At 59.0% G+C, this 46,825-nt stretch carries 45 protein-coding genes, 2 tRNA genes and 2 pseudogenes; 36 read left to right on the top strand and 13 right to left on the bottom strand.

Annotated features, from left to right (window positions below):
- The 5 genes from BN871_RS08255 to BN871_RS08270 all read left to right on the top strand — a co-directional run.
- Positions 1 to 334, top strand: a 334-nt coding sequence (locus BN871_RS08255; RefSeq protein ID WP_048745325.1) for a helix-turn-helix domain-containing protein, incomplete at its 5' end; no start/stop codon positions are given.
- Positions 335 to 679: 345 nt separating this feature from the next.
- The gene (locus BN871_RS29870; protein ID WP_021882461.1) at positions 680 to 811 is read left to right on the top strand and encodes a hypothetical protein; all 132 of its coding nucleotides are present in this window, start codon (positions 680 to 682) and stop codon (positions 809 to 811) included.
- A gap of 83 nt (positions 812 to 894) precedes the next feature.
- Entirely contained in the window at positions 895 to 1,104 is a 210-nt protein-coding gene (locus BN871_RS29875; RefSeq protein ID WP_332310205.1) for a hypothetical protein, read from the top strand.
- Positions 1,105 to 1,166: 62 nt separating this feature from the next.
- A complete protein-coding gene (locus BN871_RS08265; RefSeq protein ID WP_048745326.1) occupies positions 1,167 to 2,123 on the top strand; it encodes a sugar kinase in 957 nt (318 codons plus the stop codon).
- A gap of 4 nt (positions 2,124 to 2,127) precedes the next feature.
- Positions 2,128 to 2,943 (top strand): DeoR/GlpR family DNA-binding transcription regulator, encoded by an 816-nt coding sequence (locus BN871_RS08270; protein WP_048745327.1) that lies wholly within the window; start codon positions 2,128 to 2,130, stop codon positions 2,941 to 2,943.
- Positions 2,944 to 3,110: 167 nt separating this feature from the next.
- On the opposite strand, the gene nagA is transcribed toward BN871_RS08270, so the two are convergent.
- The gene (nagA, locus tag BN871_RS08275) at positions 3,111 to 4,274 is read right to left on the bottom strand and encodes an N-acetylglucosamine-6-phosphate deacetylase (protein WP_048745328.1); all 1,164 of its coding nucleotides are present in this window, start codon (positions 4,272 to 4,274) and stop codon (positions 3,111 to 3,113) included.
- Positions 4,247 to 5,014, bottom strand: a complete 768-nt coding sequence (gene nagB, locus BN871_RS08280; protein ID WP_048745329.1) for a glucosamine-6-phosphate deaminase — start codon at positions 5,012 to 5,014, stop codon at positions 4,247 to 4,249. The genes nagA and nagB overlap by 28 nt, the downstream gene beginning before the upstream one ends.
- A gap of 255 nt (positions 5,015 to 5,269) precedes the next feature.
- Here nagB and fni point away from each other — a divergent pair, with 255 nt between their 5' ends.
- Entirely contained in the window at positions 5,270 to 6,340 is a 1,071-nt protein-coding gene (gene fni / locus BN871_RS08285) for a type 2 isopentenyl-diphosphate Delta-isomerase (RefSeq protein WP_048745330.1), read from the top strand.
- A 42-nt stretch (positions 6,341 to 6,382) separates the two neighbouring features.
- Here fni and BN871_RS08290 read toward each other — a convergent pair whose 3' ends face one another.
- Genes BN871_RS08290 through BN871_RS08305 form a run of 4 tightly spaced genes read right to left on the bottom strand, consistent with a single transcriptional unit; the run spans position 6,383 to position 9,919 of the window.
- A complete protein-coding gene (locus tag BN871_RS08290; protein WP_048745331.1) occupies positions 6,383 to 7,495 on the bottom strand; it encodes a Ger(x)C family spore germination protein in 1,113 nt (370 codons plus the stop codon).
- On the bottom strand, positions 7,492 to 7,878 hold the full coding sequence (locus tag BN871_RS08295) for a hypothetical protein (protein WP_198158025.1): 387 nt from the start codon (positions 7,876 to 7,878) through the stop codon (positions 7,492 to 7,494). The genes BN871_RS08290 and BN871_RS08295 overlap by 4 nt, the downstream gene beginning before the upstream one ends.
- 50 nt (positions 7,879 to 7,928) lie before the next feature.
- Positions 7,929 to 8,591: a GerAB/ArcD/ProY family transporter gene (locus tag BN871_RS08300; RefSeq protein ID WP_048745333.1), complete on the bottom strand. Its 663-nt coding sequence runs from the start codon at positions 8,589 to 8,591 to the stop codon at positions 7,929 to 7,931.
- A complete protein-coding gene (locus BN871_RS08305) occupies positions 8,588 to 9,919 on the bottom strand; it encodes a spore germination protein (protein WP_048745362.1) in 1,332 nt (443 codons plus the stop codon). Before BN871_RS08305 ends, BN871_RS08300 begins: the two co-directional genes overlap by 4 nt.
- A gap of 211 nt (positions 9,920 to 10,130) precedes the next feature.
- Here BN871_RS08305 and BN871_RS08310 point away from each other — a divergent pair, with 211 nt between their 5' ends.
- Together BN871_RS08310 and BN871_RS08315 are read left to right on the top strand one after the other, a co-directional pair.
- The gene (locus BN871_RS08310; RefSeq protein WP_232312905.1) at positions 10,131 to 11,222 is read left to right on the top strand and encodes an MBL fold metallo-hydrolase; all 1,092 of its coding nucleotides are present in this window, start codon (positions 10,131 to 10,133) and stop codon (positions 11,220 to 11,222) included.
- Positions 11,223 to 11,388: 166 nt separating this feature from the next.
- Positions 11,389 to 11,682, top strand: a complete 294-nt coding sequence (locus tag BN871_RS08315) for a cupin domain-containing protein (protein WP_157060243.1) — start codon at positions 11,389 to 11,391, stop codon at positions 11,680 to 11,682.
- 97 nt (positions 11,683 to 11,779) lie between these two features.
- Here BN871_RS08315 and BN871_RS08320 read toward each other — a convergent pair whose 3' ends face one another.
- Positions 11,780 to 12,334, bottom strand: coding sequence for a phosphatidylglycerophosphatase A (locus BN871_RS08320; protein ID WP_083436320.1), 555 nt, complete (start codon positions 12,332 to 12,334; stop codon positions 11,780 to 11,782).
- Positions 12,335 to 12,472: 138 nt separating this feature from the next.
- On the opposite strand from BN871_RS08320, the gene BN871_RS08325 reads away from it, so the two are divergent.
- The 3 genes from BN871_RS08325 to BN871_RS29880 all read left to right on the top strand — a co-directional run bounded on the left by BN871_RS08325 (position 12,473) and on the right by BN871_RS29880 (position 15,331).
- On the top strand, positions 12,473 to 13,558 hold the full coding sequence (locus BN871_RS08325; protein ID WP_048745335.1) for a GerMN domain-containing protein: 1,086 nt from the start codon (positions 12,473 to 12,475) through the stop codon (positions 13,556 to 13,558).
- A 181-nt stretch (positions 13,559 to 13,739) separates the two neighbouring features.
- Positions 13,740 to 14,486, top strand: a complete 747-nt coding sequence (rph, locus tag BN871_RS08330) for a ribonuclease PH (protein ID WP_048745336.1) — start codon at positions 13,740 to 13,742, stop codon at positions 14,484 to 14,486.
- The gene (locus BN871_RS29880; RefSeq protein WP_021878851.1) at positions 14,483 to 15,331 is read left to right on the top strand and encodes a non-canonical purine NTP pyrophosphatase; all 849 of its coding nucleotides are present in this window, start codon (positions 14,483 to 14,485) and stop codon (positions 15,329 to 15,331) included. The genes rph and BN871_RS29880 overlap by 4 nt, the downstream gene beginning before the upstream one ends.
- 657 nt (positions 15,332 to 15,988) lie before the next feature.
- Here BN871_RS29880 and asnB read toward each other — a convergent pair.
- Positions 15,989 to 17,833: an asparagine synthase (glutamine-hydrolyzing) gene (gene asnB, locus BN871_RS08340; RefSeq protein ID WP_048745337.1), complete on the bottom strand. Its 1,845-nt coding sequence runs from the start codon at positions 17,831 to 17,833 to the stop codon at positions 15,989 to 15,991.
- A 238-nt stretch (positions 17,834 to 18,071) separates the two neighbouring features.
- On the opposite strand from asnB, the gene BN871_RS08345 reads away from it, so the two are divergent.
- The gene (locus BN871_RS08345; protein ID WP_021878854.1) at positions 18,072 to 18,419 is read left to right on the top strand and encodes a hypothetical protein; all 348 of its coding nucleotides are present in this window, start codon (positions 18,072 to 18,074) and stop codon (positions 18,417 to 18,419) included.
- Positions 18,416 to 18,757 (top strand): hypothetical protein, encoded by a 342-nt coding sequence (locus BN871_RS08350; protein ID WP_021878855.1) that lies wholly within the window; start codon positions 18,416 to 18,418, stop codon positions 18,755 to 18,757. The genes BN871_RS08345 and BN871_RS08350 overlap by 4 nt, the downstream gene beginning before the upstream one ends.
- A gap of 87 nt (positions 18,758 to 18,844) precedes the next feature.
- On the opposite strand, the gene BN871_RS08355 is transcribed toward BN871_RS08350, so the two are convergent.
- On the bottom strand, positions 18,845 to 19,759 hold the full coding sequence (locus tag BN871_RS08355) for a YihY/virulence factor BrkB family protein (RefSeq protein WP_232312906.1): 915 nt from the start codon (positions 19,757 to 19,759) through the stop codon (positions 18,845 to 18,847).
- A 268-nt stretch (positions 19,760 to 20,027) separates the two neighbouring features.
- Here BN871_RS08355 and BN871_RS08360 point away from each other — a divergent pair, with 268 nt between their 5' ends.
- Positions 20,028 to 20,969: a sugar-binding transcriptional regulator gene (locus BN871_RS08360; RefSeq protein ID WP_048745339.1), complete on the top strand. Its 942-nt coding sequence runs from the start codon at positions 20,028 to 20,030 to the stop codon at positions 20,967 to 20,969.
- 98 nt (positions 20,970 to 21,067) lie between these two features.
- Here the strand turns inward: BN871_RS08360 and BN871_RS08365 are convergent.
- Positions 21,068 to 21,492: pseudogene (locus BN871_RS08365) on the bottom strand (EamA family transporter).
- Between the two features lie 129 nt (positions 21,493 to 21,621).
- Positions 21,622 to 21,698: transfer RNA gene (locus tag BN871_RS08370), tRNA-Arg, on the bottom strand.
- A gap of 188 nt (positions 21,699 to 21,886) precedes the next feature.
- On the opposite strand from BN871_RS08370, the gene BN871_RS08375 reads away from it, so the two are divergent.
- From BN871_RS08375 to BN871_RS08455, 17 genes are all read left to right on the top strand, one after another.
- A complete protein-coding gene (locus tag BN871_RS08375) occupies positions 21,887 to 22,855 on the top strand; it encodes a hypothetical protein (RefSeq protein WP_232312908.1) in 969 nt (322 codons plus the stop codon).
- Positions 22,856 to 22,954: 99 nt separating this feature from the next.
- On the top strand, positions 22,955 to 24,256 hold the full coding sequence (gene tig / locus BN871_RS08380; RefSeq protein WP_021878860.1) for a trigger factor: 1,302 nt from the start codon (positions 22,955 to 22,957) through the stop codon (positions 24,254 to 24,256).
- Between the two features lie 257 nt (positions 24,257 to 24,513).
- Positions 24,514 to 25,110, top strand: coding sequence for an ATP-dependent Clp endopeptidase proteolytic subunit ClpP (gene clpP, locus BN871_RS08385; RefSeq protein ID WP_048745341.1), 597 nt, complete (start codon positions 24,514 to 24,516; stop codon positions 25,108 to 25,110).
- 24 nt (positions 25,111 to 25,134) lie between these two features.
- Positions 25,135 to 26,391: an ATP-dependent protease ATP-binding subunit ClpX gene (gene clpX, locus BN871_RS08390; protein ID WP_021878862.1), complete on the top strand. Its 1,257-nt coding sequence runs from the start codon at positions 25,135 to 25,137 to the stop codon at positions 26,389 to 26,391.
- A gap of 129 nt (positions 26,392 to 26,520) precedes the next feature.
- Positions 26,521 to 27,630 carry a flavodoxin-dependent (E)-4-hydroxy-3-methylbut-2-enyl-diphosphate synthase gene (gene ispG / locus BN871_RS08395; protein ID WP_048745342.1) on the top strand — a complete coding sequence of 370 codons (1,110 nt, stop codon included), beginning with the start codon at positions 26,521 to 26,523 and terminating at the stop codon, positions 27,628 to 27,630.
- 84 nt (positions 27,631 to 27,714) lie between these two features.
- Complete coding sequence (locus tag BN871_RS08400; protein WP_048745344.1) at positions 27,715 to 28,629, top strand: DMT family transporter; 915 nt, start codon at positions 27,715 to 27,717, stop codon at positions 28,627 to 28,629.
- Positions 28,630 to 28,644: 15 nt separating this feature from the next.
- Positions 28,645 to 28,953, top strand: coding sequence for a hypothetical protein (locus tag BN871_RS08405; RefSeq protein WP_048745345.1), 309 nt, complete (start codon positions 28,645 to 28,647; stop codon positions 28,951 to 28,953).
- Positions 28,954 to 29,233: 280 nt separating this feature from the next.
- Complete coding sequence (gene hisJ, locus BN871_RS08410) at positions 29,234 to 30,040, top strand: histidinol-phosphatase HisJ (RefSeq protein WP_048745370.1); 807 nt, start codon at positions 29,234 to 29,236, stop codon at positions 30,038 to 30,040.
- A gap of 95 nt (positions 30,041 to 30,135) precedes the next feature.
- Positions 30,136 to 31,086 carry a ribose-phosphate pyrophosphokinase gene (locus BN871_RS08415; RefSeq protein ID WP_048745346.1) on the top strand — a complete coding sequence of 317 codons (951 nt, stop codon included), beginning with the start codon at positions 30,136 to 30,138 and terminating at the stop codon, positions 31,084 to 31,086.
- 209 nt (positions 31,087 to 31,295) lie between these two features.
- Positions 31,296 to 33,029, top strand: coding sequence for a lipopolysaccharide assembly protein LapB (locus BN871_RS08420; RefSeq protein ID WP_048745348.1), 1,734 nt, complete (start codon positions 31,296 to 31,298; stop codon positions 33,027 to 33,029).
- 124 nt (positions 33,030 to 33,153) lie between these two features.
- Entirely contained in the window at positions 33,154 to 34,101 is a 948-nt protein-coding gene (trxB, locus tag BN871_RS08425) for a thioredoxin-disulfide reductase (RefSeq protein ID WP_021880503.1), read from the top strand.
- Positions 34,102 to 34,364: 263 nt separating this feature from the next.
- The gene (locus BN871_RS08430; RefSeq protein ID WP_048745349.1) at positions 34,365 to 35,315 is read left to right on the top strand and encodes an ROK family glucokinase; all 951 of its coding nucleotides are present in this window, start codon (positions 34,365 to 34,367) and stop codon (positions 35,313 to 35,315) included.
- A gap of 73 nt (positions 35,316 to 35,388) precedes the next feature.
- Positions 35,389 to 36,270, top strand: a complete 882-nt coding sequence (gene rapZ, locus BN871_RS08435) for an RNase adapter RapZ (protein ID WP_048745350.1) — start codon at positions 35,389 to 35,391, stop codon at positions 36,268 to 36,270.
- A gap of 12 nt (positions 36,271 to 36,282) precedes the next feature.
- Positions 36,283 to 37,269, top strand: a complete 987-nt coding sequence (gene yvcK, locus BN871_RS08440) for a YvcK family protein (RefSeq protein WP_021880501.1) — start codon at positions 36,283 to 36,285, stop codon at positions 37,267 to 37,269.
- A gap of 4 nt (positions 37,270 to 37,273) precedes the next feature.
- Positions 37,274 to 38,206 (top strand): DNA-binding protein WhiA, encoded by a 933-nt coding sequence (gene whiA, locus BN871_RS08445; protein WP_021880500.1) that lies wholly within the window; start codon positions 37,274 to 37,276, stop codon positions 38,204 to 38,206.
- A gap of 135 nt (positions 38,207 to 38,341) precedes the next feature.
- Complete coding sequence (locus BN871_RS08450; RefSeq protein ID WP_048745351.1) at positions 38,342 to 38,611, top strand: HPr family phosphocarrier protein; 270 nt, start codon at positions 38,342 to 38,344, stop codon at positions 38,609 to 38,611.
- Positions 38,612 to 39,593: 982 nt separating this feature from the next.
- On the top strand, positions 39,594 to 40,385 hold the full coding sequence (locus tag BN871_RS08455) for an SIMPL domain-containing protein (RefSeq protein ID WP_048745352.1): 792 nt from the start codon (positions 39,594 to 39,596) through the stop codon (positions 40,383 to 40,385).
- Positions 40,386 to 40,447: 62 nt separating this feature from the next.
- Here the strand turns inward: BN871_RS08455 and clpP (BN871_RS08460) are convergent, their stop codons facing one another.
- Both clpP (BN871_RS08460) and BN871_RS08465 read right to left on the bottom strand, forming a co-directional pair.
- On the bottom strand, positions 40,448 to 41,029 hold the full coding sequence (clpP, locus tag BN871_RS08460; protein WP_174806401.1) for an ATP-dependent Clp endopeptidase proteolytic subunit ClpP: 582 nt from the start codon (positions 41,027 to 41,029) through the stop codon (positions 40,448 to 40,450).
- Between the two features lie 289 nt (positions 41,030 to 41,318).
- A tRNA-Arg gene (locus BN871_RS08465) sits at positions 41,319 to 41,393 on the bottom strand.
- 230 nt (positions 41,394 to 41,623) lie between these two features.
- Between BN871_RS08465 and BN871_RS08470 the strand changes: the two genes are divergently transcribed.
- The 5 genes and pseudogenes from BN871_RS08470 to BN871_RS08490 form a co-directional block, all read left to right on the top strand.
- The gene (locus tag BN871_RS08470) at positions 41,624 to 42,649 is read left to right on the top strand and encodes a sugar-binding transcriptional regulator (RefSeq protein ID WP_048745356.1); all 1,026 of its coding nucleotides are present in this window, start codon (positions 41,624 to 41,626) and stop codon (positions 42,647 to 42,649) included.
- A 165-nt stretch (positions 42,650 to 42,814) separates the two neighbouring features.
- Positions 42,815 to 43,819: a type I glyceraldehyde-3-phosphate dehydrogenase gene (gap, locus tag BN871_RS08475; RefSeq protein WP_048745358.1), complete on the top strand. Its 1,005-nt coding sequence runs from the start codon at positions 42,815 to 42,817 to the stop codon at positions 43,817 to 43,819.
- A gap of 112 nt (positions 43,820 to 43,931) precedes the next feature.
- The gene (locus BN871_RS08480; RefSeq protein WP_021880449.1) at positions 43,932 to 45,113 is read left to right on the top strand and encodes a phosphoglycerate kinase; all 1,182 of its coding nucleotides are present in this window, start codon (positions 43,932 to 43,934) and stop codon (positions 45,111 to 45,113) included.
- A gap of 281 nt (positions 45,114 to 45,394) precedes the next feature.
- Complete coding sequence (gene tpiA / locus BN871_RS08485; protein ID WP_048745360.1) at positions 45,395 to 46,150, top strand: triose-phosphate isomerase; 756 nt, start codon at positions 45,395 to 45,397, stop codon at positions 46,148 to 46,150.
- 1 nt (position 46,151) lies between these two features.
- A pseudogene (locus BN871_RS08490) lies at positions 46,152 to 46,825 on the top strand (2,3-bisphosphoglycerate-independent phosphoglycerate mutase); the annotation flags it as partial.

The raw sequence follows: 46,825 nt of genomic DNA on the forward strand, positions 1-46,825 counted from the left end.
CGCCAGGCGGACCGGCGATGCGGCCTCGGGCGGAGCGGGCAGCCATACCGCCACCTACGACCTGTTCGCGGCCGGCAAGGATGTGGAGGAAATCGCGCAGGAGCGCGGTCTCAGCCGCGTAACGGTGGAGAACCATCTCATGCGCTGCGCGGACGAGGGAGCCGAGCTGGACTGGAGCCGAATCATTCCCGAGGAGCAGGAGCCGCTCATTCTCGAGGCGGTGCAGCGGCTTGGCGGCGACAAGCTGCGTCCGCTCAAGGATGCCCTGCCGCCGGAGGTGGACTATTTCGCCATCCATGGCGTGCTCCGCAAGCATGGCATCAGCAAAAGCTAGCCGGCATGCCTGCCGATCGGCAGCGGAAGCTTACGCTCGGCGAGAGCCGGCTGCGGCTACAGCGGCAAGGCGGCAAAAAGTAAGGTTCGCAGAAAAGAGCGGTCCGGAAGGGGGGAGCCCCGGCGGACTGCTCTTTTTGATGGAAAGGGTCCCTTGAAAAGCCGGCTTCCATAGCTCTGATGTGCTGAAATCCGGAGCGGGAAGGCGGTGAAGGGGAAAGAAAGGGAAGAAAATAAAAGCCAGAGCAAGCGTTAAGGCGTTTTATGCGCTTTTTCGCAGGTTAGTTTTGTAAAGCGAACATTGATTTAGTATACTGAACGTTAGATAGGCCAAGGAGGTAAATAAATGAATTCCATCATGATTTTTCTGCATGTGCTCGGGGCGGGAGGAGTCGGCTTCTACCTGATTCTTCCGTTCCTCGTAGGCCGTGCATCCCGCCTCGCGGGAGCGGGACAGCAAGGGCTGGCCGAAGGCTGATCGCCGGCAACCGGATCGCCCAGTATTTCCTGATCCTGCAGTTCCTGACGGGCGGCTACTTGATCTCCCAGGCGGATTACACCGTGCTGTGGATGGTCCTGGTCATCGTGCTGTTCCTCGCCATCGCGGCGCTCGGCGGCATCCAGACCAAACCGCTGAAGCGGATCGTCAGCCAGATTCAGGCCGGCCAGAGCGCTACGGCGGAGATCGGCAAAGTACGCATGTTCAGCTTCATTTTGCTCGTTCTTTATATCGTGACGCTTTACCTGATGGTGAATCCTTTCTACAAATGATTCACCCGACGGCCTGACCATGCCTGATTGGCGGCAACATCCAGTGACAGGGGGAGCGGCAAATGGACAACAGAACTCCGGAGCTGCTTACGTTCGGAGAGAGCATGGCGCTGTTCATGCCTGCCGAGCAGCGCACGCTGGAGCATGCTTCTACGCTCGAGATCGCCTTCGGAGGCGCCGAGAGCAATACGGCGATCGGCGCCGCGCGGCTCGGCTGCAGCGTCGGATGGTTCGGCGCCCTCGGCGACGATCCGTTCGGGAGGAGAATCCGTAAGGCGCTGCGGGGCGAAGGCGTCGATGTATCGAGGGCGGCCCTCAGCAAGGAAGCTCCGACGGGAATGATGTTCCGCGAGGAAGAGGCCGGACGGCTCGCCGTCCACTATTCCCGCAAAGGCTCCGCGGCGAGCAGGATGCGGCCGGATCATTTGGATGGCGCTTACATAAGCGGAGCCCGTCTGCTGCATCTGACGGGCATCACGATGGCGCTGTCGGCCGAAGCCCGCGAGACCGCGTTCCGAGCAATGGAAATCGCAGCGGGGGCGGGAGTCAAGATCAGCTTCGACCCGAACCTCCGGCTCAAGCTATGGTCGGTGGACGAAGCGAGGGACAGCATCCTGCGGGCGGCTGCGATGGCGGATTATTTCCTCCCGGGCTGGGACGAGCTCAAGCTTCTCTACGATACGGAGGACGAAGCCCGCATCCTGTCGCGCTTGACCGAGCTGAAGGCGGTCACAATCATCAAAGGCAAGGACGGCGCTTCGCTCCTCCTGGAGAACGGGGCCGCAGAGGCGATTCCTTTCTATCCGGCGGACAAGGTCGTCGATACGGTCGGAGCCGGAGACGGCTTCGGCGCGGGCTTCCTCGCCGGCCTGCTGAAAGGCATGGGCGCCCGCGAAGCGGCGAGGATCGCCAGCATTTGCGGCTCTCTTGTCGTGCAGGGAAGAGGAGACTGGGAAGCGCTGCCGAGCTGGGCAGCAGTCCAGCAGCGGCTGGATAATTCGGTATGGGTGGAGCGTTGATCCGATGACGGAATTACCGAACAAGGGCGAGCGGCGGCGGGACGGCATCCTGACCGTGCTCAAGCAGCAGGGACGCATAACGATCTCCGAGATCGTAGAGAAGTTCGGCTGCTCCGAGGCGACGGCGCGGCGGGATCTGGAGCTGCTGGAACGCACCGGACCGCTCGTGCGCACGATCGGAGGGGCCATGTACGACGGCATGAATCCCGTCCGGGACAGCTCCTTCGCCGAGCGGCAAGGCATTTCCCTGCTCGAGAAGGAGCATATTGCCCAGGAAGCCGCAAGGCATATCGTGGAGGGGGATGTGGTCGGCCTCTCCGGAGGAACGACCAATTACCTCATCGCCAAGCTGCTCAAGACCCGCAAGGGCATCACGGTCGTGACCAATGCGGTCAACATCGCGATGGAGCTTGCGGGAAGCGAGATCCAGGTCGTCGTAACCGGCGGCATGATGCGGCACAACAGCTTCGAGCTGTGCGGCCCGCTTGGGGAAGGCATGGTGTCCCATCTCAATATCGGCAAGATGTTCATCGGCGTCGACGGCATATCGGAGAACGGCGGCATCACGACCTACTCGGAGCAGGAAGCCCAAATCGCCAAGGCGCTGATGAGCCGGTCCCAGATTACGTATGCGGTCTTCGACCAGAGCAAGGTGGGCCGGACATCCCTGTTCTCCATCGCCCAGCTCAAGGATCTGGAGGCGGTCATCACGGACCGCCATCTTCACGGGAGCCTGGCCGATGCGGCCCGGCGCTGCGGCGTCGCGGTCTATGTGGCCGGCGAAGCCGAAGATGAGGACGAAACCGCGGAACAAGGCTGAAGCGGAATCGACTGCAAAAGGCTGTAGCGAGATTGGACCGCTCGGCTGTGCACGCATTTTCAATCGATATAACCCCGGAGCGTCCTCGCTCCGGGGTTTTGTTCCTTCTAAACGTGAAAAGGCGGCCTGTTGGCACAGGCCGCCTGCAGTTTAAAAAGGAAATAAGGTCAACGCTCGTAGACCGCCTCGCCGCCGACCCAGGTCGCCGCAACATCGAGGCTCTCGTCAAGCAGCACGAGATCGGCCCACTTGCCTTCGACGATGCTGCCGGTCTGGGCGGACATGCCGAGCAGCGCGGCGGGGTTGCCGCTGCACAGCCGGCTCACCATCGGCACGCTCCAGCCGCTGGCTTCCTTGAACAGGCGGAGCGCGCCGGCCATCGTGAGCGTGCTGCCGGCCAGATTACCGGCTCCGGTCAGGCGGCAGATGCCGTTCTTCATCGTCACCGGCTGGCCGCCGAGCTCATACTGGCCGTCGGACAGTCCGGCCGCCGAGATCGCATCCGTAATGAGCGAAAGCTTGTCGGCCGGCTTGGCGCGGGCGAGCAGCCGCATCGCGGCCGGATGCACGTGATGGCCGTCCGCGATGAGCTCCGCATGGATGCGGTCATCCGTGAGGATGGCTCCGACCGTGCCCGGCTCGCGGTGATGGAGGCCGCGGCTCGCGTTGAACGCATGGACCGCGCTGCGGAGGCCGGCGTCCGCAGCCGCCTCCACCTGGTCATAAGTGGCATCCGTATGGGCGGCGGCGGCGATGATGCCATGCTCCGACAGCCAGGCGATCAATTCGATGGAGCCGGCCAGCTCCGGAGCGAGCGACAGCTGCTTGATCAGCCCCGGATAAGACGCATTCCATTGCTGCAGCCATTCGAGCCGGGGATCGACGCGGAATTCGGGGTTCTGGGCGCCCATCCATTTGGGGCTGAGGAACGGCCCCTCCAGATGCACCCCGCCGATCCGAGCATGCGGCATCGGGGCGCTGCGGTATTCGTCGGCCGCTTCGAGGACGCGGGAGATCTGCTGCTCCGAAGCCGTCATCGTCGTGGCGAGCAGCGTCGTCGTTCCATGCGAGGCGTGGAACTTCGTAATCGTATCGTAGGCTTCCTGCGTGGCGTCCATGAAGTCGGCTCCGTAGCCGCCGTGGACATGCAGATCGATGAAGCCGGGGAGCAGCCAGCCCCCGCGGCCGTCGACCGTCGCAATATTGGTATCGGTATCGCCCTGCCCGTCCGGCTCGATGGCCGCGATGCGGCCGTTCTTGACGGTGACGGAGCCGTATACCGCTTCATCGCCGACGGCGATATTCACATGGCTGACGCGAAAGTGCTGCATCCTTCATTCCCTCCTGTTGCCAGCAAGCTTGCCGCCTCCCGATCGAGCAGAACCGTTACCCGCGCATGGGTCTGCAGCAGGGAAGCGGGGCAGTCGGTCGTAACCGGGCCGGTCAGCGCGCGCTTCACGATATCGGCCTTGTCCGCGCCGCGCACGACGAGCAGGATGCGATGGGCCTTCAGAATGGAGCCCACTCCCATCGTGACCGCTTGGCGGGGCACCTCGTCGATGGAGGAGAAGAACCGCGCATTGGCTTCGCGGGTCGCTTCGTCCAGCGTCACGACATGGGTGCCGGCGCTGAGCTGGCTGTCCGGCTCGTTGAAGCCGATATGGCCGTTATGGCCGAGCCCGAGCAGCTGCAGATCGACGCCCGCCTGCTCCAGCATGGCGTCATAGGCGGCGCAGTGGGCTTCCAGGTCGCCCGACATGCCGTCCGGCAGGAAGGTCCGATTCAGCGGAATATCGATCTTGGAGAACAGATGCTGGTTCATGTAATAAGCGTAGCTCTGCTCGTTGTCCGGCGTCAATCCCACATACTCGTCGAGATTGTAGGTCGAGACGGATTTGAAGGAAATTCCGGAGCGGGCGGCCGTATCGACGAGGCTCCGGTAAATGCCCACCGGCGTCGATCCGGTAGCCAGGCCGAGAACGGCATTCGGCTTGGCGGCGACGAGCTCCGCAATGAGCGAGGCTGCAGCGGCATCCAGGTCTTTGTTATCTTGAAATACGCGAATTTCCATGATCGTTCATCCTCCCTGTCAGCGGCAGTTCGTTTTCTTTCAGTCTACGCTTTTTTTGATTCGATGACAATGAAAATGATCATAACGCACATAAAAATGAGCAATACAATCAATGGAAAGAATTGCCCCGGCCTGTTTGCCCAGCAGGTCCACCCGGGGTATGATAAGAAGAATGACTAGCGGAAAAAGACAATCGATCACAATCGACTAGGGCAGCAACCGCGTTCGATATAGCGATAATGAAGGAGTCTTAGGATGAGCAGCTCACGATATCAGGATACTTCCGGCGGCGGGACGGAGCAGCGCAAGGCCGAGCATATCCGCATCTGCCTCGAGGAGCAGGTGCAGGGAACGGGTGCCGGCAACGGACTGGACCGTTACCGCTTCCTTCATAACGCCTTGCCCGAGCTGGACTGGGCGAGCGTTTCTTTGGATACGGACTGGCTGGGCATTCGCATGAAGGCGCCGCTGCTCGTGAGCTCGATGACGGGCGGGACGGACGAGGCGGGCCGAATCAACCGGGGTCTTGCCGAAGCTGCCGAGGCGCGCGGATGGGCGATCGGGCTGGGCTCGATGAGAGCCGTATGGGAGAAGCCCGATCTGGCCGATTCGTTCCGGGTCCGTCGGGAGGCGCCGAGCGTGCCGATCATCGCCAATGTCGGAGCGGTGCAGCTCAATTACGGGCTCGATGCCGATGCCTGCCGCAGGCTTGTCGAAGCCGCGGAGGCGGATGCTCTCGTGCTGCATCTCAATTCCCTGCAGGAAGTGTTCCAGCCGGAAGGCGATACCCGATTCTCCGGCTTGCTGGCAGCGATTGAGACGCTCTGCCGGCATGCGGGCGTGCCGGTCGGCGTGAAGGAGGTCGGCTGGGGCATCGATCCGGACACCGCCGTCCGCCTGGCGGAAGCCGGCGCCTCCTTCATTGACGCCGCCGGCGCAGGAGGCACCTCCTGGAGCCAAGTCGAGAAGCATCGCTCGCGCAGCCCTCTTCGCGCCCAGGCGGCCGAAGCGTTCGCCGATTGGGGAATTCCGACGGCGGAGTCCGTCCTCGGAATCCGCCGCCGGCTGCCCGGCATGAAGCTTATCGCTTCAGGCGGATTAGCCAATGGAGTCGAAGCGGCCAAGGCGATCGCGCTTGGAGCCGATCTTGCGGGCTACGGCCGGGCGCTGCTGCCGGGCGCCGCAAGCGGAGCGGATGCGGCGCAAGCCATCTCCGGCCAAATGGAGAGGATCGAGTTCGAGCTGCGGACGGCGATGTTCGGCATCGGCGCCGGAACGCTTGAGCAGCTTCGCGGCCATGAACGGCTGAAGCCTGTCCACCCTTGACGAGGGAGGACAGGCTTCTTCAATTCCAGATCGGTACCCGGTCTATTTGATCAATCCCGTTCCTTGGATTTTCACCTTCGCCTGAATTTCGAATTTGAGCCTCGGATAAATCTCCAGCCACTCCTGATAGGCTCGGGAGCTGAGATGAGTAGCCCGGTAGCGGAGGCCGAAGCCGAACGGGTCGACGCCTGCCTTCTGGATTTTTTGGAAGAGGGCCATCGCATCCTTCTCGAGGTCGCGCTCGAACATTTTCTGCAGCTCGCCCCAATCCTGGTTGAACACATTGTTCGGCGCTTCCTCGATCGCGCCTGCTATGTTCACCTTCATCTTCAGGATTCCGTTGCTGCTGACCGTATAGCGAGAGGAGATATCGGTCGCGGTGAGGATGATGGGATGGCCGTCAAGCTTGGTTTTGATGATGGAGTTCACATACTGCTGGTCCAGCTGGTTGAACAGCTGGGTTTCCTCCGGCGTGAGAATGGTTCGGACCTTGGTTTTGTCCAGAAGAGCGAGGCGGTCGACTTCATATCCGTTGCCGGTCGTGCGGATGACGGGAAGATAGGGATCCATCCCTTTCTCCGTCCTTCTCCGCTGCAGATCGAACAGATGCTCCGTGCGGATATAGGAAGAGCGGGTGCCGTCCCCTCCGAAGGTAAGAAACAGCGAGTTGCCGGAGTACCTTTCGGACAGGGGCATTTTCTGCAAAATGTCGTATCCCTGGCTGCCGGCCATGGCGACATACGCCGAGCCTTGAATATCGCGGCGCCGGACCATCCAGTCCACCGCATCGCTGATATCGTCATGGCTGAGCTTCTTCCCGAGCACGAACATTTTGCAATGCCCCAGATCGAGCTCCTTGTCCAGCAAGGCTTTGATCCGCCGGACGCCTTCCGATATTTCGGCCGCTTCGATCGTTTCCACCTGCGATTTTTCCATGCCGGGCTCGATTTTGGAATTCGGAATCGACAGGCGGAGCGTAATGCGGTAAGGCTTCTGCTCGCTGCCGGACTTGTCGATCGCCACGGCGACGACAAAAAAACGCTTGTCGATATCGACGAATCCGCATCCTCCGAGCGGCAGCAGGAGCAGCGCCATAACGGCCAGCAGCCAGGATCGGAGCGGCATCATCCTCTTGCGTGCCGCACGGCTCTTCATATCGGCTTCTTCCTTCGCCACGACACGACGATCAGGAACAGCACGGTCGCCGCCTCGAGGAACATGCGGACGATGAGCCAAACCTCGGCGATTTCGAAATCGATCCTTTCGTTCAAGAACAAGAGCCCTACGAATGAAAGGACGAAAAAAGAGCCGCACACCCACCAGTTGGCAGCCGGGGCGATGCTGTAGTCAACTTTGAATTTATATTTTTTGCTCACGCTGAGAATGAACTCCATCGACTGGTTCCATCCCGTAATCGCATACATAAGGGACAGTCCGAGATACAGGAACAGGAAAACGAACACGACACGCTCAATGAAGCCGTATCTCATCGTCATGGAATCCGCCGTTTGCGTCCACACGTACAGGTAGCGCTCCACTCCCATCGTTCCGTGAAAGCCGATCGGGAGGAAGAAGGTCGCCAGGAGAATCAGCGTGCCGGTTGCGGGAATGATCCATCGTCCTTCAAGCGGAAGTTGGGCGGGTTGACCCGATTGAAGATGGCCATATTGATATATCCTGTGAAAATAAAGGTTCCGGCTCCGACGCTCGACAAGGTCGGAAAGCGGTTCACGTATTGCGCGATCGTATAGATGGCGTCCCAGCTCAAGTCCGGGCTTCGTACGCCCTTGAAGAGAATGAGCAGCACGAGCGGGGCGACCAGCAGCATCGTAATCTCCAGCAGGTAGAGGATCGTCAATGCCGATCGCGTCGCTCCGTAAACGCATAACAGGCCGAGAATGAGGTACAGGTTCCACGCGGGCTGGTCGGGAGTGAGCACTCGGTTCATGAGCAGCGTGAAGCCGATCAGCGCGAAGCTGGAAGCGAAGAACCACATGAATGCATATACGGGAAGCAGCGTTTTGACGAGCCATTCCGGCAGGAAGAGCCTCAGGATCTCCGGCAGGCCCAAGCCGGGGAATTTGGACAGCGCGCTGGTCGAAGCATAGGCGAGCAGCGTTCCGATGACGAGAGCGACGATAAGCGAGGATACCGCCCCGTTCAGCCGGTTTTCGAGCAGGACGGCGGGCACGTACAGCATGAGATTGAGCATTGCAACCATGACGAAGCTGTAATAGAAATAGCGGTTCATTCGTGGTTCACCTCTCCGATATCGGTATGCTTCAGATCCCCGGGCAGAATCAGCCGGAAATAAGGCCTGCCGAAGCTTCGCTGGTTGCATAAGTAGATGACGAAGAAGAATAGTCCGCAGGCAACCCCCGGCAGGCCGAAGAAAATGGCGAGCAGAATGAGCGGATATTTAATGAAACGGACCGACAGCGAGAGAGAGTAGACGGGAATGACGAAATTGGAAATGGCCATCACCGACGTGACGATGATCATGATGCTGCTGACCAGGCCGGCCTGCTGGGCCGCCTGGCCGAGGATGAGGCCGCCGACCGTCGTAGCGGTGGAGCCGATGTATTTGGGCAGCCTGACGCTCGCTTCCACGAGCATCTCGATCATGAAGAGCATGATGAATACTTCCACGAAGGAAGGATACGGAACGGCCGCCCGGCTGCCCGCTATGGAGAAGGCGAGCTGCACCCGGAACAGCTCCGGGTTGTAGGAGACGATGGCGATGTAGAGGGCGGGCAGCGTCGTTGTGAGCAGCAGGGCGCAAAAACGAAGCGACAGAAGCAGAATCGACATCCAGAAATTCTCGTACCGGTCTTCCGTGGCGACCATGAGATCGAAAAACGTGATGGGCAGGATGATGGCGAACATGCTTCCCTGCATCATGACGATGACCTTTCCGTTGGCCAGCCCCCGGGAGACGCGGTCGACCCTCTCGGTGATGAGCTCCATCGGGAAGAGCCGCTTGCGGTTGTCGTTCAGCGCCTTGGCGAGCTCTCCGGTTGCGCTCAGGATATCGGTCTGGATGCCGCGGATTTTAGCCCGGACGAGGCTCAGCACCTTGGGATCCGCCCTTCGCTGATCGAACATCATGAGGATCTGGGTTTTGGACAAATAGCCTACCGTATATTCTTCCACCTGGAGATCCGGGGTGGCATAGCGGGCCCGAATGATGTTGGCCGAGTCCGAGAGATCCTCGCTCAGGGCGATTTGCGGACCTTCAATGGAGCTCTCCACGCTCGTTTGCGGCGAGGTGTTGCGGATGACCTTGGCCGCGAAATAGCAGAAGAAGCTCTGCTCCACCTTGAGAAGCACATAACCTCTCAGCATCAGATCGGTCCAGATGGCGGGATCCTCCACCGGCTTGAAGGAAGGATCGCTCCTCACCACGTCGGCGAACGGCTTCAGCTCTCTGGAGAAAGGAACGAAAATAGCGTCGTACAGCTTGTTTTCTTCGACCAGGGTCGCGATGTACGCGACCTCCAGTATGAGCGAGCCGTTGCTGATCCGATGCGTTTTCACATCGTTGGATGTAGCGAACAGCTCGTTGATCCGCTGCAGCACGGGCGTCTCCTCCATTTTCCAAGTAAGGGTTAGTATGCCTGCTTGAGGAAGAAATTATGTTGTCTTTTGCCGACCGGCGGCGGTATGCCTTACAATGAGGGGACAACGAGGGCTCAAGGACAGATTCCTCCCGGCTGCAGAGGCTTTGCCAGGCATCATCGCAATCCGCCGGGAACATCGTGCGTCGAGCGAAGAAAGCGTGGTTGATAGCGTGAGTGGAACAGCGAGGGAAAGAACTGATGAAGGCAGAGGGATTTCGGATCGGGAGGATGGCGGCGAGACCGCAGCCGAAAATGCGGCCCAACGCGGAGACACGGCGGCGGAACGGCTGGAGAACGGCTGGTTCCGGGTGAAAATTCCGCTGCCTTATTCGCTGCGCTATGTGAACAGCTATCTGATTCCGGAGGCGGACGGCAGCTGGACGCTGATCGATCCGGGTCTGAATACGGCTGAATCCCGGGATATTTGGCTGCGGGAGCTGAACCGCCTCGGAATCCGCTTCCGCGACATCGGCCGCATCGTGCTGACCCATCAGCATCCCGACCACTACGGCCTTGCCGGCTGGTTCCAGCTGCAAGCGGGCTGCCCCGTGCTGATGACGGCCGAGGCAGGGCGATATGCCCGCAGGCTGTGGGGAAGCGGCAGCGTTTTTGCCGCCGAACTGATCGGCTGGTTCCGGAATCACGGCATGCCGGAGGAGCTGCTGGTCCAGCTCGGCCCGCATCTGGCGTCCTTTCGCGAACGGGTGGAGCCGCAGCCCCGGCTCACGGATCTGGAGCCGGGAAGCCGGCTGGATATGGGCGGGGAGAGCTGGCAGATCATCGATGCGCCGGGACATGCCGGCGGCGGAGTATGCCTGTACAGCGATGCCAGCTTGACACTGATCGCAGGGGATCAGGTGCTGCCGCGCATTACGCCGAATATCAGCCTGATTCCGGGGATGCAGGAGGACCCCGATCCGCTCGGTTCCTACCTGGACAGTCTCCGGGAGCTGTCGGGCCTTGAGACGAGGCAGGTGCTGCCGGGCCATCGCGACCCGTTCCCGGATGCCGGCCGACGGGCCATGGAAATCATCGCCCACCACGAGCGGCGGCTGGAGCATCTGCTCGGCTTGCTGGCGGAAGGGCCGGCCAGCGCGTTCGACCTATGCGAACGGGAATTCGGTACCCATCTTCGGCATAACATCCATAACCTGCGCTTCGCGATGTCCGAGACGCTCGCGCATCTGGCGCGGCTGGCCAAGCGCGGCGAGGCAGCCGTTTCCGGTCCGGCCGGCGGACCGTGGACATATGCTTCAGCTTGAGCCTTGATCATCCGATAATGGAGAGGGATTAGGCGGCGCTTCTGCTCATCGTTTAGGAATGGGGTCTAGCGCCTGACAAAGCATACCTACGAGGAGGAACGCGGATGAAATTTTATGCCTGCCGGGAAAAGAACGGTCGGTCGAAGCATACGGCAGCAAGGGAGCGATGTTTTCCGGCATTACGAGGCATGACGGCCGCATCCAGTTCAGCAGCTTCCGCATCGAGCCGGACGGAGTCGTCGGGCGTCATCCGGCGGCGGTGAGCCAGCTGTTCCTCGTCGTCGACGGGGAAGGCTGGGTCAGCGGCCCGGACGGGCAGCATTATGCGATCCGCACCGGCCAGGCGGCTTTCTGGGAACCCGGCGAAAGCCATGAATCCGGTTCCCGCACCGGAATGACCGTCCTGCTCGTCGAAGGAGAGGAACTCGTCATCGAGATGCAGGAGCTGGCCTCGCTGTAAGCGGGGTCGCGGATCGGCAGAAGAGGACAGGGTGCATGAAAAAAAAGAAGCTCTTCCCTTAGGGGCAAGAGCTTCTTTTTTTTATTCTTAGCGGCGATTACGCCAGAGGAACCTCGTCGCTGTGCTCGTCCCGGTCGATTTCGCGCTGGGCTTGCTTGCGGTGGGCGATCCGGCTCGCGGCGGATGCCGCGATCGCGCCGACGATGTCATCGAGGAACGTGTGGATCTGTCCGTCGTTCTTGTCGTTCAGACGCACGAGAATGCCGGGCTTGAGCTTGTCGATGTACCCGAAGTTCGTGAGGCCGATGCTGCCGTATACGTTCACGATGGAGAGGGCCAGAATCTCGTCGCAGCCGTAGAGCCCCTCGTCGTTGCCGATCATGTCCTGCAGGGGAGGGATCAGCTTGCCTTCCTCGGCGAGCACGTCGAGCTGGATGCCGGTCAGGATGGCGTTCTGCACTTCTCTTTTGGCGAGGACGGCATCCACGTTCTCCTCGCACTCCGCGATGGACAGATCCGGATAGTAGTCCTTTTGCAGGAACAAGGCCAATTCGGCGATCTGGGTTTTATTGACGCCTCGCTTCTCCAGCCATACGGCGGTCGCTTCCGCCACCGCCTTGCTGTTGAGCGCATATGTTCCGGGATCGGACATGTCTCTGCCTCCTAACATCATTTTTGAGCCAAGCCAGGTCTAAAAGGATGGTACAACCCATACACATAGTACTACAAAAAGAGCCAGTACCACCAGGCTGCGGCAAGCGGCCGGTTAACCCAAGGGAGGATATCGACAATGAAAAAACAGCGCTACAAATGGATTCGCCGGGCAGCTCTCACGGGCGCCCTTACCCTGCCGGTCGTCACGGCGGGCTGCGGCTGGTTCTCGCCGTCCGAAAGCAAGGACATCGATCCGCCGCAAGGAGTGACAGGATCGGTCCTTCCCGGCACGGATGCAGCCATCTCGGCTTCCTCGGACGGTGCGGCCACGGTCGCCGACCAGACGGCGGCAAGCGGCCTCACCGTCTATCTCAAAGACAAAAACGGCTATTTGGCGCCTGTCACGATTCAGGCCAAGCTGGACAGCAAGCTGACGCCGGAGGCGCAGGCGCTGGAGCTGCTCGTGAGCGGAGGGCCTTACGCCAAGCTTCTGCCTGAAGGCTTCACAGGCGTGCTGCCCCAAGGAACCGAGATCCGCAACGTGCAGATCGATAAAAAGACAGGCCTTGCATCGGTTGATTTCTCCAAGCAGTTTTACGACTACAACGAGCAGGAAGAGCGCAGCATCGTGGAAGCCGTCACCTGGACGCTTACCGGCATGGAAGGCGTAAGCGGCGTCAGCTTGTGGGAAGAAGGCGAGAAGCTTCAAGAGATGCCTGTAGGCGCCTTCCCGCTCGACCGTCCGCTGACGCGTGCGGTAGGTATCAATCTGGAAGCCCAGGACGGAGTCGACTACAGCCTTTCGACGCCGGTGACGCTGTACTTCTCCGGCATTACGGATCAGGATGCCCAGTATTATGTCCCGGTTACGCGCCTCGTTCCCCGTACGTCCAATAAGCTGGCATCGGCGATGAAGCAGCTGGCCGCAGGGCCGCTCGACGGAAGCAGCCTTACTCCTGTCTGGGTTCCGGACGTATCGGTCAAAACCCTGGAGCAGTCCAAGGGAACGGTCACGGTCGATCTGTCCGACGCCCAGTACAAAAAAGGAGAAGCGGCGCCTTCCGAAATGCTGCAAGCCGTCGTCCTGTCGCTGACGGAAAACAGCGGCGCGGGCAAAGTCCAGATCAAGCTCAACGGACAGTCCGACTTCAAGGACAGCCGCAACGTCTCCTATACCGAGCCGGTCAGCCGTCCGGAGCATCTGAACGCGTTCAAATCGTAAAAGCGGCCCCGGGCGGCCGGTAGCGGGAAGCCATCATGACCATGAACGGCCAGGGAGCGGGGAATACGCCTGCTCCTTTTTCGGCGTTGGCGGCAGAGGCTGCCCCGGGATGATTTTCCTCCTCCCGTCTGCTACAATGAGGGCTATTGCCGGATACGGCTTGAAGGAGGATGTTGGATCAATGAGAACGGACGGAAGACAATTCGGGCAGCTTCGCCCTGTGACGATCACGACGGGCGTCAATAAATATGCGGAGGGCTCCGTGCTGATCGAGGCGGGAGACACCAAGGTGCTTGTCACGGCGACTGTAGACGAGCGTGTCCCTTCTTTCATGAAAGGGCAAGGCAAAGGCTGGGTTACAGCCGAGTATTCCATGCTGCCCCGCTCGACGCATACCCGCAACCAGCGCGAATCCCAGCGCGGAAAAGTAGGAGGCCGCACGATGGAGATCCAGCGGCTGATCGGCCGCGCGCTCCGTTCGGTCGTCAACCTGCAGGCGCTGGGAGAGCGGACGATTACGCTTGACTGCGACGTGCTCCAGGCCGACGGAGGAACCCGCACGGCTTCCATCACCGGCAGCTTCGTAGCGCTTGCGCTTGCGGTGGACAAGCTGGCCCGCACAGCGTCCTTCTCCGTCTATCCGCTCACGGACTACCTGGCGTCCACAAGCGTCGGCGTCATCGCCGACCAGCCGCGGCTCGACCTCAACTACGAGGAGGATTCCAAAGCCAAGGTCGACATGAACGTCGTCATGACCGGGGCCGGCAAGTTCGTGGAGCTGCAAGGCACAGGAGAAGAGGAGCCGTTCTCGCGCGAGGAGCTCGATGCTCTTCTCGCTCTGGGAGAATCCGGAATCCGCGAACTGATTGAAATCCAGAAGCGGGCGCTCGGAGAGGCCGGAGCGCGGATAGGGACGGTCCGGGCATGAGCGGGCTTCTCGGGGGCTCCGGACTCGTCGTCGTTGCAACCGGCAATCCCGGCAAGGTCAAGGAATTCGCTCATGCCTTCGCTTCGCTGGGCCTTGAAGTCCGGAGCTTGAAAGACTATGAAGGGATGCCTGAAATCGTCGAGGACGGCGACAGCTTCGCGGCCAACGCCCGCATCAAGGCAGGCCAGATCGGACGTCTGCTCGGCATCCCGGTGCTTGCGGACGATTCCGGCCTATGCGTGGATGCGCTCGGCGGAGCTCCTGGCATCTACTCGGCGCGGTACGCGGGACCGGGAGCGGCGGATGCGGACAACAACGCCAAGCTGCTGGCAGAGCTCGCTTCGGCAGAGGCGGTAGTTCCCGATGGAGCGGCGGAATCGGCTGAGCAATCTGCTGGACAATCTGCTGGAGCAGTTCCGCTTGGATCGGCGAAAAACCAAGCATTCGGCTCGGATGATTCGGATGGCGCTGGACATTCGCCGGTATCGGACGAGGCGACCGAAGGCGCTGGACATTCGCCGGTATCGAACGGAGCCTCGGATGGCGCTGGACATTCTCCAATAGCGGAAGGAGCCCCAGATGGCATTCATCTGCTAAGCACAGCTCGCTTCAAGTGTGCCCTCGCCCTCTATGTGCCTGCCGAAGAACGCTTTATCGAAAGCGAGGGCTCGATGGAAGGCTATATCATCGACAGCCCCCGCGGCGCAGGCGGCTTCGGCTATGACCCCCTGCTCTGGATCCCTGCCCTTCGCCGCACGGCGGCGGAGCTGAGCATGGAGGAGAAACAAGCCGCCAGCCATCGCGGCGCGGCTTTGCGCTCGCTGCTCGAAAAGCTGCAGGGCTGATTCAGCCGGTCCAGCAGTATCTATTTAGCAATCCGAAACAGGGGACTGTATTCAAGGTGTGATCGAACAACGAGCCTCTATATGGGACATACGGGGGTAAGTCGAGCTGCTTAGTAGACCGCGAAGTTATCGGACCTGTGATCCGTTATTCTAGCTTTAACCGAGTAGCAGCGAAGTTAGGGTATATGCGATCCGTTAGTTAAGCTGCAACCGAGTAGCCGTCAAGTATTGGAACATGCGATTCGGTATTCGAACTGTGACCAAGCAACCGCGAAGTTAGCGGACATACGATCCGTTAATTGAGCTGTAATCGAGTAACCGCGATTTTATCGGACATACGATCCGTTATTTGTGAACAAATAGCGGGATACAGATAGTAGCGGTTCAAATAACGGAACTGATGTCCGTTAAAAAAATGAGAATGTTAGTTTTAGGCCAAATAGCGGATCTGATGTCCGATAATAAGCAGCAGATTCCCCAACGGGGTCGTTCCCGGATTCGAACGCTCATCGAATGCCCGTGCTCATCGATTACCAGCGTTAGTTGAATTCGTTCGTCGAATGCCAACGCTCATCGAACACCAGCGCCTGAATACCACCACCTATAAAACAAAGCCGCCGCGGCATCGCGTTTCACGCGATGCCGCGGCGGCTTTTGCTATCGGATCGACACCTTGTATTCCTTCAGCCAGCGGTTGACCTGGTAAAGATAGGCGAACAGCTGGGGGCCGGACATGAGCTGGCCGAACCAGGGAATATTGGAGCTGGCGGCGTCCGAGCCCGCGATCTCGCGGACTTTGGCCGTGTCGATGAGAGGGAGGATCGGAGAGGACGGATCGTCGAGCACATCCAGCAGCTTGGAGCGCACCGCATTCAGGTAGGCTGGATTGTGGGTTTTCGGGTAAGGGCTTTTTTTGCGGAAAAGCACGTCATCGGGCAGGACGCCGCGAAGCGATTGACGCAGAATGCCCTTCTCGCGATCGCCGGAGGTTTTGATCTCCCATGGAATGTTGAACACGTAATCGATGAGGCGATGGTCGCAGAACGGAACCCGGACCTCGAGCCCGGCGCCCATGCTCATCCGGTCCTTCCGGTCGAGAAGCGTCGGCATGAAGCGGGTGATGTTGAGGTAGGACATCGTCCGCATTTTGCGCTGCTTCTCCGTTTCTCCCTTCAAATGGGGAACGGCCGCAACCGCTTCTGAATATCGGTCGCCGATGTATTCCAGCGGGCGGACCCATTCCCGCATTTCCGGCGAGAGAAGTTCGGCCCTCATCCCCGAGGCGAGCGCCCATGGGAACGTGGAGGCGTTCAGCGACTCCTCGCGGTGGAACCATGGATAACCGCCGAAGACTTCATCGGCCGCCTCTCCCGAGATGGCCACGGTAACATCCTTCTTGATTTCCCGGCAGAACAGCAGCAGCGAAGCATCGACATCCGCCATGCCGGGAAGATCGCGCGCGGTCAGCGCGTCATCCAGAGCGGCGACCAGATCCGGCGTGTCGAAATAGACGTCGTGATGCTCGGTGCCGAGATAATCCCTCATTCTCTGAATCCAGGGGGCATCGGAGTTGGGCTGGAAGGCATGGGACTTGAAATGCTTGTCGTTGTCGACATAGTCGACGGAGAACGTATGCAGCTGCGCGCCGCCGGAGCGGTTCAGGAAATTCACGGCGAGAGAAGTCAGGGCGCTTGAATCCAGGCCGCCCGACAGCAGCGTGCCGATCGGCACGTCGGAGGCGAGCTGGCGCTCCAGCGTATCGCGAAGCAGCTCGCCGACATGCGCGGCTGTCTGCTCGACGCTGTGCTCATGCTCGCAGCTTCGAAGCTCCCAATACGTATGGGTACGGACGCCGCTGCGGTCGACGGTCATGCATTTTCCCGGCAGCAGCTCGGTGAGCTGGCTGTAGACGCCGACTCCGGGAGTCCGGGCCGGACCGACGATGAACAGCTCGGCGATTCCTTGAGCGCCGACCTCGGGCTTCACGGCGGGATGGGCAAGCAGAGCTTTCGGCTCCGAGCCGAAGATGAACTGGCCGCCAGCCTGGCTGATGAACAGAGGCTTGACTCCGACCCGGTCGCGCGCGAGGAACAGCTTTTCCTCCTTGGCATCCCAAATGGCGAAGGCGAAGATGCCGTTGAACTTTTCTACGGAAGCGGCTCCCCACTCCATATAAGAGGCCAGCAGCACTTCGGTATCGCAGGTCGTCGAGAAGACGCGCCCTCTGGATTCCAGCTCTCTTTTCAGCTCCGGCGCGTTGTACAGTTCTCCGTTATAAACGATGACGAATTTGCCGTCATCCTGATTGCGAATCATGGGCTGTGCGCCCTTCTCGGGATCCATCACCGACAGCCTGCGATGCCCGAGCGCGCAAGGTCCCGAGATCCAGGTGCCCGAAGCGTCGGGTCCCCGCAGGGCAAGCGTCGACGTCATCCGCTCCAGGTCGTCGCTGTGCAGCGTCAGGTCGCGATTCCAATCGATCCATCCGGTGAATCCGCACATGGGTTATTCATTCCTCTCTTGTTCTAAAAGGTCGGGCAAAAAAAGCGGAAACCATGAGATCATCCGCCTGATATCGTTCGCGGCGTCCGTACTTCGTCCGCCTGCTCTCCCCGAATCGATGCTTGCGGCATGAAACGACGTACTACCATGAATATGCGGAATTCAGGCATAACATGTCTGTCCGCAGGGAGACACTACAAAGGAATTTGACGGTTAAAGGAAGGAGCTGTCGACATCTGTGAATGTCTATGAAGAAGAAGGGCAGCGCAAGACCTACTATGTCTCCGTCGGAGCCGGCCAGGTTTTGGAGGATGGGGAGGCGGCCTCCTATGAGCTGGAGATCGTCGCGAACGAGCATGAGCGCGACGGGCTGAAGGCGCTGTTCGCGGAGCTCTCGAGCATGGATGAGGCGGAAATGGCCCATTTCCACAGCAGCCCCTTCGGCTCCGCCAGCCTGGAGGAAATGAACCGGGGCTACGAGGGGCTGATCAAGCAGATCTATACCTTGATCTACCGGCTCGGCACCGAAGGGACGCGGAAGCATATCGAATCCATGAACATGGAGATCGGGGGACTCAAAGGGTGAATGTGATCGAAGCCAAGGTCGTCCGTTCCGTCGACAAGGAAGGTATCCCTTGCGGAGAGGTGCAGGTGAGCACCGACGATCCGCAGTGCGAGCAGGTTCTGGCGTACTTCAGCCTCTCCAGGGACGAGGACTACGACCTCGTCTCCATCGTGCGCAGCGACGCGGACCTGCTGACAGACTGGTTCGACAACAGCATGCATACCGCCTATGAAGAGATTACGATGCAGTGGTTCGAAAACGAAAACGGCAAGACCGACTGGGGCCGCCGCGAAACGTTCAAGCAGCAGGTTCTAAGCAGCGGACAGGTACGCTCCGAGCTCGGCAGGCTGCTCGGCTGATGGCATGCAAGACATCAACAGGGACGGCCGCCGAGCCTTTTCAATGGCTTGGCGGCCGTCCCTGTTGTTCTGTTCGCGGGGAGCCTTTTACATCGGAATCCGCTTGTCTTTCCCGTTCTTGCGGGTGAAGGGCAGATGCAGGCCGAACGTTTTCTGAGGTTTTTTTTGAATGCCGTCCTGGCCGAACTTCAAGGCCGCATTGATCTCGCCGCCGAGAATGATGATGATGGAGCTGAGGTACAGCCAGGTAAGAAGGACGATGACTCCGCCCAGGCTGCCGTACGTTTTGCTGTAGTTGCCGAATTGATTGACGTAGATCGAGAACAGGAGCGAGGTCGCGATCCATCCGATCGTCGCGAAGACGGCGCCCGGCAGAACTTCGCGGAAGCAGAGCCGGCGGTTGGGCGTAATCCAGTACAGCAGGGTGAACACCATGATCATCGCGGCGAACGGGACGAGGTAGCTGACGATATTCCAGATCGGCTCGAACCCGCTCGGATAGTCGAGCAGCTGGAACAGGTATTCGCCGATCGTCTTTCCGAAGACGAGCATGAGCATGACGAGTATGATGACGACGGCGAGCACGATGGTCGCGATGATCGAGATGCCCCGGACTTTCCAGAAGGGGCGGTTCTCCTCCTCGTCGTAGGCTTTGTTGAGCCCTTTGATGACGGCATTGATGCCGTTCGAGGCCGCCCAGATGGTCGCGATCATCCCGATCGAGAGCAGAGCTCCGTTGCGGTTGCCGGACACTTCATGGATGATGTCGCGGACGGTATTGCCCCCGTCCTCCGGCATGAGCAGCAGCAATTGTTCGATGACATCGTCTCCGGACATATCCATGAAGCTGACGATGCTGACGATGAAGATCAAGAACGGGAAGAAGGCCAGCAGCAGGTAATAGGTAAGCTGGGCGCCCATGGCAGGCACTTCGTCATCCTGGAAGCGGCTGATCATGTTCTTGACGAAGTCCTTCAGATTGAATTTTTGTTTCATCGGCATAACAGGCCCCTCCGTTTTCAGTCTGTAAAATAGATACGGCACAAGCCTGCATTCTATGTCCTCCATGCAGATGTCCTTTGCCTGACAAGAGGCCGGCGGCGCTTGCCTGCGCATTTGCATGTCTTTACCCCGGCGAGGGCAGGCAAAAACGATGAAACGCCGGCGTTTTTCAATGCGCGCCCGTTTCGCCAATCTTTCATTGCTTTTAATCGCTAAAGGATTCTATAATGGACAAAATGAAGCAGCGGCGCGAATACGGAGTGGTTCTATGTCGGAGAAAATAGAAAAAATGGTGGAAGCCGCGAGGCTGTATTATCAAATGGACTACAGCCAGCAGGATATCGCGCGTCTGCTCGGCGTATCCCGGCCGACCGTGTCGAGATTCCTGCAGCAGGCCAAGACGGAGGGCATCGTCCAGATCACGATTCACGATCCGCAGGAGAACCATGACCGGATTTGCCGGCGGCTGGAGGAGACATTCGGGCTTAACCGGGTCATTGTCGTCTCGACCCCGTCCCATGACGATGCCGTAGTGAAGAAATATATCGGCGAAGCGGCCGCCGCCCACCTCTACGAGATCGTCAAGGCCGGGGATACGATCGCCGTGACATGGGGAACGACGCTTTACGAGGTCGCCCAGAGGCTGCCGATGAAGAGCGTCAAGGATGTCCGCGTCGTCCAGCTGAACGGCGGGCTCAGCTATTCCGAGACGAATACATACGCCTCCGAGATCGTTCATTTATTCGGCGGGGCGTTCAATACGCCTCCCCATCTGCTGCCGCTTCCGGCCATCGTCGACGAGCCCTTCGTCCGCCGGGCGATTGAAGCGGACCGCCACATATCCAAGATTCTGGAGATCGGCAGGGAGGCCAACATCGCCGTGTTCACCGTCGGCGTGCCGACCGTCGATTCCGTGCTTGTCCAGGCCCAGTATTTGCGGCCGGAGGAGCTGGAGACCGTGCATCGAGCAGGCAAGGGGGATATCTGCTCCCGATTCATCGACATCGACGGGGACATCTGCAACGAGGAGCTGGATGCGCGCACGATCGGCATCCGCCTCGAAGAGCTCCGATCCAAGGAGCATTCCATTCTCGTTGCGGGCGGCATCAAAAAAGTCGAGGCGATGTACGCGGCTATGCGGGGGGGATATCCGAACACGGTGGTGACGGATTCCTTTACCGCCAGGCAGCTGCTCGAAATAGTCGGCTGAAGCGGCCTCGATTCCGTTCCGGAGGCAGGCGGAGTTCCGCGGGGCTGCACCGCGTCTTTCCAAAGCGGAAGATGCCGGTGCAGTTTTTTTGTTTTTTGCTATTTGAGCGAGGTCAAAATCGCCCCGGCCGCAATCAGGACGACTCCGACACCGTTCCAGAGCGTGAGCTTCTCTCCGAGAAACAGAACGGCGATGACGATCGCGAGCACGACGCTCAGCTTGTCGACGGGACCGACCTGCGCGACTTTGCCCACCTTCAGGCGAGGAAGTAGAACAGCCAGGAGACAGCGCCGGCCGTTCCGCTGAGGGCGATGAAGCCGAGCGAGCGCTTGTGGGCGGCGATGTCGGCCAGCTGGCCGAATTTGCCCTGTACAGCGACGACCGCCAGCAGGAACAAGGCCATGACGACCGCGCGCAAGGCCGTGGCGCTGTTCGCGTCTATGTCTTGGAGCCCGATCTTGCCGAATACGGAGACGAGAGCGGCTGCTGCCGCGGAGAGCAGGGCGAGCGGGAGCCAGAGCATGGGCGTGCACCTCCAGGGTTGCCGATTAGACCGGCCTATATCTCTAGTGTGCGTGGGGAAGGAGAATCCATGCGCGGGCATAGAAAAAAGCCCCTTCTCGAAGAAGGAGCTTGGGCCGGATCAGGAAAATGGCGTCCCGGAAGGGATTCGAACCCCCGACCGTGCGCTTAGAAGGCGCATGCTCTATCCGACTGAGCTACCGGGACAACTGGGAAGCCGGACAGCTGATGCTGCGGACCTCGAAAAATGATACTTCCTGATACTACAGGAATAACTTGCATAAATCAAGCTTTTTGCGAACTGTTTTTTCAACCGGTTTCACAGAGGCGTCCCGCGGCCTTCCGAACGCTTGCAGCGGGCCTAAAGTTCTCCTTTTGAGTATGGCATGTTATAATTGACGCGTAATTTGGTGAATAATTGGCGTCAGAGACAACAAGGCGGTGGTACCATTACGACTTCCAACGATTTTCCCCGCGAGGAGAAAGAACATAATGTCTATCTGCTGCCCGGGACGCTCGATCACTATCAGGAGCAGCTGACGCGGATGCTCGAAGCCGAGCAGTATGGAGAGGCCAAGAGGCTGCTCCAGTTCCTGCTGCAGACGCGCGGCGAGCAGCGCAACTATGAGGAATGGGAAAATCTTCTGGCCTGGCTGGAAGCGGCATTTCCCGATACGGGGGACAGGGAGGAGGAGGATCCCGACGAGGAAGAGCTTCGCCAGGCTGCGCTGTCGGGCGGGGATCAGGACGAATCCTACGTGCAGCAGGTTCTGTATATCATGAAGAACCACCCGATGCTCGACCAGCAGCTGCTCGCGCTGGAGAGGGCGGCTCATTTGCGAAGCCCCGAGGTCGACGACTCGATTCTCGGCTGGCTGGAGGAAGAGAAGCTTCATCCCGTCGTCCAGTACAAGGCTCTGCAGTGCCTGAAGCGCAGAGGCGTGGCCGGGACCGTGCGGCTGGAGCGTCTCGGCGAGCGGGTCGAGCTGGAGATTGAACGCACCCCGCTCGCTCTGGAGGACTACCCCGTTCCGGTGCGGCGCATCGTGGAGAGGGTGGAGGGAGTCGCCGAGACGGCGGATCCGACGCTTCCGCATTTCGCCCGCGAGCTGTGGAAGGAGTGCCTGCAGTACCTTTACGGCAGCTCGGCCTACGAGCGCATGCTGAGCGAGGAAGAGGCCGCAGTCGACAGCCATGCGGCGGCGCTTCACCTTACCCTTCTGCTGGCTGTATACGGGTCCGCGGATGAGGACGAGATCAGGCATACATACGGCATTACCGGAGAGCTCCGATTCCGCTACGAGCAGGCTTGCCGCTCCCTGCGCCAAATAACGGATTTGCAGGAAGGATACGGCGAACGCTGACTTCTCTTGTAATCGATGGGCGGATTCATTATAATGGAGTGGTTTATTACACGTGTATATTCGGCGCAAGGCGCCTATTTTTTGGAGGGGACAGCATAAATGGCAGCTACTTGGGAGAAAATAGAAACGAACGTCGTCTCGATCGACGTTGAAGTCGGAGCGGAGCAGGTCAAGGACGCGCTCGACCAGGCATTCAAGAAAGTCGTAGGCCGCGTGAACGTTCCGGGCTTCCGCAAAGGCAAAGTACCGCGGGGCATGTTCGAATCCCGCTTCGGCGTGGAGAGCCTCTACCAGGACGCGATCGACATCCTGCTTCCGACGGCGTATGCCGATGCCCTCAAGGAAACGGGCGTAGAGCCGGTTGACCGTCCGGAGATCGACATCGAGCAGTTCGCCAAGGGCGAATCCTTCAAATTCAAGGCAAAAGTAACCGTCAAGCCCGAAGTGAAGCTTGGCGATTACAAAGGCGTCGAAGTTGCGGCGGCCGATGCCGAAGTAACCGAAGAAGAGCTGAGCGCGGAGCTGGATCGCCTCCAGCAGCGCCATGCCGAGCTCGTTGTCGTTGAAGAAGGCGCTGCCGAGAACGGCGACGTAACCGTCATCGATTTCGAAGGCTTCGTCGACGGAGAGGCTTTCGAAGGCGGACAAGCCGAGCGTTACACGCTCGAGCTGGGCTCCAACTCCTTCATCCCAGGCTTTGAGGAGCAGGTCGTCGGCATGGCGACGGGAGACTTCAAGGACGTCGAAGTGACTTTCCCCGAGGAGTACCATGCGGAGAACCTGGCCGGCAAGCCTGCCGTATTCAAGGTCAAGCTGCATGAAATCAAGCGCAAGAACCTGCCTGCCCTGGACGACGAGTTCGCCAAGGATGTGAGCGAGTTCGATACGCTGGACGAGTTCAAGCAGGATCTGTCCTCCAAGCTCAAGGAGCGCAAGCAGCAAGAGAGCGAGCAGGCTCGCGAGAACGCGCTCGTCGACAAGGTTGCCGAAGCTGCCGAAGTTGAAATTCCGGAAGCGATGATCAACAGCGAAGTGGACTTCCTGCTCCGCGACTTCGAGAACCGCATCCGCCAGCAAGGCCTCAACATGGACCTGTACTACCAGTTCTCCGGCCAGGACGAAGCCGCTCTGCGCGAGCAGATGCGCGCCGACGCCCAGAAGCGCGTCCTGAACAACCTGGTTCTGGATGCCATCGCCAAGCAGGAGAACATCGAGATCTCCGAGGACGAAGTCGGCGAAGAGCTCGAGAACCTGTCCAAATCCTACAACCGTCCGGCAGCCGAGCTGCGCGAGATCTTCGAGCGCAACGGCAACCTCGACAACATGAAGGAAGACCTGAAGCTTCGCAAGACGATCAAGTTCCTTCTTGACAACAGCAAAGTCGCAACCGAAGTCGCTTAAGAATTCCGCGTCCGAGGAAGCATCCCGTAAGGCACGTCATCCGCACGTGCCTTATTTTTACCACATAAGCTTTATGAGTGCCGCTTCGGCATGGATTGCGCTGCCGAAGGAATGGGGGAGTTCCCCCCTACATAAGATTCAACACAGCCGGAACTTTCGCGTTCATCCCCGTACTGCCTGCAAAAATGACAGGGGATGTCCGAACGTGATAAAATGGTCGTGTATCTGAATTCCACAATGGAAAGTAGGTTGGTCGCATGAATTTGGTCCCTATCGTAGTCGAACAGACAAACCGCGGTGAACGATCTTACGATATCTATTCCCGTCTCCTCAAGGACAGGATTATCTTTCTTGGCAGCGCCATCGACGATGACGTCGCCAATTCCATCATCGCCCAGCTGCTCTTCCTTGCGGCTGACGATCCGGAGAAGGATATCCACCTGTACATCAACTCGCCCGGCGGTTCGGTCACGGCCGGCATGGGTATTTATGATACAATGCAATTCATCAAGCCGGATGTTTCCACGATCTGCGTAGGCATGGCCGCCAGCATGGGGTCCCTGCTGCTGACCGCAGGAGCCAAGGGCAAGCGCTTCTCGCTTCCCAACAGCGAGGTCATGATCCATCAGCCGCTGGGCGGCGTTCGAGGCCAGGCCTCGGACATCAAGATCCACGCGGACTGGATTCTCAAGACCAAGCAGAAGCTGAACCAGATCTATGTCGACCGCACAGGACAGCCTTACGAGAAGATCGACCGGGATACGGACCGCGACAACTTCATGAGCGCGGACGAAGCCCAGGCATACGGTCTGATCGACAAGGTTATTGCCGTTCCGGAAGCCGGAGTTCTGTAACATCTTCCTCCAAGGGGTGATCAAGTGTTTAAATTCAACGAAGAAAAGGGCCAGCTCAAATGCTCGTTCTGCGGCAAGTCCCAGGATCAAGTACGCAAGCTGGTAGCCGGTCCCGGCGTTTATATATGCGATGAATGCATCGAGCTGTGCACCGAGATCGTCGAAGAAGAGCTCGGCCACGAAGAAGAGCTCGATCTGAAGGATATTCCGAAGCCGAAGGATATCCGCGGCATTCTGGACTCCTACGTCATCGGCCAGGAAGCCGCGAAGAAATCGCTGTCCGTAGCGGTATACAACCATTACAAGCGCGTCAATTCCCAGAACAAGCTGGAAGACGTAGAGCTGCAGAAGAGCAACATCATGCTCGTCGGCCCTACAGGCTCCGGCAAGACGCTTCTGGCGCAGACGATGGCCAAGATCCTCAACGTTCCGTTCGCCATTGCCGACGCGACTTCCCTCACGGAAGCCGGCTATGTGGGCGAGGACGTCGAGAACATCCTTCTCAAGCTTATTCAGGCCGCCGATTACGATGTCGAGAAGGCCGAGCGCGGCATCATCTACATCGACGAAATCGATAAAGTGGCCCGCAAGTCCGAGAATCCATCCATTACCCGCGACGTGTCCGGCGAGGGCGTGCAGCAGGCGCTGCTCAAAATCCTCGAAGGCACCGTGGCATCCGTTCCTCCGCAGGGCGGACGCAAGCATCCGCATCAGGAATTCATCCAGATCGACACGACGAATATCCTGTTCATCTGCGGCGGCGCGTTCGACGGCCTGGAGCAGATCATCAAGCGCCGCATCGGCAAAAAAGTGATCGGCTTCAGCACCGGCGCGGACGGCACCAAAGACATGAAAGCCGGGGAATACCTTTCCCTCGTGCTGCCGGAAGATCTGCTGAAATTCGGCTTGATTCCGGAATTCGTCGGCCGGCTGCCGGTCATCTCGACGCTGGAGCCGCTTGACGAGCCGGCTCTGGTGCGCATTTTGTCCGAACCGAAGAACGCTCTCGTGAAGCAGTACCAAAAGCTTCTGGAGATGGACAATGTCAAGCTCGAGTTCGATGCAGGCGCCCTGGACGCCATCGCGAAGGAAGCGATCAAGCGCAACACCGGCGCTCGCGGCCTCCGCGCCATCATCGAGGGCATCATGCTGGAGATCATGTACGAAGCTCCTTCACGCGAGGAGATGAGCACCTGCGTCATCACCGAGAAGGTTGTCCAAGACCGGGTCATTCCGGAGCTGACCGCCAAAAAGGGCAAGAAAAAAGAAGAAAGCGCCTGAGTTGAAGGGACGAAACATCCTTCGATGACGGGCTTCAAGCCTTAACTCTCGTCATCGTTCCACCCTGCCGGACCTTTTTTCAGCGGTCCTCGCAGGGTGGACTTTGGCGTTTCATAGGGAGAGATCATAATGTATTCTCGCAAAGACACCGTGCCCGTCCGAGTAGGGGATCTGACGATCGGGGGCAGCAACGAAGTCATCATCCAGAGCATGTGCACGACCAAGACCGCGGATGTGGAAGCGACGGTAGCGGAGATACTCCGTCTGGAGGAAGCCGGCTGCCAGGTCGTCCGGGTTACGGTCAACAACAAGGAAGCGGCGGAAGCGATCAAGGAGATCAAGAGCCGCATCCATATTCCGCTCGTCGCCGACATTCACTTCGATTATCGGCTTGCCTTGCTGGCGATCGAGAACGGGGTGGACAAGGTCCGCATCAATCCCGGCAACATCGGCCGCCGCGAGAAAGTCGAAGCGGTCGTCAAAGCCTGCAAGGACAAGGGCATTCCGATTCGGATCGGTGTCAACGCAGGTTCCCTGGAAAACCATCTGCTGGAGAAGTACGGCTATCCGACTCCCGAAGCGATGGTAGAGAGCGCGCTCTTCCATATCGGCATTCTCGAAGAGCTCGATTTCCATGACATCATCGTGTCGCTCAAGGCATCCGACGTGCCGATGGCGATCGCGGCCTACAGCATGGCGGCCGAGAAGATCAAGTATCCGCTCCATCTGGGCATTACCGAGGCGGGGACGCTCCATTCCGGCACGATCAAGAGCTCGGCCGGCATCGGCGCCCTGCTCGCGATGGGCATCGGCAACACCGTACGCATCTCGCTGAGCGCGGACCCGGTCGAAGAGGTCAAGGTCGCGCGCGAGCTGCTGAAGACATTCGGACTCATCACCAACGCGGCGACGCTTATCTCCTGTCCGACTTGCGGCCGGCTCGATATCGACTTGTTCTCCATCGCCAATGAAGTCGAGGAGTACATCTCCAAGATCAAGGTTCCGATCAAGGTGTCGGTGCTCGGCTGCGCCGTCAACGGTCCCGGCGAAGCTCGCGAAGCCGATATCGGCATCGCCGGCGCGCGCGGGGAAGGCATGCTGTTCCGGTATGGAGAGATGATCCGCAAAGTTCCCGAGCAGGAGCTGCTCTCGGAGCTCAAGAAGGAAATCGACGAAATCGTCCGCGTGTTCGAGGCGACGGGAGAAATTCCGGGGCGCAAGGAGCATCTGCCTGCGTAAGCCGCACGTAAAGACGGTCATGACCGGCCAGCCCTAGCGCTGCCGGTTTTTTTCATGGCCAGATTCAAGAGAGAAGGGTTGATCTTGAGCAAGCTTTCGAAGAGACAGACTGTCAGTTATCTGGCTTTTCTCATTCTCGTATGGGGCGTCAACTGGCCGCTGTCCAAGGCGGCCCTTCAATTCAGCCCCCCTCTCCTGTTCGCAGGACTGAGGACGCTGCTTGGGGGACTGATCCTGTGCGCCGTCGCAGCTCCCCGATGGAGACAGCTGCGGCTGAGGTCGAACGGGATCTATTATGCGGCAGCCGGCGTGCTCAACATTACGTTGTACTATGGGCTGCAGACGGTCGGCCTCCAATACATGCCGGCGGGCCTGTTTTCCGCGATCGTATTCCTGCAGCCGGTCCTTCTGGGAATCGCAGCCTGGCTATGGCTGGGCGAAGGCATGCACGGGTCCAAGCTGGCCGGCCTGCTGGTCGGCTTCGCCGGCGTGGCCGTCATCAGCGTCGGCAGCATCGGCTCCGGATTATCGCTCGAAGGCGTGCTGCTGGCGCTGGCCTCGGCGCTGAGCTGGTGCATCGGAACGGTCTACATGAAGCGGGTGGGAGGCCGGGTCGATATCGTATGGATGACCGCCATGCAGCTTCTAATCGGCAGCGTCCTTCTGTTCGCTTCCGGCGCAGCCGCATCGGAATCGTACGCCGCTATCCGCTGGACGGGAACTTTCTGGCTTGAGCTCGTCTTTATTTCTGTATTTGTCATCGCGCTCGGATGGCTGGCTTTCTTCACGCTGGTCGGTTCGGGGCAGGCGAGTACAGTCGGGGTATACACATTCCTCATTCCGGTCGTGGCCTTGATCGTCAGCGTGCTGTTCATGGGAGAGCAGGTGACAATGCGGCTTGTCGCGGGGCTTGTTCTCGTGCTGGCCAGCATCGTGCTCGTGAACCGGAGGACGGGGTCTGAAAAAGAAAAGACGGAATCGAAGCCGGCGGCGTCATAGCCGCAAGCGGAGCGCATGCTGGCAGGCATGCGCTTTTTGATGTTTTGCTTAAGCGGACCGCTGTCCGGCATGCTGCACGAAGCTGTGCCGGGCATTTGCATCGGACCGCTGTTCCGGCATGCTTCTCGAGTATCGGACCGCTGTTCCGGCATGCTCGAGAAGCTGCGTTTGTTGGATTCGTCGAAATTCCATCAAGGCATGGCCGTCGAAGCCGCAGAGGGATGCGAGGATGTGCAGGAGCTGCAATTCGGATTGAATCTCGCTCGCCGCGTGCGCTCATCGCGCCGCGAAGCCGAGCCCGCGTGCGCTTATCGTTGCGCTTGATTTTCATGCACATTGCCGCGGAAGCGGACCGACCGTTCTGAAGAAACGGAAGTGGTCGCCTTTGAAGACATATTCTTACCTATAAATACCTTTTAATGAATAGAATATGGCTTCAACAGCGATCGGAAGAATGGTCAGCCGCGCAGCGGTTCTTACGTGCATAGAAATTTCAGCCGCGAAGCGTACCGATTGTCATACCCGTCCGCGAAGCGTACCACCCGCGAAGCGGCCCACACGCGCAAGCGAATTCCATCCAAGCGAAGGAGAAAACCCAATGAGCATCCGCATCGACTACCACACCCACCACGAGCGCTGCGGCCATGCCGTCGGCGGCCTGGAGGACTACGTCCGCCAAGCGATTGCGACCGGACTGCACCAGATCGGCCTGTCCGACCATATGCCGCTGCTGCACGTCAAGCCGCATGAGTATTATCCCGGAATGGCGATGGCGATGGACGAGCTTCCCCGCTACGTCGAAGAAGCGCTCGCGCTCAAGGAGAAATACAAAGGCGACATCGATATCCGGGTCGGAATGGAAGGCGATTATATCGAAGGCTACGAGGAAAAAATAGCGGAGCTGATCGATGCCTATCCGTGGGATTACGTCATCGGCTCGGTCCATTTTCTCGGCACATGGGACATTACCGACTATCGGCAGACGGGCGGCTGGGAGATGCGCGACCCTATGGCCGTCTACGAGCGCTACTACGATGCGGTAGGCAAAGCCGCGCGAAGCGGCCTGTACGATTATATCGGGCATATCGACGTCATCAAGCGGTTCGGCTTCCGTCCCCAGGACGATGTGACCCGTCTGGAGGATGCGGCGCTGGAAGCGGTCCGGGAGGCCGATCTGGCGATCGAGCTGAACGCATCGGGACTGCGGATGCCTTGCGCGGTGATGTTCCCTGGACCCCGGATGCTGAAAAAAGCGTGCGAGCTCGGCATTCCGGTCACTCTCGGCTCCGACTGCCATCAGCCGGAGCGGCTGGAGCAATACTTGCCGGAAGCGCGCATGAGGCTGAAAGAAGCCGGTTACGGGCAGCTTGCCACGTTCCAGAGCCGAAAACGGTTACTTATCGATTTTTGAATTCTGCGGCATACCATGTATAATAGACGTGTCGAACATGCAGGGGTTTAGCAGGATGATGTCAAATTTTTGGTTGGAACGCTCAGGAGGGTATCATGTTTAGCGACAAGTTGCGAATTTTCTCGGGTTCGTCGAATCCGGAACTGGCGAAGAAGATCAGCGGGGAACTGGGACTGCCGCTCGGGGCGATCAAGCTGTCCAAGTTCAAGAGCGGAGAGATTTACTGCCACTACGAGGAGACGATCCGGAACTGCCACGTGTTCCTGGTGCAGTCGTTCTCGTATCCCATCAACGAGCATCTGGTGGAGCTTCTCGTCATGATCGATGCCGCCAAGCGCGCATCGGCCAAGACCGTCAACATCATCATGCCGTACTACGGCTATGCGCGCCAGGAGCGCAAGTCCGCGCCGCGCGAGCCGATTTCGGCCAAGATGCTGGCGGACATCCTGACTACCGTCGGAGCGACGCGCATCATCACCATCGATCTTCATGCTCCGGCTATCCAAGGCTTCTTCAATATTCCGGTAGACCATCTCACGGCTCTTGACCTTATCAGCGATTATCTCAAGAGCAAGAACATCAAGAATCCCGTCGTCGTATCTCCGGATGCAGGCCGGGCGTCTACCGCCGAGAAGCTGGCCAACTACCTGGACTCGCCATTCGCAATCATGATCAAAAAACGCCCGGCCCACAACGAGTCGGTCATCACCCACGTCATCGGGGACGTGGAAGGGCAGACGCCGATCATCATCGAGGATCTGATCGATACCGGCACGACGATCGTCAACGTCGTCGAGGGGCTCAAGGAGCGCGGGGCCGAGGACGTGTACGTCTGCGCGACGCACCCGCTCTTCTCCGGCAACGCCATCCAGAAGCTGGACCATCCTCTGATCAAGGAGGTCGTCGTGACGGATTCGATTACGCTTCCCGAGATCCGCTCCGACCGCTTCAAGGTTCTCTCCGTCGCGCCTATGCTCGCGGATGCGACCAAGATCATCATGCAGGGCGGCTCCATCAGCACCCTGTTCAAGAACGCCGGCATCTAGCCGCCTCGGAGGCGGACGGGCTCCCTTCCCAATCGGCGAGGGAGAGCCGGCATCATCAACGCGGAAGGCCGATCCCGGCCTTCCGCTTTTTTTCTCATGGGGAACGAGCGGTTCATTCCACATTTTCTACCGTGTAAGGAAGGAATGGTTATGGTATAATCGGATGCATTCGAGTTTTGGGAGATAGAAGAAGGAGGTGCCTTGACCGGGTGGAAGAGGAGAAAAGAACGGCTGCGGACCAGGCAGCAAAGATTATACCGATCCAGTGGGACGCAACGTTCTTCTTCGAGCGCGCCGTACGCTCGATGGACCGCTATCACTACGACAAGGCGCTGAAGTATTTCCGCCGGGCCGTCGAGTACGAGCCGGAGAATCCCGTCAATCACTGCAATCTGGCCGGCATCCTGTCGGAGATGGGCAGCTACGAGGAATCGAACCGGATTCTGATCGAGATTCTGGAGTCCGTCGATTCGGGCATGACGGAATGTTACTTCTATCTGGCCAACAACTACGCCAATATGGAGCAGTACGACAAGGCGGAGCATGCGCTTGTCCGCTACCTGGAAGAAGACGCGGAAGGGCATTACCTGGAGGACGCCGAGGAAATGATGGAGCTGCTGCAGTACGAGCTGAAGCGTCCGACCCCGGTCGTCACGATCAAAGCCCGCGGCGGAGCCGCCGAGCATGACCAGGCCCGCGCTCTTCTGGAGGAAGGCAAGTTCGCCCAGGCCGCCAAGCTGCTGGAATCGATCGTTGCCGGCAATGCCGACTTTCTGGCCGCGCGCAACAATCTGGCGCTGGCTTACTATTATATGGGGCAATTCGAGAGGGCAATGGAAACGATTCTCGAAGTGCTCGAGCTGGAGGAAGGGAATCTCCACGCTCTCTGCAATCTGGCTATTTTCTATCAGCATGCCGGGGATGCGGAAAAGCTCGCGCCTTTGGCCGGCTTGCTGAGCCGTACGCTTCCTTTTCATCAGGAGCATGTGTTTAAATTGGCCACTACGATGGGTATTCTAGGGGAGCACGAGTGTGCGCTGCGCCACTTCAAGCGCCTGATCAAGGACGGTTCGGCGGAGAGCGACGGGTCCTTGTACCACTATGCCGCCGTCGCCGCGGTCCATGTCGGCCGCCCGGAGGAAGCCCGCCAGCTGTGGCGCCACGCGCTGAAGCGGGACCCGCAGTCCGATGTCGCCCCTTACTATCTGGAGCAGCTTCAGCGGGGGGAGCTTGCCGGGGAGCCGATCGCGGCCAGCTACCACTACCACCTTCCGTTCGAGGAGCAGTTCCGGATGTGGGAGAAGCTGCCGGGCGGCATGCCGGACGGCATGAAGACGAATCCTCTCGTGCGGTCCTCCTTCTTCTGGGCGCTGCGCAACGGAGACCGCAAGACGAAGCTTCAGGTGATTCAGGCGCTCGCCTTGATCGCGGATCATGAGGTGAAGGAAGCCCTTCAGGCGCTCCTGCTCGAACCGGAGGAGGATGACGATCTCAAGCGGATGGCGCTGTTCGCTCTTCGTTCCATCGGCGTGGAGGATACCCTTCCCGCGGTGATGGGGGGAGAAGCCAGGCAGCTTGCCCCGGGCTCCGGGCCGTCCAGGCTGCCGGTATGGGAAGAGAAATGGCAGCTGGTGCTGGATGCGGCCTATGAGAAAATGGGCAAACAGTACGGCTTGATCCAGCAATATGAGCTGATGACGCTCTGGGTCGACTTCCTGACTCGCGTCTATCCCGATGTGCCGAAGCTGGGCAAGGCGGAAGGATGGTCTGCCGCGCTGGAATACTTGACGGCCAAGATGCACCGCCGCGCCATCTCCTACCAAGAAGTGGCCCAGCGCTACGGAACATCGGTCGCCACCGTCAGCAAGAACGCGAAGCGCATCGATGAAGTATGCGGCATCAAGGAAAAGGCCAAGAGCATCCGGGCGGTCTTCCTTCCTTGATGGAAGCTTCATCCAGCACCATGAACGTTTCATGAAGAAGCGGCGGCGTCTTTGACGGATTGCCCTGCCATGGATTAGAATAAGAATAATTATAATCAAGCAGGCAATTTAGGAGGTAACATCCATGTACAAGTCCATTATCATCGGTACCGGCCCGTCCGGTTTGACCGCTGCGATCTATCTGGCCCGCGCCAACCTCAGCCCTCTCGTCATCGAAGGACCGGAGCCGGGCGGCCAGCTGACGACGACGACGGAAGTCGAGAACTTCCCCGGATTCCCGGATGGCATCATGGGTCCTGAGCTCATGGCCAACATGCGCAAGCAGGCCGAGCGTTTCGGCGCTGAATTCCGTACGGGCTGGGTCAACAGCGTCGACCTGTCGGAGCGTCCGTTCAAGATCCAGGTGGAAGGCCAAGGCGAGCTTGTCGCCGAATCCCTGATCATCTCGACCGGCGCATCCGCGCGTTACCTCGGCATTCCCGGAGAGAAGGAGAACGTCGGACGCGGAGTCAGCACTTGCGCCACTTGCGACGGCTTCTTCTTCCGCGGCAAAAAGATCATCGTGGTCGGAGGCGGAGATTCCGCCATGGAGGAGGCCAACTTCCTCACCCGCTTTGCGACCAACGTCGACCTGGTCCACCGCCGCGACGAGATGCGCGCATCCAAAATCATGCAGGACCGCGCCCGCGACAACGAGAAGATCAGCTTCGCCCTCAACCGCACGCCGGTTGAAGTCGTTGCAGGCCCGCTCGGCGTGACCGGACTGAAGGTCCGCAACAACGAGAGCGGCCAAGAGGAGATCCTCGAGACCAACGGCATCTTCGTCGCCATCGGCCACACGCCGAACACGAAGTTCCTGGGCGGCCAGATCGACACCGACGATCATGGCTACATCATGGTGAAGCCGGGAACGACGGAAACGAACGTCCCGGGCGTATTCGCTTGCGGCGACGTGCAGGACTTGAAGTACCGCCAGGCCATTACGGCCGCCGGCAGCGGCTGCATGGCAGCGCTGGACTGCGAGAAGTACCTGGAAGGCTCCATGGTGCATGACTGGAGCCAGACGCTGTAATCGAGCTTATCCCATAGGCTGCTATCCGGATCAATGCCAGTTGACCGGGTGGCGGCTTTTTTACCCTTTCCGGGGAGATTCGGTTCCGATAGGGAGAGTTGCAGGCTCGATTTCGCCGTTTTCCGGGATTTTCGCCGCCGAGCTTGGAACCGGAAGACGCCATGGCGGCGCGATTCGCCGGGCCGCGTTGTTACCTTGACCTGGACTATGGCTTGCCTTATAGTAACTTAAAGAAGTTAACTTATAATTGAGGTGGCTAACACATGTCAGAAACAATCTACGTTGGAGCGGATATCGGCGGCACCGCCATCAAAGTTGGAGTTTGCAGCGCGGTGGGCGATTTGCTCCGGACGTATGAGGGCCCGACGGAAGCTTCCCAGGGCGCAGAGCGCATCGTGGACAACATTGTGGCGTACGTGCGCCATGTCGTCGGCGAGGCGGGCTTTGCCTGGGAACAAGTAGGCGGAGTCGGCGTCGGGATCGCAGGTTTCCTGGACATCCCGAATGGCATCGTGAAGTTCTCCAACAATTTGAATATACGCAACGTGCCTCTCAAGCAGCTGCTTGAAGAGAAGCTGAACAAGACCGTCAAGGTCAACAACGACGCCAATGTCGCCGCTCTCGGCGAAGCTTGGGCCGGAGCGGGCCGCGGCATTCCGAACTGCGTCTGCTACACGCTCGGCACCGGCGTAGGGGGCGGAGTCATCATCAACGGCCGCATCTATGAAGGCTTCGGCGGCATGGCCGGAGAGCTCGGCCACATGTCGATCGTGCCCGATCTGGAAGCGATCCAGTGCACTTGCGGCAAAACCGGCTGCCTGGAGACGGTATCCTCCGCCACCGGCATCATCCGCATGGCCAAGGATGCCGTGGAGCGCGGCGACCGCACGTCGCTGTCTCTCGAGCCCAACATCATGGCCAAGGAAGTCATCGACGCCGCCAAAGCGGGCGACGAGGTGGCGGCCCGCATCGTGAACCGCGCCGCCTATTACCTGGGCCGGTCGATGGCGGCCACCGCTGTCACCCTGAATCCGCAGCGCTTCATCATCGGCGGAGGCGTCGCCAAGGCCGGCGATTTCCTGTTCGATCAGATCCGCGAAGTGTTCGCCAAATATACGCAGGACCAAGCCAAGGAAGGCGTGGAGATCGTCGCCGCTACACTGGGCAACGATGCAGGCGTCGTCGGCGCGGCCGGACTCATTCTCCGCTCCTAGCAGGCGAAGCCAACCGGGGGCCGGATTTGGATCGGCGGATTTATTCCGGCACCCCCCTAGGGAGGAACAGCATATGGAAACGAATACGCCCAAGCTGGTCATCATTACGGGCATGTCCGGCGCAGGCAAGACGATTGCAGTCCAGAGCCTCGAGGATCTCGGGTTCTTTTGCGTCGACAATCTGCCTCCGGTGCTCATTCCGAAGTTTGCCGAGCTGATCGACGGCTCCAACGGCAAAATCGCCAAAGTGGCGCTCGTCATCGATTTGCGCGGCCGCGAATTTTTCACGGCTTTGTCGGAGTCGCTCGATTATATCAAGAACCACTTTACCTTCCAGCACGAGATTCTGTTCCTGGACGCGACCGACGACGTTCTCGTACGCCGTTACAAGGAGAGCCGGCGCCGGCATCCGCTCGCTCCCAACGGCTTGCCGCTCGAAGGCATCCATCTGGAGAGGCAGCTGCTGGAGGAGCTCAAGAATTCGGCGACACAGACGATCGACACGAGCAAGCTGAAGCCGGCCGAGCTCAAGGAGTCCATCATTTCGCGCTTCACGAATGCCAAGCAGGCGCCGTTTTCGGTGAATGTCACCTCATTCGGCTTCAAGTACGGCATTCCGATCGACGCCGATCTGATCTATGACGTCCGCTTCCTGCCGAATCCGCATTACGTCGAGCATCTGCGTCCGCGCACCGGACAGGAGCAGGATGTATATGATTATGTTATGAAGTGGCCGGATACCCAGATGTTTCTTACCAAGCTTCTCGACATGCTGCAATTTCTCATCCCCCTGTACCGCAAGGAGGGCAAGAGTCAGGTTGTCATCGGAATCGGCTGTACGGGCGGCAAGCACCGTTCCGTCGCCATTTCGGAATATCTCGGGCGCATGCTCGGCAGCAGCGAGACGGAATCGGTCCGGGTGAGCCATCGCGATGCCGGACGTGACCGTCCTTAAGGCGGGACTTATATGGCAAGCAGCAAATCCAAGGCTCCACTACCGAAAATCGTCGTCATCGGCGGCGGCACCGGCTTGTCCGTCATGCTCCGCGGCCTCAAGGAGAAGCCGCTCGACATCACGGCGATCGTTACCGTAGCCGATGACGGCGGCAGCTCCGGCGTCCTTCGCAGCGAGCTTCAAATTCCTCCACCGGGCGACATCCGCAACGTGCTCATGGCGTTGGCGGATGTCGAGCCGCTTTTATCGGAGATGCTTCAATACCGGTTCCCGAGCGGCACCGGACTTGCCGGCCACAGCCTGGGCAATCTCATGCTGGCGGCGATGACGGATATATCCGGCGACTTCGTGACCGGGGTCAGGGAGCTGAGCCGGGTGCTCGCCGTTCGCGGCACGGTGCTGCCGGCGTCGGATCAGGCGATCGTGCTCAAGGCCGAGCTGGAGGACGGAACGATCGTCGAGGGCGAGTCCAATATTCCGCTGGCCGGGCAGCCGATCAAGCGGGTGTTCATCGAGCCTCCCGACGTGGAGCCGCTCGAGGAAGCGTGCCAGGCGATCCAGGAGGCGGATGCGATCCTGATCGGACCCGGCAGCTTGTACACGAGCATTATTCCCAATCTGCTCGTGCCGAAGCTGGCGGAATGCATCGTTCAGTCGAATGCGATCAAGATTTTCATCTGCAATGTCATGACCCAGCCGGGCGAGACGGACGATTATGCGGTGAGCGATCATCTGGAAGCGGTGCACCGCCATATCGGCCACCAGCTGTTCGATTACGTCATCGTCAACGACGGCGAGATTCCTCCTCAGATCCAGGACCGCTATGCGGAAATGGGAGCGAAGGCTGTCCAGCTCGATCTGGACGAAGTCACGCGCCGGGGATACAAGGTCATCGCAGACCGCCTGGTGCTGTTCCGCACTTATTTGCGGCATGATGCCGTGCGGTTGAGCCATCATATCTATCAGCTTGTAGAGAGCTGGATGCAAAGAAAGGGGTGAAGAGATGAGCTTTGCGGCCCAGACCAAAAAAGAACTGACGCTCGTAGACAACCAGGACGCCTGCTGCGAACGGGCGGAGCTGTCCGCTCTGATCCGGATGAACGGATCGGTGCACTTGGCCAGCCGCAAGGTCATCCTCGACATCTCGACGGAGAATGCGGCCATCGCGCGCCGGATCTACAGCCTGATCAAGAAGATATTCGACGTCCATACCGAGCTGCTTGTCCGCAAGAAGATGAGGCTGAAGAAGAACAATGTCTACATTGTCCGGATTCCGGCCAAGGTCCAGGAAATTCTCAAGGATCTGAACATCGTTTCCGAAGGATTCATGTTCAATCAGGGCATAGATAAGGATATGATCAAACGTCCTTGCTGCAAGCGCGCTTACCTGCGCGGCGCTTTCCTGGCCGGCGGCTCCGTCAACAACCCCGAAGGCTCCTCCTATCATTTGGAGATTTCCTGCATGTACGAGGAGCATTGCGGGGCACTGGTGGCGCTGGCCAACAAATTCGGGCTGAACGCCCGGTGCATCGAGCGCAAGAAAGGATTCATCTTCTACATCAAGGAAGGCGAGAAGATCATCGAGCTGCTGAACATCATCGGCGCTCATCAGGCTTTGTTCAAATTCGAGGATGTCCGCATCATGCGCGACATGAGGAACTCCGTCAACCGCATCGTCAACTGCGAGACGGCCAACCTCAACAAGACGATCGGAGCTGCCGTGCGCCAGATCGACAATATCCGTCTGCTGCAGAAGGAGATGGGACTGGAGAACCTGCCCGAGAAGCTTCGAGAGGTGGCGGAAATCCGTCTTCTGCATCCCGACATGAACCTCAAGGAAGTCGGCGAGATGCTGAAGGGCTCGGTCAGCAAGTCCGGCGTGAACCACAGGCTTCGCAAAATCGACGAGCTGGCCGAAAAATTGCGTGGAAGCTGAACTTTTAACTTACACGGGCCGATGGTATAATGGTAGCAATCGTGGCCAGATTTCCTCATACCTGAAACGGATGATGTTACCGAGCGCGTGAAGCGCCGTTGCAGCAGTGAAAATGAACTAGGGGGTATAGATTTCATGACCAGACAACCCGTTGTCGTTAGACTCAAGACGGGTCTTCACGCAAGACCGGCTGCACTCTTCGTGCAGGAAGCGAACAAGTTCTCTTCCGAGATTTTCGTGGAAAAGGACGAGAAGAAAGTAAACGCCAAGTCCATCATGGGCATCATGAGCCTTGCGATCAGCTCCGGCACGGAAGTTTACGTCAGTGCCGAGGGTTCGGATGCAGAGCAGGCTGTAAACGCTTTAGTCTCCCTGGTGAGCAAGGAAGAGCTCGAGAACCAATAAATCAGCCTCCGGGCGCTGCATGCGCAGCCTCGGACGCGCTTCACGAAAGCTCCCGCAGGGGGCTTTTTTTGATTTGCTTGAAACCAGCGGCGCGGATGCCTATGGCGCAAAGGCCTGCAAAGGCTTCCTGCAAAGGCAGACTGCAAGTGGCGACTGCAAGTGCCTCCAGCAAGTGCCTTCAGCAAGTGCCGACTGCAAGTGGCGACTGCAAGTGGCGAGTGCAAAATGCCGACTACAAGTGGCGACTGCAAATGCCTCCTGCAAATGCATCTCCCGGCGTGAACTGAGCTTTTATCGCCTATGGCATGGTGAAGTGGGATAAAAGGCCCTTCATGCTCCTGATGCTTCGATTTGACCCGGTGGTAATGGCTTTACAGACAATTGCATGGATTATCGGACATAGGATCCGCTATTGGACTCGATTTTGTCATTAAAATAAATTTAAAGGACATAGGATCCGTTATTTTCCTAAAAAAGGGTCAAATGGTCGCGGTTGAGCCCGAATAACGGATCGTATGTCCGATAATCATCGAAATGGGCTTAAATCATCTAAATAACGGATCTTATGTCCGATAAGGATCGAAACATGTTGGCGCCATAGGGTTGGGATCGTATGTCCGCTATAAATTGAAGCATGCTGGAAAGCCATTGGGTTGGTAACGTATGTTCGATAAGGATTGAAACAAGCTGGAAAGTCATTGGGTTGGTATCATATGTACGCTATGGATCGAAACAGTTGGAGCCATAGGGTTGGGATCGTATGACCGCTGCTATAAATTGAAGCATGCTGGAAGTCATTGGTTTGGAATCGTATGTCCGACCAACCATCGAAGACTTGCAGGGGCCATTAGATTTGCCCGCATGTCCTCCAATCCCCCATCCAGGTCTCAAAGTCAATAATATCGTCAATCCTTGATGGTAAATGCAACCTTTTGCATGTGCATGCCGTTTCAAGAGGACAACACCTAAGGAGGCGCTGGGAATGGACAAACGAAATGCGGCTGGCGGGCTGATGCAAAAGAGCAAGGTGCTGCTTCTAGCGGCGGGAATCACAGCGGGATCGTTGATGGCGTGGAATGCTTTTGGCGGTCAGCCGCTCAACAAGCCGGCTTTTGCCGCGGGAACGGAGAATGCCGTGATGAATACAGTCGCCGTGACGGGTACAGGCAAGGTGTCGGTCGCGCCGGATATCGCCTATGTATCGGCTGGCGTATCGGTAACGGCCAAGACGGCCAAGGAAGCGCAGGCCGGAGCGGCCAAGAAGTACGATGCCGTGCGCAAGGCGCTGACAGGAACCTTCGGAGTCGCGGAAAAGGATTTGAAGACGACGAACTACTCCGTGCAGCCGCAATACCGCTATACGGATAAAGAAGGCCAAGTGCTGACCGGATACACAGCGGTGCAGGACATCCAGATTTCCTACCGCAACATAGATAAGACCGGCGATCTCGTCGACGGTCTGGCAGCAGCCGGCGCCAATCGGATCAACAACATTTCCTTCGGCACGGAAAAAGGAGACGCCTACACGCAGCAGGCGCTGCAGAAGGCGGTCGAGGCCGCCAAGGTCAAAGCGATGACGCTGGCCCAGGCTTCGGGCCGCACGCTCGGCGAGGTCGTCTCGATCTCGGAGAACGGCGCCCAGGTCGTGCAGCCGGTCATCGAGAGAGCGCAGATGAAGATGGCGGCAGCGTCGGACTCCTCGGCCAATACGGTCGTGGATGCAGGCGAGGTCGACGTCACCTCCGACATCACCGTATTGTTCTCCCTAAAATAGAAAAAGAAAGCAGCCCCCGGCAAATCCGGGGGCTGCTTTTCTTTTCGTCCATTCAGCCGACCTTACAGCTTCTCGATGACTTTGTCGACGAGGCCGTAAGCCGTCGCTTCTTCCGCGCTCATGAAGTTGTCGCGGTCGGTATCCTTCTCGATGCGCTCCAGCGGCTGGCCGGTACGCTCGGACAGGATGGCGTTCAGCTTGTCGCGCATCTTGAGGATGCGGCGGGCACGGATCTCGATGTCGCTCGCCTGGCCTTCGGCTCCGCCGAGCGGCTGATGAATCATGACCTCGCTGTTCGGCAGCGCGTAACGCTTGCCCTTGGCGCCTGCTGTCAGCAGGAACGCTCCCATGGAAGCCGCCATGCCGACGCAGATCGTGGAGACATCCGGCTTGATGAACTGCATCGTGTCGTAGATCGCCATGCCGGCCGTAATGGAGCCGCCGGGGCTGTTGATATAAAGCGAGATGTCCTTCTCCGGATCGTCCGCTGCAAGGAACAGCATTTGGGCGATGATGGAGTTGGCCACCACATCGTTGACGCCGGTGCCGAGGAAGATGATGCGGTCCTTGAGCAGCCGGGAATAAATATCATAGGCGCGCTCACCGCGGTTGCTTTGCTCGATGACCATAGGCACAAAATTCATGTCCAAGTGCGAGTCCCTCCTTATAACCTTCATAAATAGTGGATATGCGGGGTGCTGCTTTCTCATTTTAATGGATTGCGATTTTAAAGTCAAATTTGGTCAAAGAGGTCGGGACAGCCTTCAATAGCCCATTTTAACCGGCTTCCTTATTCTCTAAACCTGAGCTTCCGCTTCCGGCAGCCGGAGCGGCGAGGCGGCTTCCCGATCCTAAGTCCGATCTCCTCCGGATGCAAAAAAAGGACCGGCACGAATGCCGGTCCTTCTATGTAATGAAGCCATTGGTGTAAATTGGCGCGCCCGCTAGGAATCGAACCTAGATCTCAGGCTCCGGAGGCCTACGTCATATCCATTGGACCACGGGCGCTTGTAAAAACGTAACGTCTAAGATTGTATAACAGCTGGCAGGAAAAAGCAACACTAAAGGTTTCCGTAAAAAGAAATCCGAAAATTGGGTGTCGGCAACCGTTTTCATCGGGTATTCCTCACTTGCGGGGGTTATCTAAAAGAGGTAAAATAATGGTGTGGGACGTAAAATGAATGGCCGGGACGAAAAATGTCCCAATACGGCCATGCACGAGTGGAGTGGGGGCGCTCATGCGCAGCATTATTGATTTGCAGCGTCAGCTCGTTCCGGATCTCGTCGATACGCTCCGCCGCCGTTATGCGATTCTGCATCAGGTCATGCTCTCGGACATGATCGGCCGCCGGACGCTCGCCGCCTCCCTGTCGATGACGGAGAGAGTTCTGAGAGCCGAGACCGACTTCCTCAAGGAACAGGGCTTGCTGGAGATCAAATCCTCCGGCATGTCCATCAGCCCGGCCGGCCGCCGGCTGCTGGAGGAGATGGAGCCAGAGCTCGGAGGGCTGCTCGGGCTCAGCGACCTGGAGGAGAAGCTCAAGCAGCGGTTCGGCTTGCAGAAGGTCATCATCGTGCCCGGCGATTCCGAGAAGTCGGACAGCGCCAAGCGGGAGCTTGGCCGCGCCGGAGCCGCGGCGCTCCTGCAGGTGCTGGGCGAGCGGGATGTCGTGGCGGTGACCGGAGGAACGACGCTTGCGGGCGTCGCCTCGCAGCTCGCCTCGAGCTCGCCGCGCCGGAGCAACCTGTTCGTGCCGGCGCGAGGCGGGCTCGGAGAGAGCCTGGAATACCAGGCGAGCACAATCGTCTCGACGATGGCCAAGCGGACGGGAGCGCAGTACCGGATGCTTCACGTCCCGGACCATCTCAGCGAAGAGGCCTACACGAGCCTCATGCAGGAGCCCGGAGTGAAGGAGATCGTCGAGGTCATCCGCAGCGCACGCATCGTCATCCACGGCATCGGAGACGCCATGGTGATGGCCCGGCGCAGACGGATCGACAGCGGACTGGTCGACTCCCTCAAGGCGGACGGCGCGCTTGCCGAAGCCTGGGGCTACTACTTCGACCGCAGCGGCAACGTCGTGCACAAGATGCAGACCGCCGGCATCCGCCTGGAGGACATCATGACGACCGAGGTCGTCATCGGGGTGGCCGGCGGCCGCTCCAAGGCGGAGGCCATCTCCGCGGTGCTGAGATTCGGCCACGAGGACATCCTCGTCACCGACGAGGCCGCCGCCCTCGAAATCGCGGCGCTGACGGAATAAGAGCCATGCCGCAAGGCGATAATGGTTCTTGTCCTTCCAGGCGCCGCGGGAACAGACTTGTTTTCATGGCAATCCGCGGGCTCTGCGCCTGCCAGGGGCAGGGCATGCGAATTGCTTTGAGATAGATGCATCATCAAACTTCATTTAACAGGAGGAATATCAACCATGGTTAAAGTTGGTATTAACGGATTTGGCCGTATCGGACGCAACGTCTTCCGCGCAGCACTGAACAACAGCGAGGTTCAAATCGTCGCTGTGAACGACCTGACGGACACGAAAACGCTGGCCCACCTGCTGAAATATGACACCACCCACGGCGTCCTGGACGCTACGGTAGAAGCTAAAGAAGGCGCGCTTGTCGTCAACGGCCGCGAGATCAAAGTCTTTGCCGAGCGCAACCCGGAAAACCTGCCTTGGGGCTCCGTAGGCGCAGAAATCGTCGTTGAATCGACGGGCATCTTCACGGCTAAAGAAAAAGCCGAGCTTCACCTGAAAGGCGGAGCGAAAAAAGTCATCATCTCCGCTCCGGCTACGAACGAAGACATCACGATCGTCATGGGCGTAAACGAAGATCAATACGACGCTTCGGCTCACACGGTCATCTCCAACGCTTCTTGTACGACGAACTGCCTGGCTCCTTTCGCCAAAGTTCTGAACGACAAGTTCGGCATCGTAAAAGGCATGATGACGACGATCCACTCCTACACGAACGACCAATCCGTACTGGACGTTCCTCACAAGGACCTGCGCCGCGCGCGCGCTGCCGCAGAAAACATCATTCCTTCCTCCACGGGCGCTGCCAAAGCCGTCTCCCTCGTTCTGCCTGAGCTCAAAGGCAAGCTGAACGGCATGGCTATGCGCGTTCCTACGAAAAACGTTTCCGTAACGGATCTCGTAGCCGAAGTGAAATCGAATGTAACGGTCGAAGAAGTGAACGCTGCCCTGAAGGAAGCTTCCGAAGGCTCCATGAAAGGCATCCTGTTCTACTCCGAAGAGCCGCTCGTATCGAGCGACTACAACGGCAATGCCGCTTCCTCCACGATCGACGCCCTGTCGACGATGGTTGTCGAAGGCAACATGGTCAAAGTCATCTCCTGGTACGACAATGAGTGGGGCTACTCCAACCGTGTCGTCGACCTGGCTGCTTACATCGCTTCCAAAGGCCTGTAAGAAGCTTCTAATCGCATAGACGATTCCACAGCTAAAGAGGAGAGACGATTGATCGTTCTCCTCTTTAGCAATGTTTTATCCATAGAAATCACTACCGGGAGGGCGAGCAGCTGTGAACAAGAAGAGCGTTCGTGATGTGGAAGTAGCGGGCAAGCGCGTATTCGTACGCGTCGATTTCAACGTGCCGATGGAAAATGGATCGATTACCGATGACACCCGGATCCGGGAAACGCTGCCTACGATCCAGTACCTGATCGAGAAGGGCGCGCGCGTCATTCTGGCCGCGCACTTCGGCCGTCCTGGCGGCGAAGTGAAGGAAGAGCTGCGCCTGACTCCGGTCGCTGCGCGCCTGGCCGAGCTGATCGGCAAGCCGGTCGCCAAAGCCGACGATACCGCCGGTCCCGATGCGCAGGCCAAAGCCGCCGCGCTGCAGGACGGCGACGTGCTGCTGCTCGAAAACACCCGCTTCAACCCCGGCGAGGAGAAGAACGATCCGGAATTCGCGAAGCAGCTTGCTTCGCTGGCCGACCTGTTCGTGAATGACGCCTTCGGCGCCGCTCACCGCGCCCATGCTTCCACGGAAGGCATCGCCCACCTGCTTCCGGCCGTATCCGGCCTTCTGATGGAGAAGGAGCTGGACGTGCTGGGCAAGGCGCTGAACAATCCGGAGCGTCCGTTCACGGCTATTGTCGGCGGTTCCAAGGTCAAGGACAAAATCGACGTCATCAACAAGATGATCGAGATCGCCGACAACATCCTCATCGGCGGCGGCCTGTCCTACACGTTCTTCAAGGCTCAAGGCCATGAAATCGGACAATCCCTCGTGGACAACTCCAAGCTTGACCTTGCTCTCGAATTCATCGAGAAAGCCAAGAAGCTCGGCAAAAACTTCCTGATTCCGGTCGATATCGTCGTATCCGACGACTTCAGCAAGGACGCCAACACGAAGATCGTCGACGTGGACGGCATTCCTGCCGACTGGGAAGGCATCGACATCGGGCCGAAAACCCGCGAGCTGTATGCCAAAGTCATCAAGGAATCCAAGCTGGTCGTCTGGAACGGCCCGATGGGCGTATTCGAGATCGAGCCGTTCTCGCACGGCACCCGCGCCGTTGCGCAAGCTTGCGCCGAGACGGAAGGCTACACGGTCATCGGCGGCGGCGATTCCGCTGCGGCAGCCGAGAAATTCCATCTGGCCGACAAGATGGACCATATCTCCACGGGCGGCGGCGCTTCCCTGGAGTTCATGGAAGGCAAGGTTCTTCCGGGCGTAGTCGCCCTTAACGATAAGTAACATCTCTTTCTCCCGAGCGGAGCGAGGGGAAAAAGGCTGGCGAAATCCGGCAGGCGAAGCAGGCAGAATGGCCGTGGAGAAGCTTGTCCCGCAACTTTCACGTCGACGTCATTCGACGATTATGGAAGCGGGATAAGCGGTCGCATTTGAAGACGGAATTCTCCCCTTTAGACGGGTGGATGAAAAAGAATTCCGGCTTGAGCAGCGATCGGAACGGTCTTCTGCATGTGCAGCCTCGTTTCCGGATGCGCAGCCCAGTTTTCAGGAGAGGAATGATATCCATGGCAAGAACTCCAATCATCGCAGGCAACTGGAAAATGTTCAAAACGGTATCCGAGGCCGTATCCTTCTTCAGCGAAGTGAAGGGCGGAGCCGAGGTTGACGGCGTCGAGAGCGTCATCTGCGCTCCGTACACGACGCTGCCGGCCCTCGTCGAGGCGGCCAAAGGAACGAAAATCGCCATCGGCGCGCAAAACCTTCATTTTGAAGACAACGGCGCGTTCACCGGCGAAATCTCCGGTCTCATGCTGGCCGATCTCGGCGTGAAATACGTCATTGTCGGCCACTCCGAGCGCCGCGCGTACTTCGGCGAGACGGACGAGATCGTGAACAAGAAAGTCGCGGCCGCGTTCAAGCACGGCCTGACCCCGATCGTCTGCGTCGGCGAAAAGCTCGAAGAGCGCGAAGCCGGCGACACGAAAAACGTCTGCAAAGTGCAGACGCAAGGCGCGTTCCAAGGCCTGTCCGCCGAGCAGGCTGCCGAAGTCGTCATCGCCTACGAGCCGATCTGGGCGATCGGCACCGGCAAATCCTCCACGGCTGAAGACGCCGAGGATGTCATCGCCTACATCCGTGAAGTCGTTGCCGGACTGTACGACCAAGCGACGGCGGACGCGGTACGCATCCAGTACGGCGGCAGCGTGAAGCCGGCCAACGTGAAGGAATACATGGGCCAGGCGAACATCGACGGCGCCCTCGTGGGCGGCGCAAGTCTGGAACCGGCTTCCTACATCGCTCTGGTCGAGGGGGCGAAGTAACATGGCTCCCAAACCGGTCGCACTGATCATCATGGACGGCTTCGGCCTCCGCAATGATGTCGTGGGCAACGCGGTCGCTCAGGCCAATAAGCCGAACTACGACCGCTTCATGGCCCAGTTCCCCCATACGACGCTGACCGCCTGCGGCGAAGCCGTCGGCCTTCCCGAAGGCCAGATGGGCAACTCCGAGGTCGGCCATCTGAACATCGGTGCGGGACGCATCGTCTATCAGGACCTCACCCGGATCACGAAGTCGATCCGCGACGGCGAGTTCTTCGACAACGATACGCTGCTCGGCGCCGTGCGCCATGCCAAGCTGAACGGCAAGAAGCTGCATCTGTACGGCCTGCTCAGCGACGGCGGCGTGCACAGCCATATCCAGCATCTGTTCGCGCTGCTCGAGCTGGCCAAGAAGGAAGGGCTGGATCAGGTTTACATCCATGCTTTCCTCGACGGACGCGACGTCGCTCCGGACAGCGCAGTCGGCTATCTGACCGAGCTGCAGGCGAAGATCGAGGAGCTTGGCATCGGCCGCATCGCGACTGTGCAAGGCCGCTACTATGCGATGGACCGCGACAAGCGCTGGGAGCGCGTGGAGAAGTCCTACCGCGCCATGGTGTACGGAGACGGTCCGAAATACACCGATCCGATCCGCGCCGTGCGGGAATCGTACGA

It is taken from the genome of Paenibacillus sp. P22 (genome assembly GCF_000469945.2).
GTDB lineage: Bacteria > Bacillota > Bacilli > Paenibacillales > Paenibacillaceae > Paenibacillus_O > Paenibacillus_O humicus.

Excerpts from the sequence above, each read along its gene's own strand:
- BN871_RS29870 (WP_021882461.1), top strand. The coding sequence starts at position 680 with ATGAATTCCATCATGATTTTTCTGCATGTGCTCGGGGCGGGAGGAGTC.
- BN871_RS08265 (WP_048745326.1), top strand. The coding sequence starts at position 1,167 with ATGGACAACAGAACTCCGGAGCTGCTTACGTTCGGAGAGAGCATGGCG.
- BN871_RS08270 (WP_048745327.1), top strand. The coding sequence starts at position 2,128 with ATGACGGAATTACCGAACAAGGGCGAGCGGCGGCGGGACGGCATCCTG.
- nagA (WP_048745328.1), bottom strand. The coding sequence starts at position 4,274 with ATGCAGCACTTTCGCGTCAGCCATGTGAATATCGCCGTCGGCGATGAA.
- nagB (WP_048745329.1), bottom strand. The coding sequence starts at position 5,014 with ATGGAAATTCGCGTATTTCAAGATAACAAAGACCTGGATGCCGCTGCA.
- fni (WP_048745330.1), top strand. The coding sequence starts at position 5,270 with ATGAGCAGCTCACGATATCAGGATACTTCCGGCGGCGGGACGGAGCAG.
- BN871_RS08290 (WP_048745331.1), bottom strand. The coding sequence starts at position 7,495 with ATGAAGAGCCGTGCGGCACGCAAGAGGATGATGCCGCTCCGATCCTGG.
- BN871_RS08300 (WP_048745333.1), bottom strand. The coding sequence starts at position 8,591 with ATGAACCGCTATTTCTATTACAGCTTCGTCATGGTTGCAATGCTCAAT.
- BN871_RS08315 (WP_157060243.1), top strand. The coding sequence starts at position 11,389 with ATGTTTTCCGGCATTACGAGGCATGACGGCCGCATCCAGTTCAGCAGC.
- BN871_RS08320 (WP_083436320.1), bottom strand. The coding sequence starts at position 12,334 with ATGTCCGATCCCGGAACATATGCGCTCAACAGCAAGGCGGTGGCGGAA.
- BN871_RS08325 (WP_048745335.1), top strand. The coding sequence starts at position 12,473 with ATGAAAAAACAGCGCTACAAATGGATTCGCCGGGCAGCTCTCACGGGC.
- rph (WP_048745336.1), top strand. The coding sequence starts at position 13,740 with ATGAGAACGGACGGAAGACAATTCGGGCAGCTTCGCCCTGTGACGATC.
- BN871_RS29880 (WP_021878851.1), top strand. The coding sequence starts at position 14,483 with ATGAGCGGGCTTCTCGGGGGCTCCGGACTCGTCGTCGTTGCAACCGGC.
- asnB (WP_048745337.1), bottom strand. The coding sequence starts at position 17,833 with ATGTGCGGATTCACCGGATGGATCGATTGGAATCGCGACCTGACGCTG.
- BN871_RS08355 (WP_232312906.1), bottom strand. The coding sequence starts at position 19,759 with ATGCCGATGAAACAAAAATTCAATCTGAAGGACTTCGTCAAGAACATG.
- BN871_RS08360 (WP_048745339.1), top strand. The coding sequence starts at position 20,028 with ATGTCGGAGAAAATAGAAAAAATGGTGGAAGCCGCGAGGCTGTATTAT.
- tig (WP_021878860.1), top strand. The coding sequence starts at position 22,955 with ATGGCAGCTACTTGGGAGAAAATAGAAACGAACGTCGTCTCGATCGAC.
- clpP (WP_048745341.1), top strand. The coding sequence starts at position 24,514 with ATGAATTTGGTCCCTATCGTAGTCGAACAGACAAACCGCGGTGAACGA.
- ispG (WP_048745342.1), top strand. The coding sequence starts at position 26,521 with ATGTATTCTCGCAAAGACACCGTGCCCGTCCGAGTAGGGGATCTGACG.
- BN871_RS08405 (WP_048745345.1), top strand. The coding sequence starts at position 28,645 with ATGCTGGCAGGCATGCGCTTTTTGATGTTTTGCTTAAGCGGACCGCTG.
- BN871_RS08415 (WP_048745346.1), top strand. The coding sequence starts at position 30,136 with ATGTTTAGCGACAAGTTGCGAATTTTCTCGGGTTCGTCGAATCCGGAA.
- trxB (WP_021880503.1), top strand. The coding sequence starts at position 33,154 with ATGTACAAGTCCATTATCATCGGTACCGGCCCGTCCGGTTTGACCGCT.
- BN871_RS08430 (WP_048745349.1), top strand. The coding sequence starts at position 34,365 with ATGTCAGAAACAATCTACGTTGGAGCGGATATCGGCGGCACCGCCATC.
- rapZ (WP_048745350.1), top strand. The coding sequence starts at position 35,389 with ATGGAAACGAATACGCCCAAGCTGGTCATCATTACGGGCATGTCCGGC.
- yvcK (WP_021880501.1), top strand. The coding sequence starts at position 36,283 with ATGGCAAGCAGCAAATCCAAGGCTCCACTACCGAAAATCGTCGTCATC.
- whiA (WP_021880500.1), top strand. The coding sequence starts at position 37,274 with ATGAGCTTTGCGGCCCAGACCAAAAAAGAACTGACGCTCGTAGACAAC.
- BN871_RS08450 (WP_048745351.1), top strand. The coding sequence starts at position 38,342 with ATGACCAGACAACCCGTTGTCGTTAGACTCAAGACGGGTCTTCACGCA.
- BN871_RS08455 (WP_048745352.1), top strand. The coding sequence starts at position 39,594 with ATGGACAAACGAAATGCGGCTGGCGGGCTGATGCAAAAGAGCAAGGTG.
- clpP (WP_174806401.1), bottom strand. The coding sequence starts at position 41,029 with ATGAATTTTGTGCCTATGGTCATCGAGCAAAGCAACCGCGGTGAGCGC.
- BN871_RS08470 (WP_048745356.1), top strand. The coding sequence starts at position 41,624 with ATGCGCAGCATTATTGATTTGCAGCGTCAGCTCGTTCCGGATCTCGTC.
- gap (WP_048745358.1), top strand. The coding sequence starts at position 42,815 with ATGGTTAAAGTTGGTATTAACGGATTTGGCCGTATCGGACGCAACGTC.
- tpiA (WP_048745360.1), top strand. The coding sequence starts at position 45,395 with ATGGCAAGAACTCCAATCATCGCAGGCAACTGGAAAATGTTCAAAACG.